This window comes from Thioreductor micantisoli (assembly GCF_055392745.1).
Window position 1 is genome coordinate 346,030 of record NZ_AP043760.1, and the last position, 57,671, is coordinate 403,700.

Here is a 57,671-nt window from a genome sequence, read left to right on the forward strand (position 1 = left end):
TTCATTACTTAAGCGTTTTGCATCATTTTGATTGAAAGTTTTAGCTACAGGTGTTACAAAAATAGTTTTGGAGTTTGGATATTTTGTTTTGAGATGTTTCAAGCAATCACTTAGAGGTTGTGGGGATAATACCATTCCTGCGCCTCCACCAAAAGGAGTATCATCTACTTTTTGATGTTTGTTTGTAGCAAATTCTCTAAAATCTACAAATTCTATACTAAAAAGTTTTTTATCTATTGCTCTTTTCATTATAGAATCTTCAAAGTAAGGTTTGATGAGATGTGGAAAGAGAGTTACAAAAACAAATTTCACTAACTGGCTTCTAAAATAGGGATAGTATCTTGAACTATTAGTTTTTTATTTTCAGTGTCAACTTCTACTATATGTCGTTTGTAATCAAATAAAAATCTTTTCGGTTGTCCATTTGTTTGCATAGATTTATCCACTTTTACAACAATATAATCAATATCATTAATTCTATTTATATCTTCTACAATTCCTAGTAATTTATCTTCTTCATAAACTTTACATTCAAAGATATCGAACCAAAAGTATTCATCTTTTTTTAGTTTAATATCATTGTGTGACTTTGTTTCATCAGAATAAATAACTCTGTTTGTAAGTTTTTTAGCCTCTTCTGGTGTATTGAACCCCAAAAATTTTATAGTATTATTTTTACGATTGATATTTTCTATTGTTAGAGTTATTTTATCAGCTTCAAATGTTTTTCCAACTTTAAACTGTTCAGGAAAATCTGTCAAAAAATGAACTTTTATCCATCCTTTGACACTATAACTTTTTCCAATTTTTGCAATAGGAATTTTATCTTTCATTTATATGAACCGAAATTTTATAGTTTTTATTTACTTTTGCTTTGCATCCGCTTATTAAAGTTTTTATAGCTTTTATCATATTTCCATTTTTACCAATAATTCTACCGGTATCTACTTTATTTGCATAAATGACAATTTCAGTAAAATTATCAGTTTCATTTGCCGTTTCTACAACAACATCTTCTGGATAAAAAGCTAGAAGTTTTATATACTTCTTTACGAATTTTACCATTATTTACTTGTAAGTTTTTTAATTTTTTCGCTCATTTGAGCACCTACACTTTTCCAGTAAGCAAGTCTTTCTTCATCAATTTTAAAAGTTGCTGGTTCTGTCATAGGGTTATAATAACCGATCATTTCTATCCATCCACTATCTCTTCTTTTTCTACTATCAGTTACAACGATTCTATAAAATGGTCTTTTTTTTCTACCCAATCTTGTTAATCTTATTGTTGTCATTCAAATCCTTTTCATCTTTTTTATAATTTTTAGTGTGCAATTTTACACTTTTAGTTGGAATAAGTCAATACTAATGAGGTAATTTCATATTTCCCATTTGTTTCATAAGGTCATTTACATTCGGCATTCCTTTTTTATTTGCAAATTTTTTGGCCATTTTTGCAGCATTTTGGAATTGTTTTAATATTTTATTTGTTTCTTGTATGCTGAGACCCGCACCACCTGCAATTCTTCTTTTTCTTGTATTAGTTTTCAGAAGTAAACTTGGTTCTTTTCTCTCTTTTTGTGTCATTGAGCCAATCATTGCTTTTATTTTTTTTACTTCACTTGAATTTTCTAAATCCATATCTTTAAGTGCTTTACTAAATTGTCCCATTCCAGGAATCATTCCAAGAATACTTTTCATACTTCCCATTTTTTTCATACTTTCAAGTTGACTTAAAAAATCTTCGAAGTTAAATTCACCTTTTTTGATTTTTTTATTGATTTTTTTAGCTTCTTTTTCATCAATTAGGGCATTTGTTTTTTCTACAAGTGATTCGATATCACCAGCTCCCATAAGTCTTGAAGTGATTCTCTCAGGTATAAAAACTTCAATATCAGGGATTTTTTCACCTGTTCCTATGAATCTCAATGGTTTGTGTATTTGATGAGCTATACTAAGGGCTACTCCACCTTTGCTATCTCCATCAAATTTAGTTAAAATAACTCCCGTAATTCCTAAATCTTCATCAAATTTTTTGGCAGTTCTGATAGCATCTTGACCAGTTAAAGAATCTGCTACATAAAAAATTTCATTTGGAGCAGTTGCCTCTTTTACTTTTTTAATTTCACCCATTAATGTTTCATCTATCGCAAGTCGTCCAGCGGTATCGATTAAAACAACATCATAAAATTTCTCTTTTGCGTGTTCTACACCTTTTTTAGCAATCCCAATAGGGTTATTTGAGTTTTCATCATAAAATAAGTCTAAATTATTTGCCTCTGAAAGTTGTTTAAGTTGCTCAACTGCCGCAAGTCTTTGTAAGTCAGCCGCTACCATTAAAACTTTTTTCTTTTTCATCTCTTTTAAGTAGTTAGCAAGTTTGGCTGTAGTTGTAGTTTTTCCACTTCCTTGAAGACCTGCCATTAGTACAACAGTTGGAGGTGTGTTTGCAAATACAAATCCATAATTTCCGGGAGCTGTTAGAAGTTTTGTGAAATTATCTTCTATAGCTTTCATAAAGGTACCTTTTCCTATACCTTTTTCTTTTGTTTCTTTTTCTACATTTGCAATCAATTCTTTTACAGTTTTGAAATGAACATCACTTTTTAATAGATTTTTTTTTAGTTCATCAAGTGCTTTTTTGAGAGCCTTCTCATCATCTTGAAATCTTAATTTATTAAATACTTTTGATAGTCCATTTGAAATATTATCAAACATTTATTTCCTTTATTGAAATTTTTTTAAAATTATAGCAAAATAATTTTTAATATTTTTAAACGCTTTTTTTCGTTAAAATTTACAGTTGTTTCGTTTATTTAGTCAGTACCTTTTATATATTATATTAGTGTTATATTTAATCGTTATATTCTTCCATAACAGTGAAGTCTTTTGGAACATTTGCTGTAAATTCATAATCAAATATTTTAAATTTATAATGATGAAGCATAATTCGATTTGCTTTTTTACCACCATATTTCTCATCTCCCAAAATAGGATGATTTATATAACTTAAATGAGCTCTTATTTGATGAGTTCTTCCTGTATGGATTATTGCTTTTACTTTACTTTTGCTATTAAAAGCCATTAGTGGCTCAATCTCAGTAATTGCTTCTTTACCATATTTATCGATTTTAGAATAAGCGCCACTTTTACTTTTTATAGTTTTAAGTGGCATATCTACAACTATTGGCTCACTTACAATTCGACTTACCCACGCTTGATATTCTTTATAAACATTTTTGTTTTTAAACTCTTGTATAGCTTTTTTTTGCCAAATTTCATCTTTTACCAGAACCAAAATCCCGCTTGTATCTTTATCAAGTCTATGTAGAAGCGGAGTAGAATACATTTTTGAAATCTCTTCGCTAGTGATATAAGGAGGCTTATTTATTACAATAATATTTTCATCTTCATAAATTTTTTTTGGTTTTTGAGTATGCATTATTTTAAAGCTTGTGCTTTCTTTCATCGGAGCTCTTGCTATTTTTACTTTTTTGTCAAATGCAAACACTTTTCCACTATCAATTAATTTTTTTGCTGCATTAGCAGAGATATGTTCTTGTGCTGCTAATAATTTATATGCTTTTTCCATTTTTTATAGATACCTTTTTATTGAAAGTATAACATAAGTTTTGCTTATACATATTATATATAGTGAATTAAAAAAGAGTAAACAAGTCCTAATTTACCAAATTACACATTTTAATGAATGAAAAATGAATTTTTGTAATTAAATTGTAAAAAAGTTATTTTTTGTGTATAATTTTGCTTGAAACAAAAATATATCTCAAGGAGAAGAAAGGAGAAAGAACAAAATACTTACATTAAAATGCATAATTTATATTATGTATGAAGTAGTGAAGAGCGGAAACCTTGCGTTATAGCGAGGTTAAATTTAGTAGTTGAAATTATACAATTTCAATAAATAAAACAAACATAGGAGAAAAAATGAAAAAGATTTTATTATCAACAATCGGAATTGGATTACTTTTTGCACAAACTAATGCAGATTTAACTCAAAAAGTAAATAAATTAGAAAAACAAGTTAGTGAACTTCAACAACTAACTCTTACAAATCAAAGTAAAGTAAATCCAGTATCAGCAAATAGTCATTTATTCTGGGGATTAGATATCAGAACAAGTTATGATGTAATTAGTAAAAAAACAACTGGAGGAATGGCATATACAGTTAATCCAACTATGCAAACAAATCCACAATTTATGATGACTGTTCCAATTGTTGGCGGACATCCTGCAACTGTTGATGCTAAAACATATACTGGACAAGTTTTCTCAAATAGAGTTATTTTAACAGGTATGTATGAAGCTAGTGATAATTTAAAAGGAACTGTTAAAATCGAAGCAAACAAAATGTTTGGTGCAAACTATATTAGTCCAATGAATTCACCATTTGCAGATTTTGATTGGGTTACAAATGAAACACCAACTAATGATACTGTAAGACTTAAAGAAGCATATTTCAACTATCATTTTGGTCCTGAAAATGCTTTAATGTTTAGTGCAGGTAGAAGACCTTCAACAGAAGGATTCCCAGCTAACTTAAGAGAAGATGATGCAGCAGAAAGTCCTTTAGGACATATTATCAATATGGAATTTGATGGATTTAGTTTCGAAATAGGAAATCCTATTTGGGCAAAACTTTCAGATAAATTTCTTGATTGGGGAACTTGGTTTAAATTTTGTTTAGGTAGAGGTGCTTCAAGTGAAAATGGAAAATGGACACTTAATGGACAAGATTATACAAAACAAGCTAATGTAGATCAACCTGACCTTGGTGGATTCTTCTTTGTTCCTTATGATGATGGACAATATTCATTAAAAACAGAAACAGCTTGGGCATTTCATATGGTAGGGTTCAAACCATCAGGTGCACCAGTTATGGATTTAAATTCTAGTTATGATGGTACTATGTCTCAAGGATTCAATATGGCTACAGTTGGAAACTTCTTCTTAGAAAATGTTGTATTATCAGCTAATGGTATAGGTGATGGTATAAGTGATTTCTTAGATAACACAACAGCATTTGCTTCTTTTGCATATACTGAAACAAGACCAAAAGGTTCAATGCTTGGTTCAACTGAAAAAAAATCTGGTCATAGTATTTGGGTAGGTGCAGATATGCCTTCATTCGGAGATGATAGATTTGGATTAAGCTTTGTAAAAGGTAGTAAATATTTCAGATCTTATAGTTATGGAGAAGATACATTAGCAGGAAGTATGACTGCAGTTAGAGGACATGCTTATGATGCATATTATACACATCATATTATACCTCATTTAACAGCGCAAGTTAGATATACATATATTAAATATGATAATCCAGGAAGTGATTCATTCTTCGGAGCTATGGGAAATCCTGATACAGTACAAAATGGAACGCCTGTAAATTATGTTAAAACAGCTAAAGATTTAAGACTTTATGTTAGATATAGATTCTAATTGTTATCTTAAGTTTCAAACGACAATTTTTTGTCGTTTGTTTAACATTTCTTTCCTTTTCTAATTTTCCCAAAATATAAAACTCAATATAATAAATATAATTTAAACTGTCTTATTGATGACAAAAATGAGAATTTGTGTAATTAATTGGTATTATTTTTCAAATTTTTTCAAATTTTTTCAAATTTAGCTTTTTTTTTGTGATATAATTAATTGCAATTAAAAAAAAGGAGAAGTATAATGTCTAAAATAATAGACTTGAAAAGAAGGAACTTCATAAAAGGTTCCGCAGCAGCCGCAGCAGCTGCAAGTATAGCAAGTACTTCTGCATTTGCTGGAAATTATGATGATGCAAAGAATCTAAAACAGCAAAAAGAAGAAGATATTCAAAATGCAACATATACTACATCTGTGTGTGGTATGTGCGTAAATATGTGTGGGATTGTTGCTAGAAATGTAAATGGAAAAGTAACAAAAATCGATCCAAATCCATTATTTACAAAAAACAGAAATTTTATGTGTGCGAGAGGTAATGCAGGGCTTGGGGCTGCTTATGATCCTGATAGAATCAAAAAACCTATGATTAGAGCAGGAGAAAAAGGTAGTGGTAAATTCAGAGAAGTTTCATGGGATGAAGCTCTTGATTATATTGCTAACAAAATGATTAAAATTATTGATGAAGAAAAAGATAATAGAAGTACAATAGCTTTTGGTGCTGGTGCATCAACTGGTAATATGGGAGATCCTGTATTTGCTAATTTAATGAATGGTGTAGGGAGTGCGAATTTTATTGACCATTTTTCTACTTGTTTTGCTCCATCTTTTATGGCAAATGTATTAACTTTTGGAAGTTGGGGTAATGGAGATTTCAGACATACTAAATATCAACTGAATTTAGGAGCGAATAGAGCTGAAGGTATAGTTACTCCTGATACACTTGATATGTTTAGAAGAACTCATGATAGAGGTATGAAAACTGTTTATATTGATCCAAGATATACAAATACAGCGTCTCATTCTGATGAATATATCAATATTAAACCAGGAACTGATTTAGCTTTAATGCTTGCAATGATTTATGAAACTATTCACAAAGAATATCATAAACTTCCTTATCAAGCAGATTATATTGCTAAAAATGTAGATGGAATGGAAGAATTAATTGAATTTTTTACAACTGGTTTAGGAAAAGATTATACTCCCAAATGGGCTGAAAAAATTACTGAAATTCCAGCAGATACTATCAAAAGACTTACAAAAGAGTTTGCAGAAGCTGCTAATAAATATAAAGGTGCAGTAAATTGTTATAGAAGTAGAAAATCAACTTGGTATTATCAAGATTTTGATTTTAGAAGAGCTCAAGCAATTTTAAATTCAATCAATGGAGCTGTAAATGTTAGAGGTGGTATCCTTCTTGGAAAAGGTTTGAAATTATCAGAAGGGTATGATTATGAAGATTTTCCTATTTATGATAATCCAAAACCAAGAATTGATATTGCTACTATCAAAAAAGGAGAATATCCATTAGGTAACCCTACAAAAGGGACTTGGCAAGTATTTAGAGACCATATCTTAGACATCAATACAAGATGGGACAAAGCAGGAAGACCAAAAATTGATGCAGATGGTAATTATAAAGGATTAGCAGAAAATGAATATCCAGTAAGAGGTATGTTTATTTACAAACAAAATCCAATGCAATCAGTTCCTGATTATGAAAAAACTGCTGAATTTTTAAAATCAATGGAATTAGTAGTTGTAAATGATATTATTGTAAACGATACAGCATTTTATGCAGATGTTATCTTGCCTGATACTTCATATTTAGAAAGAACATCTGTACTTGAATGTTTTAAGCTTAGTGAACCTTCATTTGCTTGGAGAAGTAAAGCAATGGAACCTATGTATGATAGTAAAACAGTTTATTATATGTGTAGTAATCTTGCTAAAAGAATTGAAAAACCATTAGTTGATATTACATTTACAAATACATGGGATGCAGATGATTTAGGTGCTAAATTGCCAGATAACTTCAAAGTTTCTAAATATTTAAATAAAGATTTTGAAGTTGACGCAGCTAAATTAAAAGCAGATATTAAAGATGAAAAATTAGCAAAAGCTATTTTAACTCATGCAAGTGAAGATGATTTGGATATTGCTACTTATAAAATAACAGAAGCATTTAAAGAAACTCCACTTGAATATAATAGAAGAGTAATGAAAGAAACTTATGGAGAAGAAGCTGCAAAAATAGCAGAAAATTATGGTGCTTATTGGCCAGGAATAGAAGATGCTATTAAAGATGGAATAATTGATCCTAAATATAAAGTTCTTAGAAAAGATACACAAGATAAACATGAAGCTGTGTATGGAATTTATGAAAAATATTCAAAAGTTCCAAAAGATTTTCCAATTGTTGCTAAAAAAGGAAAATGGATTAAAATAGCTCAAAGAAATCTTGATGGACAATTATTTAAAAATCCAATCACAGGTAAAAGTGAAAAACTTGGTACATTCCCAATATGGCATGATTCATTATTTAAAGCACCTAAAGAAGGTGAATTTAGAGTAGTTTTAGGAAGACATGCATATTTCACTCAAAGTGCAGATGTGAATAATGCATTATTACTTGATCTAATGAATTATAATTATATTTGGATAAATGATAAAGTTGCTGAAAATATGGGACTTAAATTTAAAGATGATGTTGTTTTAACTAATAGAGATGGGACTAAAACAAAAGCAAAAATATTCCCAACAAAAAGAATTAGAAAAGATACAGCATTTATCGCAACAGGATTTGGAAGTAAATCAACACTACTAACACTTGGAGACGATAATGGTATTTCTCAATCAGTAGTATGTGATAATAGTATTGATCCAATTATTGGTTCGGCAAGTATGAATGAAACAATAATAACAATTAAAAAGGTGTAAAAAATGGCAAATTATGCAATGGCACTTGAATATCAAAACTGTATTGATTGTAGAGCTTGTGAAGTAGCTTGTAAAGATGAAAATCAGGTGATGTTAGGTGCAGATAAACAAAGAATCTGGGTAGGTGTAGTAGAAGGTGGCAAAACATTAGCAGATATGTTTGTTAATTTTTATCCTTCACAATGTAATCATTGTATAGATGCTCCTTGTGTGACAGCTTGTCCAACTGGTGCATCTCACTTTGTTGAAGGTGGGATTGTAAAAGTTGATTATGATATGTGTATCCTATGTAAAGGATGTATGGAAGCATGTCCTTATGAAGCAAGATTTATAGATGAAACAAGACACGCTGTAGATAAATGTACATTCTGTGATGGAAGAACTCAAGAGTTTGGAACAACTGCATGTAGTGCAACTTGTCCTACAAAAGTAAGAACTTTTGGTGATTTAGATGATCCAAATTCACTACTTAGAAAAACATTAGAAAGTAGAGAATTTTTCGTTCTAAAAGAAAATGAAGATACACTTCCTAAATTATTTTATCTTGTACCACAAGATGAAGAATATAGAAACAGAACAATGGGTAAAGGTATCAAAACTCATACTTGGAGTGATATGGCTCCAAAATATGAAGCAGCTACTGCCAAAAGGAGAACAGAATGGAAAAAAGCGTAAAAAAATGCTGTGGGCTTAATTTCAAGTCTGTAAGCTTTAAAGAATTATTTTTTAATAAAACTATGCTTTTTGCATATATTTTATTAGCAGTTGGAGTAATAGGTTGGATTCAAATTTATGCTTTAAGATTTGGACATAACTTTGTAAATGTAAAAGATTTAGTAAATATAAATGCTGATGATGCTAAACAAGTGGCATTGGCTATGAAAGAACAAATTTTTGGAATGCATCATATTGAAGAAGTTCCAAGAACTGAACCATGGGGAATGTTTGTTATTCAATACATATATTTACTTTATGGTGGATCTGCACTTATTTTCTTAACATCATTAGGAGAACTTTTTAACTTAAAAATTTCACATAAAGCAAGTGCAGCTTTAATAACATTGGGTATTTCTATGGTATTTGGTGGTCTTGCATCAATTGCTACAGACTTAGGAAGTCCTTTAAACATCATTTATATGTTTTTAAATCCTCAACCTCAAAGTGGTATGTGGTTAATGCTTCCTTTATATTCAATTTATATTCCTTTTACTTTTGTTGAGATTTATTTCTTGATGACAAATAAAAGAGAATTAGCTAAAAAATTAGCTTTATGGTTAGTTATTATTGGATTAGGTATTGATTTTGGTGAATTTTATATCCAAGGAATGTTGTTTCAATTAAGTGAACCAAGACATTTATGGACAAATTTCCCAGCACTTTGGATATATTTTTTACTTACTGGGATGTTAAGTGGTATATCATTTGCACTTATTTATGCAGGGCTTAGTCTTAGAAAAAAAGAATGGTATAATGAATTAAAATCAACTTTAAGAAAAGCAGGGATTGTTGCAATTATTTTAGTAGCAGCTTACGAAACTGTTTCTGGATTATCAGGATTGAGTGAATATCCATTTAATATAATGTTTTGGGGTTATGTAACATTAGGACTTGCGCTTCCATTGGTTTTATTTTTAATAAAACAAGATGTATTAGCGGGAGTTTTAATGGCTATTGGAACATTTGCTGGAAGAGAATTATTTGTTTTTGGTGGAAATGCAGATCCTATGACAAACAGATTTGGAATGGGACCAGAAGCATTTTCTACATATAATGTAGCTGAAATTGAAAAAACTGTATTTGACTCTCCTCATACATTTGAAATTTTAATTATCATTGGATGTATAGGAGTTGGAATAGCAGTTTTCAAACTTCTTGATACTATTTTAGATGTATCTAATCAACCTCATTAATTAAAAGAGAGATTTCCTCTCTTTTATAACTTTTCTTTAATATATACCCCTATTTTCTGTTTTAAATGATATAATTATATTTCGTTAATTAAATTAAAAGGATAAATATTGCAAAAAAAAATAGTTGAAATGTTTGATTCTATTGCTCCAAAATATGATTTAGCAAATAGAATTTTAAGTTTAGGAATTGATAAAAAATGGAGAAAAGAAGCAATAGAAAAAACAATTTCCAAAATAGATAAAAATAATTTAAGAATATTAGATGTTGCATGTGGAACAGGAGATATGATAGAAATATGGAAAAATAGTGTAAAAAACAAAAAAATAGAAATTTCTGGATTAGATCCAAGTAGTGGTATGCTTGAAATTGCAAAAAAGAGATTTCCCCAAGTTACTTTTTATAATAAATATGCGATTGAAATTCCTTGTGAATCTGATTCAATGGATATAATTTCTATATCTTTTGGGATTAGAAATGTTATGGAAATCCAAAAAGCTTTTGATGAATTTAATAGAGTTTTGGAAAATGATGGAAAACTGTTGATTTTAGAATTTGTAAAAGTTCAAAAAAGAAGTTTTTTTAGAAAATATATAGATTTTTATACGAATAAATTTTTGCCAAAAATTGGCGGTATTATTACAAAAAACAAAGAAGCTTATGAATATTTACCGAAATCTATTGAAAATTTTAGAACAGTAGAAGAATTGGAAAGATTATTAAAGAAAAGTGGATTTATTGTAAACGAAGTTAAATATTTCAATTTCTCTCAAGTTGCAATGATTATAGCTCAAAAAAAGAAAAATTAATATTAATTATTACAGAATAGTTACAAAAAGAAACTTAATATATATAAAACTTTTTTCTTTCTTGCTAAATGATTATTTATTTATGTATAATTTGCTTAAGTTATACTTTAAAAGGAGTTAGAATGGGTTGGATTGTGTTTTTAAATATTGTCACACCTTGGGTTTTGGCATTTTTTATTTATTATGTCAAAAGTGACAAAGTTACCAATGTTTTAGCATTTTTAACATTACCTTTGCTTATTTTATTTTCATATTTGGCTTATGTCAATCATACAATTTCATTAATTTCTACCCCAGAAATTCTTGATTATTTGATGACTATTTATGATTTTGGACTTTTAGGTTATTTTTTATATCAAGGGATTATAAAAAAGAGTTTTTTAGTTGTTTCTTTGGCAATAATACAAATTTTATTTTTAATTATTGTTGTATTGATGAAAGGTTACTCAGATACACCAAATATTTTAGTTGATAATTTAGTAATAATGTTTTATTTTATTGTTGCTTTAGTAGGGGCTCCAATTGCAATATATGCGACTAAATATATGGATTATGATGAAAAAGAAAAACATAAATTTGTAGCTATTATTATTTGGTTTTTAGGTGTTATGAATTTTGCTGTTAGTGTAAATAATATAGAATGGTTTTTTGCTTTATTTGAAACAACTACACTTGCTTCATTTATATTAATTGGTTTTAGAAAAGACAAAGAAGCTACAGATAATGCTGTTTTAGCATTATGGATGAATCAAATAGGTGGAGTAGCTATTTTAATTTCATTAATGATATTTATTCATACAAATGGTTTTTATCACTTTAGTGATTTATTAAATCATCCTATGGTTGTTTCTTTAGCAGGACTTGGATTTTTATCTTTAAGTGCTTTAGTCAAAGGTGCTCAGATGCCTTTTCACAAATGGCTTCTTGGGGCTATGGTGGCGCCAACACCTGTTAGTGCAATTCTTCATTCAGCTACAATGGTAAAAATCGCTCCTTTTTTATTGCTTAGAATTTCACCAATTATAAAAGGAACTCTTTTAGCTAAACTATTAATAGTTACTACTGGATATGTTTTTGTAGTAGCAGCAATTATTGCTTTAACTCAAAGTAATTTTAAAAGAATACTTGCTTATTCTACAATATCTTTACTTGGGCTTATGATGCTTGCTGCTGCTGTAGGTACTCCTGGTGCAGTTGTTGCAAGTTTAATATTGATAGTTTTCCATGCGTTTGCAAAAGGATTGTTGTTTATTGAAGCAGGGATTCTTGAAAAGGTATTCCATGTTAAATATATTGAACAAATGAGAAGATTAATCGAGCGTGCTCCTCTTACATTAATGTTTATATTTTTTGGATTTTTAAATATGACTTTTGTGCCATTTGGAACATTCATAGGTAAATGGATGATGATAGAAGAAGTGAGTAACTTTTTAAGTCATGGAAGTTATGTTATTTTAATTTTGTATGTTGGAGCAGGAAGTGCATTTTTAAGTATATTGTATATGAAAGTTTTAGGGGTTAGTGTTAGAAAAACTCACGGTATTTCTAATATTAAATTTATGCCTCTTCCAAAAAGATTTAATTTTGTGTCAATTTGGTATTATGTATGGCTTTTAGCTATTACATTTTTTATTGCACCTTTTATAACATATTTTATAGTTCCTATAGCAAATAGTATAACAGGTGCAAGTGCAAATATCCATTCTCATGATTTAAGTCTATATGTTGGAAATTCAACATTATATTTTTGGGAAATTCTTGGAGCTATGATAATACTTAGTTTAATTCATGCTCTTCCTTATTTTGTGAAATTTAAAGTTGATACAGTCCATCCATATAATTGTGGTGAAGTTTTTCCTAAGCATATAGGAACATTTGATTTCGCATGTATTAAAAAATATGAAAATATTCTTATAGCATTTTCAATAGCTATGTTTATTTTAGTATTAGTTCTTGGAGGAGGTTTATTATGATTTGGGTTATATTAGCTATTTTAGCTCCGATTATTGGAGGGTTTGTTTTTGGAATAGAAAGAATAATTAATGCTAGAATGCAAGGTAGAGTGGGGCCTCCACTTATGCAACCTTTTTATGATTTTGCTAAACTGATGGATAAAAGACCTATGATGATACATTCACTTCATGCTTTAATGGGAATAATGTATTTTGTAGCAGAATGGTTTTCTGTATTTGTATTGTTTTTAGGAAATGATTTATTGATAGCAGTATTTTTTCATGTCTTAGCTGTTTTGGCTCTTGTAATTGGTGCTAGTAGTGTTAGAAGTCCTTATTCAGTATTAGGGGCATTAAGAGAACTTATGCATATGATTAGTTATGAGCCTTTTATGGTTTTAATGGTTGTTGCTTTTTATTTGGTTAGTGGAAGTTTTAATTTTATAGATATTTTAAATTCATCTGCTCCAATTTATAAATTACCTTTAATATTTTTATCGTTTTTATTTATAATTCCTATGATGCTTCAAAAATCACCTTTTGATATAGCAGAAGCTCATCAAGAAATTATTGGTGGTCCTGAAATAGAATATAGTGGGCCTTTTTATGAAGCTATTTATACAGGTAAATGGATTGAATATATTTATGTATTTTTCTTTGTATATTTATTTGGAGGAAATAATCATATTCTTGGTATTTTTTTAGTAATTTTTGCATTTTTGTTTGTGAATTTACTTGATAATTCAACTGCAAGATTGGATTTTAGAAAAATGGTTAAGTTTTCGTGGGTTGTATTAATTCCAATCGCAGCACTTAACATTGTTTTGTTAGCTTTATGGGGAGGTAAATAATGAGTATATTTAGTAAATTTAGGAAAAAATCTCCTTGGATTTTACATTATAATACTGGTGGATGTAATGGTTGTGATATTGAAATATTAGCAGCACTTGCTCCAAGATATGATATCGAAAGATTTGGAGCTTTAAATAAAGGTAATCCAAAACAATCAGATATTTTGATTGTAACTGGTCCTGTTACAAAAAATTGTAAAGATGTATTAAGAAGACTTTATTTAGAAATGCCAGAGCCAAAAGTTGTTATTGCAATGGGAGCATGTGCTCATGGTGGTGGTATATTTAGAAATTTTTATCATGTTGAAAATGGGGTAGATAATATTATTCCTGTTGATGTTTGGATTCCTGGATGTGCTCCAAGAGTTGAGGCATTGATAGATGGAGTTGCGGAAGCTATTGAAATTTGGCAACAAAAATCAAAAGAAAAAGAATATATGAGAAATCATGAAGAAATGATTGGAAAATTAGGAGTAAATGATGACTATTAATCCAAATATTACTATTAAAGAAACGAGTTTGGAAAATATTGTTAATGATATAAAAAATTTTTATAATGAAAATGAATGGCATTATATAACTGTAAATGCAACTGATTTAGGTGGTAAATTACAAATTGATTGGCTTTTTTCTAAATATAAAGCAAAAAATATTATACAAATTTTTAGAATACCTGAGGTTAGTTATGATGCAAAAATTCCAAGTATTGTAAGTATTCTTCCATCAGCTTGGATTAGTGAATGGGAACTTGGGGATTTATTTGGATTAGATGTAGAAAATGCTATGTGTGGAGTATTTATAGCACCTGATGCTCCTAAAGCACCACTTAGAAAGGATAGTTCATGGGAAAAATAGTTATACCATTTGGTTCACAACATGTTGCATTGCCAGAACCTGTTAGTTTTTTATTTGAAACTAAAAATGAAATTATTACAGATGTAGAAGCTCATATTGGATATGTTCATAGAGGTATAGAAAAAGCTGCAATTACAAAATTTGACTATACTCAATTGACATATTTGACTGCAAGAATTTGTGGACTTTGCTCTATTACTCATGCTGGAGCAGTAGTTCATGGGTTAGAAAAACTTATGAATGTTGAAGTTAATGATAGAATAAATTATTTAAGAATGTTAGTAGTAGAACTTGACAGGATTCATTCTCATATGTTAGCAAATGGTCATGTTGCTGAAGTAGTAGGGTATGAAAATCTATTTATGCAAACATTCAAAGCCAGAGAAGATGTAATGGATATTTTAGAGAGAATTACAGGTAATAGAGTTCAATATGATTATCAAGTAATTGGTGGAGTGAGTAGAGATATAGATTCAGAAATAGTTGAATTTGCAAAAAAGAAACTTAAAATATTGAAAGAAAATACTCTAAAAGTAATGAGTTTTAATGATACAGATTATACTTTTGGTCTCAAAACAAAAGGAGTAGGGACTATTTCTAAAAAAATGGCTGCTAAATATAATGTAGCAGGTCCAATTGCAAGAGCTAGTGGACTTGAAACTGATGCAAGAGCTGAATTTGATTATTTGCCTTTTGAAGAAGTTGGATATAAAATGCAATTAAGAAGTGAAGGTGATGTTTGGGCGAGAAATATGGTTAGATTTGATGAAGTGTTGAATTCTATAGAAATGTGTGAAAATATTTTGGATAATTTACCAGTTGGTGAATTTAAAGTAAAAACAAAAGGAAGACCAAACGGTGAAACTGTTGTGAGAGTAGAAGCACCAAGAGGAGAATGTTTTTATTATCTAAAAGGAAGTAACAAAAAGTTAATGGATAGAGTTAGAGTTAGAGTTCCAACATATGCAAATATTCCTATTTTAAAAGAATTATTTATAGATGCTAAATATTCTGATGCACAAGCTATAGTTCTTAGCTTCGATCCTTGTATGAGTTGTACGGCAAGATAAAGGAGAAGTAATGATAAAAATGTTTATAGAATCAATGAAAAATTTAGTTTCTAAACCTGTAACTATAAAGTATCCTTTTGAGCCTTCTCCAGAGCCAAAAGGTTATAGAGGAACTATTTTATATAATGAAGATGATTGTATTTTTTGTGATAAATGTGAAAACATCTGTCCTCCTGGGGCGATAAAATTTGAAGTAGTTGATGTAGAAAGTGGTAAAAAACAATATAATTACAATCCTTATTTATGTATTTATTGTGGGGCATGTGTTAGTGTTTGTCCAAAAGTCAATGAAGCACTCACTCAATCAGAAAAAAGAATGCCTCCACTTGGACGAACGGTTTATAAAGAAAAAGGACTTGGTTATTTCATAAATGAAATACAAAACCCAAAAGAATTAGAAAAAAAATGGGGTGAATTAGAAATTAGAGCAGAAGAATCAAGGGGAAAATTAGCTGAATATAAAAAACAAAAAAGATTAAAAGCAAAAGCTGATAAAGCTAAACAAATTATACAAGAAGATGAAAAATAATAGATAAAAGTATATAAAAAATCTCTTTTATTATTTTATTTATTGATTACTTTTTGTAACATTTTTTTAAACTGAACAAAATTTCTCTTTTTTAGTGAAATTTTATGATATAATTATTTTTAAAAAATAAAGGATTTAAAATGGGTAAATATGTAGAACTTAATAATGCGAATTTTGCTGGAACAATTAAAGATAACAATGTAGTAATGGTAGATTTCTGGGCACCTTGGTGTGGGCCTTGTAGAATGATTGCTCCAGTAATTGAAGAATTAGCAGGGGATTATGAAGGAAAAGCAGTAGTTGCAAAAGTAAATACTGATGAAGCACCAGAAGTTGCTGGACAATTTGGAATCAGAAGTATTCCAACAGTTTTATTTTTCAAAAATGGAGAATTAGTTGACCAAATGATTGGAGCAGCTCCAAAAGCTAGTTTTGCAGCTAAAATTGATGCATTACTTGGTTAATAATTTCTAATGTTATATAGAGGTAAATCATCTCTATTTTACATTTTTTCTTCTTTCATAGGGGCCTTGCTTGTAGCAGGGTTTTTTGCCTATGATAATTATCGCTTTTCCAAATTTAAATTTATAAATTTCAGTCAAACTATTCTTTATACAAAAAATGATATTTTTACTCCTAAACAAAATAATTATTATATGTTAGTTTTTAGTTCTAAAATGAGTAATATTAACACTTTAATATCAAAAATTCCTAAAAATTATCCTATAATAGCAGTAGATATATATCAATTAGTTTATAATAATAAAAAAAATATTATTTTTGTAAGGGCTGGGACAAATACTATAATTTCTATCATTAGAAAATTTAATATAAAAAAAGTACCAGTTTATTTTGAAATTAAAAGATACAATAAAAACTTATTTAAGCAAAACTCTATTTTAAAGGTAATACAATGAAAAATTTAGTAATTATTGGTGGAGGTCCAGCAGGACTTAGTTCTGGGCTTTATGCAAGTAGAATGGGAATTGATACAACTATTTATGAAAAAATTTCCCCTGGTGGTCAAATAACTTTGAGTAGTGAAATAGAGAATTATCCAGGAGTTTGTGATGTTAAAAGTGGGTTAGAACTTATGCAATGTTGGCCAGAACAAGCAAAAAAATTTGGTTGTAAAATTGAGAGTAGTGAAGTAAAACAAATTAAAAAAGTTGGAAATGTTTTTGAAATTGAACTTTTTGATAAAACTATTAAAAGTTTATCTGTTATTGTAGCTACAGGAGCGAGCCCAAGAAGAGCTGGATTTGAAAATGAAGAGAAGTTTATAGGAAAAGGAATATCTACTTGTGCAGTTTGTGATGGATTTTTTTATAGAAATCAAGAAGTTGCGGTAATTGGTGGAGGAGATACAGCACTTGAAGAAGCATTATATCTTGCCGGTATTGCAAGTAAAGTCTATTTAATTCACAGAAGAGATAAATTTAGAGCAAGTCCGGCTACAATTAAAAGAGTTTTAGAAAATACTAAAATAGAAATTTTATACAATTCAAAAGTAAAAAAAGTTTATGGAGAACAGTTTGTAGATGGAATTATTGTAGAACAAGAAAATAGAGAAATTGACTTGAAAATTCCTGGTGTTTTTGTGTTTGTAGGAAATACAAAAAACACAGATGTTTTAAAAAGTGAAAATGGTTTTATTTGTGAAATGGAAGAAGATGGAAGTGTAAGTGTAGATTTAAATATGAAAACTTCACTTGCTGGACTTTATGCAGTGGGTGACATCCGAAAAGATGCAGCTAAACAAGTGGTATGTGCAGCAGCTGATGGTGCAGTAGCAGCACTGCAAGCCGTTAAGTATGTTGATAAGATTAAGGAATTAACTAAATAAACGAAACAACTACAAATTTTAATGAAAAAAAGCGTTAAAAAAAGTGTGCTTCAAACCCGAAGGGCGCTTGCGCTCCCTTTTTAGCTTTTTGTAGTGTTAAGAAATTTGTTTTATTGCCCAGTGTTTTAAGTTAGTGCCGAAATCAAAAGTGTTTAAATTGTGTTATAATTTTATCAAAAAATAGAGGAGATATTTATGAAATTTGGAATTGTTGGGGCAACTGGTAGAGTAGGTCAATTGCTTATAAAAATTATAAAAGAAAAAAATCTAAAATTAGGAAGTGTTATTTTTCAAGGTGATGCAAATGGAATTGTTTTTCCTAAGAATACAGTTATTACAAATGATTGGAAAACTTTTTTGGAAAATTGTGATGTAGTTGTTGATTTTTCTGCGCCCGTGGCAACCCAAGCAATGGTTACAACTGCTATTGAAAACGGTATGAATAAAGCGCTTGTAATCGCAACAACTGGACTTGATGATCATCAAAAAAATTTAATTATAAAAGCAAGTGAGCTCATGCCAGTTTTATATGCTACAAATATGAGTTTGGGGATTGCAGTTTTAAATAAAGTTGTAGAACAAGTTAGTGGAATTTTGAGAGATTTTGACATAGAAATCACTGAAATGCATCACAAACATAAAAAAGATGCTCCAAGTGGAACTGCTCTTACTTTAGCAGAACATTGTGCAAAAGCTAGAAATTTAGATTTGGATAAAGTTAGAGTTTCAGGAAGAGATGGAATTATAGGAGAGAGAACAAAAGATGAAATAGCTGTAATGGCTTTAAGAGGTGGTGACATTGTAGGAAGACATACAGTTGGATTTTATAATGAGGGTGAGTTTTTAGAGTTTAATCACACTGCTACAAGTAGAGAAACATTTGCACAAGGTGCTGTAAAAGTAGCTACTTGGTTAGCAACTCAAAAAGCAGGTTTTTATAGCATAAATGATGCTTTAGGTTTATAAGGAAAAAATATGTGTTCAGTAGTTGGAATTTATAAAAATCAAAATGCGGCAAAAAAAGCTTTTTATTCACTTTTTTCTATGCAACATCGTGGTCAAGAAGCAGCTGGGATTAGTAGTAATGAAAATGGTGAAATTCATACAATAAAAAACAGAGGTTTAGTTACCGAAATTTTTACAGAAGAGTATTTCCAAACAGTTTTAAAAGGTGATATGGCAATAGGTCATACAAGATATTCAACTGCTGGGAATGATTCTATCTTGGATGCTCAACCAATTTATGCAAAATATGGACTTGGTGAAATTTCAATTGTGCATAATGGTAATTTAACAAATAAAAAGCCAGTGAGAGATGAACTTATAAAAAAAGGTGCTATTTTCCAAAGCAATATGGATACTGAAAATATTATCCATTTAATTGCAAAAGATTATACAAAAAATACTCTTCAAGAAAGAATTGTAGATGCTATTAAAAAAATAGAGGGTGCTTATTCACTAATAATTTTAAGTAGAACAAAAATGTTTGCTGTTCGTGATCCTTATGGATTTAGACCTTTAAGTATAGGTAAAATTGCAGGTGGTGGATATATAATTGCGAGTGAAACTTGCGCGTTTGAGCTTGTAGGTGCTACATATGTAAGAGATGTAAAACCCGGTGAAATGGTGATCTTTGAAAATGGAGAAATGAAATCAATCCAACTTTTTGAACCAAAACCTAAAAAATGTATTTTTGAATATATCTATTTTGCAAGACCTGATAGTGATGTGTTTGGGAAAAATGTATATGAAACAAGAGTTGAAATGGGAAGAGAACTTGCAAAAGAACTTCCAGTAGATGCTGATATGGTTGTTCCAGTTCCTGATAGTGGAGTTGCTTCAGCTCTTGGATATAGCAAAGAAAGTGGAATACCTTTTGAGTTTGGAATTATGAGAAATCATTATGTTGGACGAACATTTATTGAACCAACTCAAGAAGTTAGAGATATAAAAGTAAAAATGAAATTATCTCCAATTATAAATAAAATTAAAGGTAAAAAATTAGTTGTAATTGATGATAGTATTGTGAGAGGAACAACTTCAAAAAGAATTGTGAGAATGCTTAAAGAAGCAGGGGCCGCTGAAGTTCATATGAGAATAGCATCACCTACAAGTAAGGGAGCGTGTTTTTATGGTGTTGATACTCCTAACCCTGATGAATTAATTGCATCAAAAATGAGTGTTGATGAAATTTGTGAATATATTGGGGCTGATAGTTTAGCTTATCTTTCAATTGATTCAATGGTGAAATCTATCAAAGATAAAAAAGAGGATTATTGTTTTGCTTGTTTTGATTTAGAATATCCAGTTGCACCAAAAGAGTAATTTTTTTACAATTAATTCAAGAAATCTTTTATTTTTTCTATTTTTTTGGTATAACTAAGCCTATAAAAAAAGGCAGTTAATGAAGAAATTATATACATTTGGAAAATATTTAAAACAAAAATTTCATACAACAGTTTATAAAGTTCCTATTTCAATTCCAGGATTTACTTGTCCAAATATTGATGGTACTTCTGCAAGAGGTGGTTGTGTGTTTTGTGAAAATGAGAGTTTTTCACCAAATCTTAAACAAAAAGAGAGATTTACACTAAATTTAGAGTCAAATGAAAATCCACTTTTAGAAAAACAGTTAGAGAGTTTAAAATTTCAATTTGAAAATACTGTTCCTTATTTAAAAAAACGCTTTTATGCAAAAAAATTTATAGTTTATTTTCAAAGTTGGACAAATACTTATGCACCATTTGAGACTTTAAAAGCCTTATATGAAACGGCACTTACTTTTGAAAATGTAGTTGGGCTTAGTATAGGTACAAGAACTGATTCAATTACAGATGAAACATTAGAATATTTAGCCGAGTTATCTAAAAAAACTGAAGTGTGGCTTGAATATGGAATTCAAACAAGTAATGATAAAACTCTAAAAAAAATAAATAGAGGGCATAATTTTGCAAACGTAGTTGATACAATTACAAAAACAAAAAAATTAGGACTAAATGTATGTGCTCATTTGATTTATGGACTTCCTGATGAAACTCGCACGGATTGGGAACAAACATTTAATGATACAATGAAGTTAAATATTGATAGTATTAAATTTCATCCAATGTATGTAACAAAAAATACACTTCTTGCAAAAGAGTATTTTGAAGGAAAATTTATACCAATTAATGAAAAAGATTATATTGATATTTTAGTATGGAGTATCAAAAACTTACCTGAAAATATATCAATTCAAAGAATGACAGCGGGAGTAGATACACTTTTAGCCCCCGAGTGGTGTAAATATAAAAACGAACAAATGAGTCATATTATAAAAGCTTTAAAAGTAAATGGAGTGAAGGTATGAAATTAGTTTTTTTAGATGTAAAAACACTTGGTGATGTAAAGTTATCTAAATTTAATGAATTCGGTGAAGTTGAAATTTATCAAACTACAAAAAAAGAAGAGACTTTAAATAGAGTAAAAGAGGCTGATATTGTTTTTACAAACAAAGTTGTGATTGATAAAGAAATAATGAATAAAAGTAATATAAAATTTATTCAAATAATGGCAACTGGTATGAATAATGTTGACTTAGAATATGCCGAGCAAAAAGGCATTATCGTTAAAAATGTAGCAGGATATTCTACTGATTATGTGGCACAACTTACTTTTGCTTTTGTATTGGAAATTATGAATAAAATTAAATATTTAAATGATTATGTGAGTAATGAATATATGAATTCTGATATTTTTACTCATATAATTAATTGGAATGAATTAAATGGTAAAAAATGGGGAATTATAGGACTTGGCGCAATTGGTAAAAAAGTAGCCGAGATTGCTACGGCTTTTGGATGTGAAGTTAGCTATTATTCTACAAGTGGAAAAAATAGTAATGCTAATTATAAAAAATTAGAATTAAGTGAACTTCTTAAAAATAGTGATATTATCTCTATTCATGCACCTTTAAACGAAAATACTCAAAATTTATTAAATAAAAATAATCTAAATTTAATAAAAAAAGAGGCAATTTTACTAAATCTTGGAAGAGGTGAAATTATTGATAAACAAGGATTTTTTGCTGGATTTGATGTTTTTATCAAAGAGCCAATAGATAAAGATAATCCACTTTTAAAATCAAAAAACATTTTACTTACTCCTCATATTGCATGGGCAAGTGTAGAATCAAGAGAAAAATTAGTTAAGTTGGCTTATGAAAATATCAAAAATTTAATAAAAGGTTAAACTTGAATATTTTAATAACAGGTGCAAGTAGCGGGATAGGAAAAGAGTTAGCAAAAAAATATGAGAATCAAGGTCATATAATTTTTGCAATAAGTAGAAGAAAAGCAGAGTTTGAAAATAGTTATGAATGTGATGTAGCTAATTTTGAAAAACTAAGAGAAATTGTAAAAGATATTACAAAAAATCATCAAATTGATATGGTAATTGCAAATGCTGGGATAAGTTATCCTCATTCTGCTTCTTTTATGCCTTTTGAAGAGTTTAAAAATACAGTTGATGTTAATTTTTTATCAATTCATGCACTTTTAGAAAATGTTGTACCACAAATGAAAAAAAATAAAAAAGGAAAAATAGTTTTAATTTCATCTTTGGCTGGATATGTAAGTAGTCCAACAAGTTTGGCTTATAGTGCAAGTAAAAGGGCAATTAATTCATATGCCGAGGGTCTTAGAAATCAATTAGCACCATATAATATAAAAGTGATAAATATAAAACCAGGATTTATCCAAAGTGAAATGACAGCAAAAAATAAATTCAAGATGCCTTTTTTATTGCCACTTGAGAGAGGAGTTGAAAGAATAGAATATGCTATTAGTAAAAATAAAAAAGAGTATGCTTTTCCTTTTGTTTTTGCTTCTATTGTGAAATTAGTTACTGTTTTGCCAACTAATTTAAAAGATTTTATATTAAATAAGTTAAATTCTTCCAAAATTTGATATTATAAAATATACTCTTTCAAGTAGTGGAGAAGTTGAAGTTATAAAAGAAAATATTTTATAACTTCAAGATAAATATTATTTATTTATAAAATATTTAACTTTAGCTTCTTTTGAGATATTGTCAAGTTCTTTATTTAATTTTGCTTCTTTAAGATAAGCTATAATTGATTGTCTTACTTTTGTAAATGGAGTATAAACATCTGTTTTTTTATCTTCAAGTAATATTACATGATAACCAAATCTTGTTTTTACAGGTTCTTTTGTAAAGTCACCTTTATGAAGTTTCATAGCTGCATCAGAAAATTCTTTTACCATACTTTTTGGGTCAAAATATCCAAGTTCTCCACCATCAATTTTACTAGGCCCTATTGAATATTGTTTTGCAAGAGTAGCAAATTCTTTTTCAATTTGGCTTTTTGGAGTTTTTTCTAATATAGAAATAATTTTTTGAGCAGTTTTTTCGTCTTTTACTACAATATGTCTTGCTTTAAGTTTAGGTGCTGTTTTAAAATAGAGATTTTTATTTTTTTCATAAAAAGCTTTTTCTTCTTTATCTGTTACTTTTAATTTTCTGAATTGTTTTGTCATCCATAAATCAACAGCAATTTTTTTGATTAATTCTTGATATTGTGGAGTTTTTATGATGTTTTTAGCTTTTGGATAAAAAGTTAATGTATCTACATATTTTTTCACAAAGTCATTTACATGTTGTGCTGGTAAGTCTTGAAGTCTAATTCTAAAATCTTTTGTCATACCTTGTATATAGTCATTTACTTCTTTTACAGTTACTTTTTTACCATAAACTTCTGCAACTACAGTAGTGTTAGTAAGTCCTTTCATAGGTGCCATATTGTGTGCTTTTGTCATAGGCATATTTCCATGCATTCCAGAAAATGCAAATGCTGATAAGGCTATAGCACTTGAAACTAAAATTTTTTTCATTTAAATCCTTTAATTTTTTTATTATTATACCATATATATGGATTTTTATCCGTGAAATTTAAGTGGTAAATCTTTTATCTTATAATCTTGTTTTTTTGATATTATTTTTCCATTTTTATCTATAATGATTGTATAATCACTTTCCATTCCTGTATAATTTTGAGAATTAATTGTTAGTATTATTTCATTATTTGTTATTTTTACATTTTTTACATCTTCATCTACTCCATAGTCAATATCCAATGTCCATTTAGTTTTGAAATTTTTATCTGTATAGACAATTAGTGCATTTTGAGTATTTTGTAAAATATTCCCTAAAATTAAATATCCATTATCAAATTTTCTAATAAAATTAACTTCTTCTGCAAGAGGTGAAGCAAATGAGTATTTTTTATCATTTTTATAAATATCTATATCAGTTGAAGTAGTTTTTCCATAAGAATTAATTGCTACAATAGGAGTTTTATCTATTATGAAATCTCTTGGAGTATTAAATTTTTCACCATAAAATTTTTTATTTAATAATTTACCAAATTTAGTAAAAGTTAATAAAATTGGTTTTTGATTATTTACAGAATATCCAAGTAAATATATTTTATTGTTTGCTATTTTTAATTTTGTAGGATTTATCATAATTGGCACTTTTTTACTCATAATAACTTTTAAGTTTTTATCAAGTTTATATATAATTGTTCCATTTTGGTTTGTAATGAAAAATAGATAATTATCGCCTATTTTATGTAATCTATTTGTATCAATATTATATTTATTTAATATTTTTAAATCATTATTGAACGATTTTATTTTGGGAGTTGTTTGCATACAACCACTTATAAGTGCTATTGCAGGAATTAGTAGTAATTTTTTCATATATAACCTTTTTTATAATTATATCAAAAAATTTAGGAATTATAAGATTATTTCCCCTTCAAAAGGGGAAAAGTAACAGAAGAAGAGATTTTATTCGTGAGTAACAACAGGCATTGGAACTTCGTTCGCTAATGCTTTTTTTGCACTTCCATATTTTTTAAGCATTCTAAGTTTATAATTATAAATATCTTGCATTTCTCTAATATCTTGCATTACTTCAAATACACCATGCCAATGAGAATAATCAGGACTTCCCATTGCAGCACCATGTCTCATTCTTCTACCTTCGTGATGCCACATATAGTAGTAAAGTTTGAAGAATGGATCAGACCATGCATCGGCATCAATTAAATGTTTAGCTTTTAGTTCTTTCATCATTTTTTCTGCAACAGCTCTATATTGATTATATAGAGTTACTTGTGCATCTACTCTTTGGAAGTAGTTGTTTGTAAATGTTGCTTCATGACAAGTAGCACATACTTGTTTCATTTGAGCTCTTGCTGCTTCTGGTCCTTGAATATTACCAGCTTTTGGGTTACCTCTTATTATTTTTCTATTTTTATACCAAGCCCAACCAGCAGTTTCAATACCCTTTGTTCTTTCGAATGATTTAGGTGCCCATAAGTTCCATTTAAGTCTTGCAGATACATTATGAGTTGAGTGCAGTCCATTAATTGAACTCATATGACATGTAAAACATGTTCCAGCTCTTACAGTTTTTCCTGGGATTTGTTTTCCTGTTGAGAAGTCATAATCTTCTTCATTTGTAGTAAATATATGTCCATGAACACTTGATTCAAATACTTCTTTATCTGGATGATCAGGCCCCAAGTGACAGTTCGTACATGCACCTGGTTGTCTAGCTTCTGCTGCACTAAATTTATGTCTTGAGTGACAAGAAGTACAATTAGAAACTCCACCATCTGGATATAACGCAGCCATACCATCACTTGGCCATGTAGCAGCGTCTGGTTTTCCATTCTTATCAAGTTTAACAACACCACCATGACATTGAATACAAGTATTAGCTACTGATAAATCAGCTATTCTAGGAGTGTTTTGGTTAGATTGTAAAGTTTTTCTAATTCCAGCATTCATATGTTTACCATCTGTTCCATTAATTCCTACTGTATTACCTCTTTGAGCTTCAAAATTGTAAGCAAGTTTACTCATTAAGTAACCATGTGTTCCACCATTTGATGCTAGCCATTGAGAACCAGCTCTTGCATGACCTGAGTTCATAAATTCAGTTACTTCTTTTGCATGACATTTTGCACAAGTTACACTTGATACTGCAACTGCAACTGACCAATTATTACCGCTTACTGGATGAGATTTAAGTGCAGTTGGATAATTTTTTGGAACAACATGACATTGTACACATCCAACTCCTGCTTTTGCATGTTTAGAATGTTGCCAATCTGCAACTATTCCAGCATCTCTTCCTTTGTGACACATTAAACAAGTATTTGATGTAATACCTTTTGGGTGAAAGTTTTTAAGTCTTTGATAGTTTGGATTATCATTTAAGCTTGCAGCCATTGAAGACGCCGTTAAAACTGCTAATCCTAAACCAGCTGTTATGATTTTTTTCATCTGTAACTCCTTCTTTTTAGTTTTATAAATAGAATTATAAAATAAAAGAGTGTTTTAAAAGTGCCAAAATATATTTTTTAAACAAAATTTGTTATAATTCTTTCAAAAAAAGGCTTAAAAATGAAAAAATTAATTTTATTTGCTTTAGTTATATCAGGATTATTTGCAGCAAATTGTACAATGTGTCATAATGGAGGTTATCAAGTTAAATTAGATAAATTTACACCAGCACAAATTACTAAAATGATGATGGATTTTAAAAGTGGTAAAAAAGCAGGAATGACAATGCCAGGTATGGCAAAGGCTATGAGTGATAAAGAAATCAAATCTGTAGCTAAAGAATTTGGAAAAAAATAAGTGAAAATACTTATTGTTGAAGATGATAAATTTATAGGGGAATCTATAAAAGATTATTTTGAAATTTCAGGTAATAAGGTAGATTATTTTTCTAATCCTAAAAAAGCTTTAGAAAATATTTACCCTTCTCATTATGACATATTTTTGTTTGATGTTAATATGGAAGGGATGAATGGATTTGAATTATATAAAGAGCTTAAAAGATATGCAGATGTGCCTGTAATTTTCATAACGGCTTATTCTGATGTAGAACATTTAGAAGATGCTTTTAATCTTGGAGCTGCTGATTATATTAAAAAACCTTTTGAGCTTAAAGAGCTTGAACTTCGTATGAAAAAGCTTCTTTTTAAAAAAACTAATTATATAGAAGTAAATGATGATTATAAATTTGATTTAAAAAAATTAAAACTTTTTTATAAAGATAAAGAAGTAGAGCTTACAAATAATGAAAAATATATTTTGGAATTACTTTTCCAAAATATGGGGCAAATTGTAGATACTGAAACTATAAAAGATTATATTTGGGAAGATAAAGCAGTTTGTGATAATACATTAAGAACTCAAGTAAAAAAACTTCGCTCAAAACTTGAAATAAACTTCATCAAAAATGTTAGAGGTAGTGGATATAAGATTGAAAAATAATTATAGATTAGAAATTACTTTTGCATTTGCTTTATTTGCTTTTTTCATAATTTTAATTATTATTAGTGTAGGGATGTTTTATTTCACAAAGTTTTCACAAAATGAATTTAAATCAAATGTATTATTATCAAGTAAAAATATAGAATATAATTTTTATCAAAAAGAATTATTATCTCGTAATGCCCTTGAAGCAGTTACAGATGGAACTATTTTAAAAAATTTTACTCCAAATAGTGAAATATTATCTATTATTTTCAAAACTTTACTAATTTCAAATGATGATTTTAAAAGTATAGTTTATAAAAACAGTAATTTTAATTTTTTTTGTAAAAAAGATAAAAAAATTTATTGTAATTATGGAAAATTTATAGATAAAGATAAACTTTCTTTGCTTACTAAAGTAACTACAGAGAATAATAATTCACTTATCATTCAAACATCTTTAAAAGGATTTTTAAATTCTTTACCAAATGATAAATTTAGAATTTTACTTATAAATAAAAATGGGAAAATTTTATATAGCAATTTTATAAAGTCAAAAACATTTTTTGATATGTTTTCTTCAGATATAGCCCAAAAAATGATAAAAGAAGATAAAAAATTTATAACAAATGATATTTATGTAGATAAAATCGGAAAATATAAACTTATTTTTATGCAAAATAAAAAGTTTTTAAATAAACAAAAACTTATAGCAAGAAATTTATCAATCACAATGCTTTTAGTTTCTTTGTTGTTGGCTGTTCCTTTTGGTTTCTTTTTTTCGAAACCATTGTATGAATTTTATAAATTATTAGATGAAAAAGTGAATGAAGAGATAGAAAAAAATAGAGAAAAAGAACAAATGTTAATGCATCAAAGCAAATTAGCATCTCTAGGAGAAATGCTTGGAAATATTGCACATCAATGGAGACATCCAATTACAAGAATTTCACTTTTAGTGCAAAATTTAAGTAGAGCTTATGAATTTAAAAAAGTAGATGATGAATATATGGAAAATTTTCAAAAAAAAGTGAATGAGCAGATAAATTATATGTCAAATACAATAGATGATTTTACAGGATTTTTTAAAAAAGATAAAAAAAAGCAAAAATTTTATGTAAGAGATGTGATAGAGGATGCTTTGAAACTTATAGAAGGAAGATTAAAAAATATAAAAATAGTAAAAAATTATAATAATCGTATAGAAATTTATGGATATAAAACAGAGTTTTCACAAGTGATTTTAAATATTTTAAATAACGCAATTGATGTTTTAAATGAGAGACATGTTTTAAATAAAGAGATGATAATTGCTTTAGATAAAAATTTAATTTCTATAGAGGATAATGGTGGTGGGATAGATGAAAAAATAAAAGATAAAATTTTTGAGCCATATTTTACAACAAAATTTCAGTCACAAGGAACAGGAATAGGGCTTTATATGAGTAAAATTATTATAACAAAACATTTTGAAGCAAAGCTTTTAGTTGAAAATTCTAAAATAGGAGCTATTTTTAAGATAATATTCCCAAAAAGCACTTAAAAGACACTCTTTTTATATAATATTTCATATATTTCAATTAAAGGATTTTATAATGAGTAAAAAAGTATGGGCATGGATTGGAGGTGCCGTTGTAGGATTGGGTATAGCTTATGCTACTGCAGTGATGGTAGATGTGACAGGACAGGATAAATTTTGTACAAGTTGTCATACAATGAAACCAATGGGGAAAAGTTTTGAAATTAGTGTTCATGGAGGAAATAATCCACATGGTTTTAAAGCAGAACATTGTACTGATTGCCATTTACCTCATGAAAGTTTAGCTGGGTATCTAGTTGCAAAAGGGATTTCAGGAACAAAAGATGTACTTGCAGAAGTTGGAATTATTAAAAAAGTTGATTTCAAAGAAAATATTCACGAAATGGAACATTATACTTATGATAGTGGATGTTTAAAATGTCATGCAAAAGTAGAAGATCCAAAAACTGCTTATGGAATGAGTGATGCAAGTAGATTTGCTCACAGCGAATATTGGAAAGAGAAAAAAGCTGGAAAAAATGTTAGTTGTGTAAGATGTCATAATGATATTAATACGCCAAACTTTGCTCATCCAGGACTTGTTGATGCTCTTAAAAAACAAAAAGAAGAAAAGTAACACTTTTTTCTTTTTCCCCTGAATATTGATACTTATCAATGTTTTTTAACTAATCTTGTGATATAATTTCTAAATTAAAATTAAAAGGAATTATATGTTTCAAAGACTTCTTAGTATGTTTTTTTCATTACAAACAACGGTTATTTTAGCTCTTATTTTTATGATAGCGCAAATTTATGCAACACTTGGTTTTGCAAGTGATAGCGATGCATGGCTTTATGTGTATGGTAGAGGCTGGTTTGAAGCTATTATGTGGCTTTTAGTTATTAATTTATCTGGAGTTATGTATAAATATAAAACTTATAAAAAACTTCCTATATTTTTCTTGCATATGTCATTAATTGTTATTTTATTAGGTGCAGGAATTACGAGATATTTTGGGAAAAGTGGGGTTTTGCACCTTAGAAATGGTGAAACAAGTAGTGTTGTTATGCTTCAAAATAAGGCAAATCCAGCTGATGTTGGTGTTCTTGATATGAAATTTAAAATAAAACTTGATAAGTTTGTTATGCATAAATATCCAGGAACCGAGCAGGCAAGTAGTTATGATAGTTTTGTAACTGTTATAGATGGAAATAAAAAGTTTAAATATCATATTTATATGAATCATATTTTAAAGTATAAAGGATTTAGAATTTATCAAATGGCTTATGACCCAGATGAGAAAGGAAGTATTTTTCTAGTGGGAAAAGACCCAGGAATGGATGTTACATATTTAGGTTATTTAATGCTAGCTTTAGGATTTTTATTTACTATTTTTTATAAAAAAAGTACATTTAGTAAAACAGCAAGAAAATTAAAAGAAAGTGGGCTTTTTGCTATTTTACTTTTGGTTGGTTTATCACAAGTAAATTTAAATGCTATGACAATTGATAAATATGCTGGGCAATCAAAAGCAGTATCAAGTGAATTTGCTAAAATTTTAGTTCAATATAATGGAAGAATTAAACCGCTTGATAGTCTAAATGTAGATTTTATTCATAAAATATCTAAAACAGCAAAATTAGATGGAATGAATTATAATCAAATAGTAGTTGGAATGATATCTCATCCTGAAATATTTGAAAAATTTCCTATGATTTATGTTGGAATGCCAAGTGTTAGAAAAGAGCTTGGAGCAAAAGGAAAATATGCAACTTATAATCAATTTTTCAATGATATGGGGCAAATTAAATATATGAAACAAATTAATTTGGCTATGCAAACTCCAGATAGCGAGAGAACTCAAATACAAAGAGAGTGGCTAAAACTTAATGAAAGAATTTATGTGGCTTTCATGATTTATTCAGGGAAAGCTTTTGCATTGTTTCCTACAGCAAATTCAAAACAAAATAACAATAAATGGTATAACATATCTGAACTTCAAAAATTGGATCCAATAACAGCTAGATACTATTTTAATGTGTTTAAAAACTTAGCAAAAGGACTCGCTGTATTTGATTTGAATAAAGTAACACAAGCTCAAGAAAAAATATATAAGATTCAAAAAATGTACACTCCAGATATTCTTCCTTCAAAAGGTAGAGTAAAAATGGAAATAAAATATAATCATCTTCAAATATTTCCATCACTTATTGGTATTTATTCAATTTTAGGTTTAATTGCTATTTTAATTGGATTCTTTGAAGTATTCAAAAAACAAAAACTTAAAAAAACTGAAATTACACTTATAACTCTTGGTTGGTTAGCACTTTTTGTTCATACATCAAATATGCTTCTTAGATGGTATATTTCAGGGCATGCACCTTGGAGTGATGCTTATGAATCAATTATATTTATTGCATGGGGTTCAGCATTTGCCTCTTTAATGTTTTTCAAAAGAAGTATGTTGGCACTTGGTGCAGGACTATTTATGGCAGGTATGTTTATGATGGTTGCACATTTAAACAATATTGACCCACAAATCACAAATATGGTACCGGTTTTAAAATCATATTGGTTATTAATTCATGTTGCTGTTATTACATCAAGTTATGGATTTTTAGCAGTTGGTGGAATGCTTGGGTTTTTAAATTTAATTTTATTTGCATTTAAAAATAAATTTAATTTAGATTTCCAAATAAAAGAGATAAATAATATTATCTATTTATCACTTTACATTGGTCTTGCTATGTTAGCAGTTGGAACATTTTTAGGTGGTGTTTGGGCAAATGAGTCATGGGGTAGATATTGGTCTTGGGATCCAAAAGAAACTTGGTCAATGATTAGTATTATTGCTTATGCAATTGTTATTCATACGAAATTTATTCCTAAAATGAGAGGACAATTTATATTTTCACTTTTAGCATTTTTAAGTTTCTTTTTTATATTAATGACTTATTTTGGAGTAAACTTTTATATAGCTCAAGGTCTTCATGCTTACGGAAGAGGTCAAGGTGATGCAGCTTGGTTTGTAGTTTTAAAAGATGGAATAGGAGCTTGGTCTGCAGTTGTAGTAGCAACACTTATTATGTCAATGACACATAAAAAGGAATAATTTATGTATAGAATAATTAGTTTTAATTATAAGAATAGTGATGTAGAGACGAGAGGAAAGTTGTCAATTTTAGTTAATTATTATAATGAATTTAAAAAATATGGAGAAGTTATAATAGTTGTAACTTGCAATAGGATAGAATTAGCCATTTTTAGTAATGTAAAAAATCCATTTCTTGCAAAAATTGAACACTTAACAGGAATAGATGCAAATAGAGCTTTTATTTATGAGGGAATAGATGCAATAAGACATATTTTCAAAGTCTTATCTTCTATTGATTCCATGGTTGTAGGTGAAACACAAATTACGGGTCAATATAAAGAAGCTTTTATGAAGGCATATGAAGAGGGTGCTGTGAAAAAAAACTTATCTCGTGTTATGCATCATGGCTTTAAATCTGCTAAAAGAATTAGAAATGAAACAAATCTTTCTAGTAATCCAGTTTCCGTAGCAAGCATAGCAGTTAAAAAAGCCAAAGAAGTATTGGGTGATTTAGGTGGATATAGCGCAGTTGTAGTGGGTGCAGGTGATACAAGTAGGATTATTTGTAAACATTTAGAAAAAGCTGGAGTTAATATTATTTTGGTTAATAGAACTTACGAAAATGCAGCATCTCTAAAAGAAGAGATAGAAAATGTAAATGTAGATGTTCATTCTATTGATAAACTACCTAAATTTATTAATAATTATAGACTTCTTTTTACTGCTACTTCAAGTAAAGAGCCTATTATTATAAATAATATGATTGAAAATAAAGAATTTCAAAGACATTGGTTTGATTTAGCTATTCCAAGTGATATTTGTAATATTAAAAATGAAAATATCGATATTTTTAGAGTTGATGATTTAAAAGATATTAGTGATGAGAACATCAAACAAAGAGAAAAAGAACTTCAAAAAGCTAATAAAATAATAGAAGAAGAGATTAAAAGCTATTTAAAATTTCTTAGAGAAAGTGAAGTGACTCCTATTATTAAAATGTTCAGAACAAAAGCTGAATTAATTAGCAAGGATGTTATAAATAATGCAATTAAAAAACATTTTATAAAAAAAGATGATGAAAAAGAGGTTGAGAAAATATTACATACTGCTTTTAAAAGATTTTTACATAATCCGACAATAACTCTAAAAGAGAATGCAGATGAACCTCAAATTGATGTTTTACTAACAAGCATTAAAAAACTTTTTAAAGTAGATGAAAATTTACTTGATTCTAATAAGTGTGATTATAATTTTATAGTAAAAAAGGATAATAAATGATTTTTATAGATGCGTGTTTAGGAAAAGAGACTCCAAGAACTCCTGTATGGATGATGAGACAAGCAGGAAGATGTATCCCTGAATATAGAGCTCTTAGAAAAGAGGTTGGAAGTTTTATAAGTATGACTAAAAACCCTGATGTTGTTTGTAAAGCGACTATCCTGCCAGTTGATAAATTTGGAGTTGACGCGGCAATTTTATTTAGTGATATTTTGAACTTACCAATGGAAATGGGACTTCCTTTGAGATTTGAAGCAGGAGTTGGACCTATTTTTGATGAAACTATTTCTACTGCTAGTGATGTTGAAAAACTAGGTAATGGAAGTGAAAAGCTTACATATGTTTATGAAAGTGTGAAAAAAATTAGAGAAGAATTAGCTGATGATAAAGCTTTAATTGGTTTTGCTGGAAGTCCTTGGACGATTGCTACTTATATGGTTGAAGGAAGAGGAAGTAAGCAATATCCAAAAATAAAAAAAATGGTATATTCTGATAATGAAACTCTTCACGCACTTCTAAAAGTGAATACAGCTCAGACTATTAAATATTTAAAAAATCAAATAAAAGCTGGTGCAAATGCTGTTATGGTTTTTGATAGTTGGGGTGGAGCGCTCGAAAAAGAGAAGTTTTTTGAATTTAGCTGGAATTATATGCTGGAAATATCTGATTCAATTAAAAAAGAGTATCCAAATATTCCTATAATTCTATTTAGTAAAGGGACTGGACTTTATCTTGAAGATATGGTTGAAGGAAATTTTGATGTAATTGGGGTTGATTGGAATACACCTATTGAGTATGCAAACAATATCATAAATAATAAAAAAGTAATTCAAGGAAATATGGAACCGTGTCGTCTTTATAGCAAAGAAGCTACAAAAGAGGGTGTCCAAAATATTGCAAAAGTAATGAAAAATAGAAAACATATTTTTAATTTAGGACACGGAATTTTACCTGATACTCCTTGGGAGAATGTAAAATATTTTGTAGATTTGGTAAAAGAAATTACAAATAAAAGGAGCTGACTAAATAAACAAAACAACTGTAAATTTGAACGAAAAAAAGCGTCAAAAAAAGTGTGCTTCAAACCCGAAGGGCGCTTGCGTTGACACTTTTTAGCTTTTTGTAGTGTTGAAAAATTTGTATTATTGTTGAGTGTTTTAAGTTAGTCCTTAAATTTAATAAAAGGAAAATTATGGATTTTAGAAGATTAAGATTAAAAAGAAATATGAGAGATTTAGTTCGAGAAACACATATTACAACTGATGATTTAATTATGCCTATGTTTATAAAAGAGGGTATGAAAGGGAAAAATGAAGTTTCTTCAATGCCAGGAATTTTTCAATTTGGAGAAGAGAGTTGTCTTGATGAGGTAGCAGAGTTAATCGAATTAGGAATCAAAGCTGTTTTACTTTTCGGTATTCCAAAACTCAAAGATAGTTGTGGAAGTGACGCACTTAATGAAAATGGATTAATTGCAAGAAGTGTAAGAAAAATTAAAGAAAGATTTGGAGATAAAATTTTAGTTATTACAGATTTATGTTTTTGTGAATATACAGACCATGGACATTGTGGAATTATAGATCCAAAACTAAAAACTGTTGATAATGATGCAACTCTTGAAATAAGTGCAAAACAAGCTCTTATTCACGCCAAAGCAGGTGCAGATGTTATAGCTCCAAGTGGAATGATGGATAATATTATTACAACTTTAAGAAATGCACTTGATAATAATGGATTTAAACATATCCCGATTATGGCTTATTCTACAAAATTTGCAAGTAGTTTTTATGGTCCATTTAGAGACGCGGCAGAATCAGCGCCAAGCGAAAATGAATACATTCCTAAAAATAGAAAAACATATCAAATGGATTATGCAAATAGATATGAAGCTATAAGAGAAAGTATTGATGATATGAATGAGGGTGCAGATATGTTAATGGTAAAACCAGCTTTAAGTTTTATGGATATTATTCGAGAAGTAAAAGATGCTACAAAATTACCTCTTTGTGTTTATAATGTAAGTGGTGAATACTCAATGGTTCGAGCTGCTGCACAAAATGGTTGGGTAGATTATAATGATATGATGGTTGAAATTTTAGTTTCATTCAAAAGAGCAGGGGCTGATATGATAATTTCATATCACTCAAAAGATTTTGCAAAATTGGTAAAAGGAATAAAATGAAAAAAATAGTTATAGCTACAAGGGGAAGTAAATTAGCATTATGGCAAAGTGAACATATAAAAGAAGAACTTTTGAAAATTAATCCAAATTTAGATATTCACTTAAAAATTGTAATCACAAAAGGTGATAAAATCTTAGATAAACCTTTGGCTGATATTGGTGGAAAGGGGCTTTTTATAAAAGAAGTTGAAGATGAACTATTAAATGGAAATGCCCAAATTGCAGTCCATTCACTTAAAGATTTTGCTGTTGAATTTGATGAAAAACATTTTTGTCTTGCAGCAATTACAAAAAGAGAAGATGTTCGAGATACTTTGCTTAGTCAAAAATATGAAACATTGTCAGATTTACCAGATGGAACAGTAGTAGGTACAAGTTCTGTAAGACGAGCTATGCAACTTAAAGCTTTTAATCCAAATTTAGTAATAAAAGATTTAAGAGGAAATGTTGATACAAGAATTAGAAAATTAAAAGAAAATCAATATGATGTTATTATTTTAGCAAGAGCAGGTCTTAAAAGACTTGATTTATTAAATAGTGTAAAATATGCAACTGCAATTGATACAGACATTATGATTCCAGCTATGGCACAAGGTGCATTAGGGATTGAAACTAATAAAGATCCTGAAATTATTGAGTTAGTTTCTAAACTTGATGATAAAGCTACAAGAATTTGTACTACAATTGAAAGAGATTTTGTAAGAGATTTGGGACTTGGTTGTCATGCACCAGTTGGAATTAAAGCAAAAATACAAGAAGATGGAACTATTCGAGTAAAAGCAATTCTTGAAAAAGCTAATGGTGAATTAGTTAAAAAAGAGATAGTAAGTGATGAATTTGATGGATTAGGGATTAAGTTTGCACAAGAATTTAAGGATTAAGAAATGATAGATTTTGAAAAATTTGCTAAATATTCTAGACCAGCTCCAAGATACACATCATATCCAACAGCTGTTGAGTTCAAAGATTTAACTCCTGAAGAAATCATCCCTTTTTATCAAAATAGTGATAAGCCTTTAAGTCTTTATTTTCATATACCGTTTTGTAAAAGTGCTTGTTATTTTTGTGGTTGTAGCGTAACTTATACAAGTAAAGAAGATAAAAAAGTAAAATATTTAAAATATTTAAGAAAAGAACTTGAAATACTGAAAAAATATCTTGATACAAATAGAAAAGTAATTCAACTTCATTTTGGTGGGGGAACTCCTACATTTTTGAGTGCAGAACAGTTAAAAGAAGTGCTTGATATGATAAAAGAGTATTTTCCTAATTTTGCTGAGGATGCAGAAAATTCTATAGAAATTGATCCAAGATTTTTGAGTGAAGAACAATTAAAAGTTTTAGTTGATGGTGGAATAAATAGAATTAGTTTTGGAGTACAAGATTTCAATGAAGCTACTCAAAAAGCGGTAAATAGAATTCAAAGTTACGAGCTTACAAAAAATGTAGTTGATATGGCAAGAAAGTATGGAATTAACTCTATAAATATAGATTTGATTTATGGACTTCCATTTCAAACTTTAGAAACTTTCAAAAAAACACTTGATACAGTTCTAACTCTAAATCCTGATAGATTAGCTGTGTTTAATTATGCTCATGTTCCATGGATGAAAAAATCAATGAGAAAAATCGATGAAACAACTCTGCCTCATCCAAGTGAAAAACTGAAAATTTTAAAATATACAATAGATTTCTTTGAAAACAATGGTTATAAAATGGTGGGAATGGATCATTTTGCTAAGCCTTCGGATGAGCTTTTCAAAGCACTTCAAAGAGGTGAACTTCATAGAAATTTCCAAGGATACACTACAAAAGGTGGAGCTGATTTGATCGGAATAGGACTTACAAGTATTGGTGAAACTGAAGATGCTTATATTCAAAACTATAAAGACCTTAAAAACTATGAAAAAGCAATAGACGCGGGGCATCTTGCTACTTTTAGAGGAATTATTTTAAATGAAGAAGATAAAATAAGAAAAAGAATTATAATGGAAATGATGGCAAACTTTTCTTTTGATATTAAAAGATTTGAAAAAGATACTAATATCAACTTTTTTGAAAAATTTAAAAATGAAGTAGAAGAATTACAAGAATTTGTAGATGCAGATCTTGTTACTATTACTCCCGAGAAAATTGAAGTAAATAAAACAGGAGCTATGCTTATTCGAAATATAGTTTTACCCTTTGATGAATATTTCAAAAAAATGCAAAATCAAAAAGCGTTTAGTAAAACAGTTTAAGAAATTCAAAAGAATTTCTTAATTTTTTAATGGCAATAAAGTTTTTTAATAATTTGAGTATTTCTAAAATATCCTGGATATTGTAAAGTAATACTAAAAGGCTCGGAATAGTTATGTTTTAAAGATGGTTTGAAAGTAAAATATTTTGTTTTATTTATTACTTGTGGTTTGGGTTGTTTTTTATCTTTTCCACCAAAAATATTAAATCCACCACTTTTAAAGAAAGTTCCTTTCGAATATTTATTTCTGTCATTATTTATGAGTTTTACTTCAAGCTTGCAATAATTTAATGGAAATTTTCCATTATTTACGATAAATCCATTTATGAACATTGTTTCATTAAAAAGAATATGTCTTTCGTTAACTTTTGATAAATATGCGTGTTTTGTATATTTTTCTAGTATTACTATAGTTAAAACTCCACCAAATGTAGAAACTAAAAAAGAAGCAAAAATACCACTTAATACGATACTTGATTTTTTTGCTTGAGATGATAGAAGACTAAGAGCAATAAAAAGTATTATAAAAAATCCTACTGCTAACCAGTCTAATATTGAAAAATACATTAAATGCATTATTTTTTCCTACTATTTTTTTCTTCTATACCACTTACACCCTCTCTTCTTTTTAGCTCATTAAGAATGGCTTCAGGATGTATGTTTTTATAAGCTAAGGCAACCATTGAATGAAATAATAAATCAGCTGCTTCATATATTATTTCATTTTTATCATCATCTTTTACAGCAAAACATAATTCACCAGCTTCTTCTACTACTTTTTTAAGAATAGTGTTTTCACCTTTATGATATAGACTTGCTACATAGCTACTTTTATAATCTGCGGATTTTCGCTCAAGTAAAGTATGATAAAGAGTATCCATAAAGTTATATTTAGGCTCCTCTTCCACTTCACTTACTATTTCACCTTTTTCTAAGTTTGTAAAAAAGCAAGATTTTCTACCTGTATGACAAGCAACACCAATTTGTTTTACTTTGATTAAAAAAGTATCATTATCACAGTCAATTAATAATTCTTTAACTTCTTGTGTATGACCGCTTGTTTCTCCTTTTTTCCAAATTCTTTGTTTGCTTCTTGAGAAATAGTGAACAAATCCAGTTTTTTGAGTCAATTCAAGTGCTTCTTTGTTCATATATCCAAGCATCAAAACTTCATTTGTTTCGATGTCTTGAATAACAGCGGGAATCAAGCCACCGCTTTTTTCCCATTCGATTTTTATTTTATTCATTTTGAAACACTTGCTTTTTGTTTATCTTTTGCATTTATCCATAAGTTTGGAACTACTCCACCAGGTGTTAAGAAAATTTGAGCATTTTTATTAACTTTAAGAGCTTCATTGAATTTACCTTGAACTTCAATTTGTTTAAGTTGAAGTAATTTAGGTGTTAAACTTTCTGAAATTAATTTATTTGCTTTTGCTTGAGCATTTGCTTGAATAGTTATTGCTTGAGCTGTCCCTTGTGCTTGAATCTTTTTAGCTTCTGCCATACCTTGTGCAAGTGCTGCTCTTTTTTGAGCTTCTTGTTTAGCTTTTAGCACTTCATATTGAACTCTTTGTGCTTGTTGTTTTGCTACTTGAACAGATAAAATTTGGTCTTTTATTTTATTTGGTAAAATAATTTGTCTAAGTTGCACTGATTCTAAAATAACAGGATTAGATTGTAATTTGTCAAGTTTTTCTTGCATTTTTGAATTAATTAGAGTTGCTATTTGATTTCTTTTTATTGGCAAATCTTCAGCAGGAAATCTTCCTACGATGTTTCTTACAACATCTCTAACAAGTGGATTTATGATTTTATCTTCCCAGTTAAATCCATATGTAGCTATTGTTTGGGCTGCTGTTTTTGGGTTAAGTCTATAACCAAATGTAAGCTCAATCGTTACAGGAAGTCCTCTACTATCTAATACATTAATTGAAGGATAAAGTTTTATCCCCCCTCTTGTATCGTTCATACTTCCAGCTTCTGCTATTCTTTTGTAGTTTATAATATGAATTTTGGTATCAACTACATAAACTTTTTGAAATATTGGAATATAAAAGTGCATTCCAGCATTAAGAGGTTCGGGGTCAAATTTACCAGTGGTTGAAAGAATACCAACTTCACCTTGATTTATAACTACAAAAGGTTTTGCAAATATAGCTAAAACTATTAAAATAGCTATTATCCATACTATTGGTTTATTTAGAAAGTTTGGTAATTCAGGAGGAGTGAAACCACCACCTGTATTGTTTGAATTGTTATCATTATCGTTGTTTTTTTTAAAATAGTCGTTGTAATTTGTTGCCATGTTTTTCCTTAAATATAAGATAAATATTTAGTATATTTTTCATTTCTTCCATATACTACATCAAAATATGCAGATTGGATTTTTTCTGTGATAGGACCTCTTGCACCATTTCCTATAATTCTTGCATCAACTTCATTTACTGGAGTTATTTCCGCCGCTGTTCCTGTAAAGAAAGCTTCATCTGAGATGTAAACTTCATCTCTTGATATTCTTCTTCTCTCAACTTCTAATCCTAAATCTTTTGCAAGTTCTATAACAGTTGCTTGTGTGATTGATTCAAGTGAATTATCATTTGGAGGAGTGATTAATTTACCATTTCTTACGATGAAGAAACATTCCCCACTTCCTTCTGCTACAAATCCTTCACTATCAAGAAGTAGAGCTTCTTCATATCCCGCTTCCATAGCTTCAAATTTTGCCATTTGAGAATTTAAATAGTTTGCAGCTGCTTTTGCTTTTCCGAAATTAGCAGTTACAGGATTTCTTGTAAGAGAAGAAATTTTTACTCTAATTCCTTTTTCTAGCCCTTCATCTCCAAGATAAGCTCCCCATTCCCAAGCTGCAATTGCAGTATCTACAGGTGCGCCTATATGATAAAGTCCCATTTTTCCATATCCAAGATAGATTAAAGGTCTTAAATAAACATTTCCTTTGAAATCATTTTTTCTAAGAAGTTCAAGTTGAGCAACTTCCAATTCTTTTTGTGAATATTTCACATCAAGTTTTACTATTTTTGCAGAGTTTAGTAATCTTTTTGTATGGTCTGCTAATCTAAAAATTGCTAAACCTTTGTCTGTTTGATATGCTCTTGTTCCTTCAAAAACTCCATTTCCATAATGTAAAGTATGAGTTAAAACGTGAACTTTTGCATCAGCCCAATTTACAAATTTTCCATTCATCCAGATATATTTTGCTTCGTTCATATACTTTTCCTTAAATTTTTTACTTATTTTATCAAAAAAATAGTGAATTTGATTATAATTATAGGAATTATTTGTAAAAAGGAACTGTTTATGATAGCAAAAAAGTTTTTAGGTAGTGTTGAATTTGATGGAAAGTTAGTAAATGTGATTTCTCCTTATGATGGAAAAATTGTAAGTCAATATGTAAAATGTGATGAAAAAGATGCTAAAAAAGCATTACAAATTGCAAAAGAAGCATTTAAAGAGACTAAAAAATCTAAGCTTTCAAACAGAATAGAATGGCTTAGAGATGTAGCAAATAAATTAAAGCAAAAAAGTGAATATTTTGCCCATTTAATTACAAAAGAGGTAGCAAAACCAATTTCTCAATCAAGAACAGAAGTACAACGATGTATAGAAAATATTGAACTAGTTGCTAGTGAATTAATTCATCTAAATGGAGAGACAATTAGTACTGATGCTACACAAAGTGTATTTAAAACAGAAGCCTTTTATAAAAGAGTACCAGCGGGGGTTGTAGTAGCTATCACTCCTTTTAATTTTCCTTTAAATTTAGTTGCTCACAAAATTGCTCCTGCCCTTGGGGCTGGAAATAGTGTTGTTTTGAAACCAACTCCCGAAGCTCCAATGGTGGCTTATGAATTTGCTAAACTTTTTATAGAGAGTGAATATGCAACTAAAGATGCTTTAAGTGTAGTTTATGGAGATGCCAAAGTTGGATCAGCCTTAGTTTCAAGTTTAATTCCGAGAATTGTATCATTTACAGGAAGCGCGGCAGTTGGAAAAATAATAACTCAAAATGCTGGGATTAAAAAAGTAGCACTTGAACTTGGTGGAAATGCAGCAACTTTTGTTGAACGAAGTGCAGATTTAGAAAAAGCAGCTAAAAGATGTGCGATTGGTGCATTTGCAAATTCTGGTCAAGTTTGTATAAGTTTGCAAAGAATTTATGTTGATAGTAAAGTTTATGATGAATTTGCTGATAAGTTGGCAAATGAAAGTAAAAAATTAAAAGTAGGAAATCCATTTGAAGATGATATTTTTATGGGGCCACTTATAAATGAAGAAAGTGTAAAAAGAGCAAAATCTTGGGTAGAAAATGCGATTTGCGAAGGTGCGAAAGTAGTTAGTGGAAATGAGATAAAAGAGGGTAATATTTTTGTACCAACTATTTTAAAAGATGTAACGGATGATATGAATGTAATTTGTGAAGAGGTTTTTGCCCAGATTGTTAGTTTGGTAAAAGTTAATTCGTATGAAGAAGCAGTTAAAAAGATGAATAATTCTCCTTATGGTCTTCAATTTTCTATCTTTACAAATAGAATTGATTTGATGAAGAGTGCTATTGAAGATTTTGAGTGTGGAGGAGTTGTGATAAATGACATTCCTACTTTGAGATTTGATATTCAGCCTTATGGGGGCTATAAACTTAGTGGAATTGGAAAAGAGGGGCCTAAATATGTACTTGAAGAGATGACAGAAATTAAATCTGTAGTGATTTGTTAATGAAAGCTGTTGTTTTACTCAATATGGGAGGGCCCAGGAATTTAGATGAGGTTGAGGTGTTTTTGAAAAATATGTTTTTAGATAAATATATTTTGCCAGCACCTCTATTTATTCGTAAGTTTTTATCGTGGTATATTACAAAAAATAGAAAAGAAGAAGCTAAAAATAATTATAAATTATTAGGTGGAAAATCTCCAATTGTTGAATATACTGCTAATTTAGTAGAAAAAATGAGTAAAAATCAAGATACTTATCAAATAATGAGATACACTCCACCTTTTGCCAAAGAAATAGTGCCAAAATTTACTAAATATGATGAAATAATAGCAATTCCTTTATATCCACATTATTCACAAACTACAACTAAATCATCTGTAGAAGATTTGATGAATGAGGCTAAAAAATATAATTTAGAAGATAAAATAAAAGTAATTGAGCCATATTTTGAGAATGAAAAATATAATAAATTAATTATCAAAAAGATAAAAGAGAGCTTAAAAGATGATAATCCAGAAGAATTTGAATTGGTTTTTTCAGCTCACGGACTTCCTAAAAAAATAATTGAAAAAGGTGATATTTATCAAAAGCACATCGAAAAAAATGTAGAAATTTTAAAAAAGATGTTAAAAGATGAAAATTTAAATTTTAAAGATATTCATTTAGCATATCAATCAAGATTAGGTCCGGTTGAATGGTTACGGCCATATTTGGATGACAAATTAAAAGAAGTTGGTAAAAAGGTTATAATTTATCCAATTGCCTTTACTATTGATAATTCTGAGACGGAATTTGAACTTGATATTCAATATAGAAATATTGCCAAAAGTTTAGAAATTAATGATTATCGAGTAGCAAAATGCCTAAATGATGACGATGAATTTGTGGAATTTTTGCAAAATTTGATATAATTCTTTCAAAAAAAAGGATTTAGATGAAAAAGTTATTAATAGTTTTTATGTTGATTGTTAATGTATTTGCTTTTGATTGGGCTGGAAAAGTTAATTGGACTACATCATATAAACAAGCTAAACTTATTGCAAAACAAACAAATAAACTTATTTTTATTGATTTATCACTTAGTGATTGTCCTCCTTGTAAATTTATAGCAAAAACTGCTTATAGTAGTGATAAAGTTGCAAAATATATGAATAAACATTTTGTAAATGTTATATTTATTATTGATAAACAAAGAGTACCATTAGAGGTAGCAGAAAATTTTGGAGGAAGTGCTCCTACACTTTTATTGATGGATAAAAATGGAAAATTAATTGGTACACAAGTTGGACTTAATAAAAGTTGGTTTAATAAATCAAAAAATTATGATTCTGCAGGTTTTGACCCAAAAACATTTAGTCCAAAAAAATTTATAAATTTTTTACAAAAAAACCTTAAATGAAAAAAATAATTATTTTTATATTAGTTGTTAATTCATTTGCTTTTTATTGGGTCGGGAAAGTTGATTGGGCTATGACTTATGATCAAGCTAAAATGATTTCAAAACAGACAAATAAACCTATTTTTGTTGATTTTGCACTTAGTCATTGTCCTCCTTGTAAATGGATATCAAATAATATTTACACAAATGATAAAGTAGCAAAATATATGAATAAACATTTTGTAAATCTTTTATTTATTGTAGATGAACAAAGGGTTCCAAATGAAATTGGTCAATATTTTGCAGGAAGCACTCCTACACTATTAATTATTAAAAACGGAAAATTAATCTATGAACAAGTGGGAATTCAAAGAAGTTGGATGGATAATCAAGAAAACTTTATAAATTTTTTACAAAAAGGATTGAAATGAAAAAAATTTTAGTTTTATTTTTTATAATTTTTGCTTTTGCTAAACCTTTACCTATTGATAAAGCTTTTGAGCCTAGTTTTATACCCCAAAAAAATGGTATTGAATTTGTACTTAAAATGGCAAAAGGTGTGCATATTTACAAAAATAAATTTAAAGTTTTTGTAAATAATAAATTAGTTAATTTAAAATTGCCAAAAACAAGCAAAGATATGTTTGGAGATGATGTTTATTTTAATACATTTCAAATATTGATTCCAGCCAAAAGTGGTGAAGTAAAAGTTGAATATCGTGGGTGTGGGAGTACAGTTTGCTATGCACCACAAACAAAAATTTATAAATGTAAAACTGTTATAAAGAAACAAAATGAAAGTCAAGAAAATAGAGTTACTAATTTATTGAAAAATGCATCATTATTTAAAATTTTAGTAAGTTTTTTTATTTTTGGAATATTACTTAGTTTAACTCCTTGTATTTTTCCAATGATTCCTATTCTTTCAGGTATTCTTGTAAAAACAGCCAATAGAAGTAGTTTTTTAGTTTCAGTGGTTTATGTGCTTAGTATGAGTGTAACTTATACAATAGCAGGAGTTTTAGCAGGAGTTTTTGGCGGAAATATTCAAGCACTTTTTCAAAATCCTTATATAATTGTTTCTTTTAGTTTAGTTTTTGTTTTGTTAGCACTTAGTATGTTTGGATTTTTTGAAATTGGACTTCCTTCATCAATTCAGACAAAACTTACTAAAAAAAGTAATGAGGCTGGTAAAAAAGGTGGTCTTTTAGGTGTTGCTATTATGGGATTTTTATCTGCATTAATTGTAGGTCCTTGTGTGGCACCTCCTTTGGCTGGGGCTTTAATTTATATTTCACAAACTGGAAATGCTCTTTTAGGAGGAGTGGCACTTTTTATAATGAGTATCGGAATGGGAGTGCCTCTTTTAATTATGGGGCTTGGAGCAAATAAATTAATTCCAAAAGTTGGTAATTGGATGATAACGGTAAATAAAATTTTTGGTGTTATTATGCTTGGAATTGCTATTTGGTTTTTAGATAGAGTTTTACCGGCAAATGTAATCACTATTTTATGGGCTATTTTATTGATTGGAGTTGGATTATATTTGAGTCCATTTACCAAAATTGAAAATTATAAAGATACAATTTTAAAAACGATAGCTTTTATTTTGTTGGTAGTTGGAAGTAGTTTGATTGTTAAAGTTATGAATCCTCCACAATACCAACTTCAAAAACAAGAACTTTGGCAAAAAGTGGATAATTTAAATGAATTACAAAAAATAGTTAAAAATAATCCAAAAGTTTTAGTTGATTTTACTGCAAAATGGTGTGTAGCTTGTAAAGAGTGTGAAGATACAACTTTTCAAAATGAAAAAGTTTTGCAAGAGTTTAAAAATTATAAATTAATTCAAATAGATATCACAAACCCAAAAGAAGAGATTACTAAAAAATTTGAAGTAGCAGGTCCTCCTACAATTTTGATTTTTGAAAATGGAAAGTTAAAACAAAAAATTGTCGGATATAGAAAAAAAGATGAGTTTTTGAAAATTTTGAAAAGATAGTATAATTCCGAAAAAAAAGGATAAAAATGAGTGTATGTGATTTATGTGGAAGTGATGTAAATGTAACAGAATATAAAGTTGCACCAAAAGAAGAAGTAGTTAATTTATGCCAAACTTGTAAATCTCAAATAGAATCAGGAAATTTGGATGAAGGGCATTTTAATTGTTTAAATGATTCTATGTGGAGTGAAAATAGCGCTGTAAAAGTTTTAAGTTATAGACTTCTAAAACAACTTGGAAGAGCTGATTTACTTGATATGATGTATCTTGAACCAGAAGAACAAACTTGGGCAGAATATGAAGAAGAAGTATTAAAAGATAGTAATGGGAATATTTTAGTAAGTGGAGATACTGTTACAGTTATTAAAGACCTTGAAGTAAAAGGAACTGGAAAAACTGTAAAAAGAGGAACAACTGTTAAAAATATTAGAATGTGTGATGTGCCTGAGCATGTAGCTTGCAGGGTAGATGGAATAGGGTCAATCTATTTAAAAACTGAATTTTTGAAAAAAGTGTAAAATATTTCAAACGCATAATTTCTTGACAAAGTCTTTAATTTGTAATACAATTGTATATACAAATTAGACTAAAAGGTTTTGATATTATGAAAAAAGCAATAAATATTAGATTAGAAAAAGATGTCGTACAAACTCTTGATGAATATGCTAAGGAACTAGATAAAACAAGAACAAGTCTTGTGGAAAAAGCTATTGAATTATACTTTGATAAATTAGATGAAATAGTTGCAGACAAAAGAATTGATAATTTAAAAGCTGGAAAAACAACACTTGTGCCACTAGAAGAAGTTTTTAAAAAAGCTGGGATTAATGTATAAGATAGCATTTGAAAAAAATGCTGAAAAAGAATTTTTAAAATTAGATATAGATGCACAAAAAATTATATCAACAAAAATTTTAGATTTAAAAAATGGTAATTTTACAAATGACAAACAGTTAAAAGGTAAGCATAAAGGTAAATTTAGAAAAAGAGCAGGAAATTATAGAATAATATATTTAAAAGAAAATGATTATTTAGTTATATCCATCATCAGAGTTGCCCATAGAAAAGAGGTTTACTAATTTAAGCATTTTTTATAACTTCACTACAAATTGTCATACCAAAACTTCCTGTAACTGCTACGAAACTACCTTTTTCACATTTAAGTGGAATTTCTGTTGAATATACAGTTTTAAAATGTTCTCTAAATCCATCTTTTTTGAGTCGAACTCTTATAATTTTGGCAAATGGGTCAATTGTAGTTTTCCAAATGTCTGCTGTTTGGATTTTTGTAGGATTTATTCTTCTAGCGGCGCCCATTGAAGATATTAATTTGGGATAAGTTTTTTTAATAATTGCAATTTTTGCCTCCATATCATCTATGGCATCTATTACAAAATCAAATTCACTAAAATCAAAATTTTCTACCCATTCAGGAGTTATTTTGCTATCTATTGTTTCTATTTTAGGATAAAGTTTTTTAAAAATAGTAGTTTTTTTCTTTCCTAAATATTCACTTCCAATTTGTCTATTTTGATTTGTTATTTCAAAAGTATCAAAATCCACAGCAGTTATGTTTTGAACTCCACTTCGATAAAGACAATCAAGTGCATATCCACCAACTCCACCAATTCCACAAATTAATACTTTTAATTTCGTTAAATTTTCAAAATTATCAAAAAGTTGTTTGCATCTGTCAAACTGCATAAGCTACCTTTTTTGGTATAATTGTAACAAAAAAAGGGTAACTTTGAAAAAAATACTAATTACGAATGATGATGGATTTGATTCTGTTGGAATTCGAAAATTAATTGAAGCAGTACAAGATTTGGGAGAGATTTATGTAGTGGCACCTGCACTTCACAAATCTGCTTGTGGGCATAGTTTAACGATTTTGAGGCCTCTTTTTAAACAAAGTGTAGATGATGATTTTTATAAAATTGATGATGCCTCTCCTACAGATTGTGTATATCTAGCGCTTAATGATATTTTTGCAAGCGTTAAACCTGATTTAGTTTTAAGTGGTATAAATGAGGGTGCAAATTTAGGTGATGACATTACTTATTCAGGAACTGCAGGGGCAGTGATGGAAGCAGTTTTGCAAGGAATTAGTGGTATAGCTTTTTCACAAGTTTTGAAATCTTATCATAAAAGTGATGATGCTGTAGATTGGGAAGAAACAAAAAAATATGTTCGAGCTATTACGCAAAAAGTATTGAAAAATGACCCATTTAAAGATGAGAGAAAATTTTTGAATGTGAATATTCCAAATGATGAAATAAAAGGTATTAAAGTTACAAAACTCGGATATAAAATTTATTCAAATGAAGCTTTTCGTCATCAAGACCCAAGAGGTAGAGAATATTTCTGGATTGGACTACCTGCTCTTGAATTTGAATATGAAGAAAATAGTGATTTAGGCGCTATTTCTGATGGATTTGTTTCAATCACTCCTATCAAAATGGATATGACAGATTATGGAGAAATTCCTTATGTGAAAGAGTGGTTGAGGGGTAAAAATGAGAGTTAAAATATGTGGAATTACAAATTTTGAAGATGCAAAGTTTGCAAGTGATAGTGGGGCTGATGCATTAGGCTTTGTTTTTTATGAGAAGTCTCCTCGTTACATAGAACCAGAAAAAGCAAAAGAAATCATCTCAATGCTTCCACCTTTTATTACTAAAGTGGCACTTTTTGTAAATGAAACAGCAGAAAAAATTGATGAGATTTGTGAATTTATAGGCGCTGATTATGCTCAAATTCATTTTGAAGCTAAGAAAGATTTTTATGAAAAACTCAAAACTAAACATATAAAAGTAATTCGTGCTAAAACTCGTGAGGATGTTTGGAAATATCCAAATGAATATAGAATTATTGATGCTTTTGTAGAGGAATTTGGTGGAAGTGGTAAAAGAGTTAATTTAGAGTGGTTTGAATGTATTGATAAAAGTAAGATTATTCTTGCTGGTGGACTTAATCCTGAAAATTTAAAAGAAGTAAGTAATTTAGGATTTTACTCAGTTGATGTTAGTAGCGGAGTTGAAAAAGAGAAGGGTAAAAAAGATTTATTGAAAGTACAAGAGTTTATAAAAATAGCTAAAAGATAATTTAGATTATTGTATAATTATAAAATAATTTGAGAAAAAGGATATAAATGAAAATATTAGTAACAGGAACGGCGGGATTTATAGGAAGTCACTTAGCACAGAGATTAGTGGCAAGAGGGGATGAAGTAGTTGGACTTGATAATATAAATGATTATTATGATATTAGAGTAAAATATGGAAGATTAGAGAGAGCAGGGATTATAGATGTGAAAGAAGATGGAGAACATATTGAATATAATAAATTAATTACTTCTAAAAAGAATGAAAATTATAAATTTATAAAATTAAATCTTGAAGATAAAGAAAATTTAGATAAATTATTTGAAACTGAAAAATTTGATGCAGTTTGTAATTTAGCAGCGCAAGCGGGAGTTAGGTATTCTCTTACTAATCCAACGGCGTATATAGATAGTAACATTGTTGGATTTATAAATCTTTTAGAAGCGTGTAGAAACTTTGGAGTGAATAATTTAAGTTATGCAAGTAGTAGTAGTGTGTATGGAATGAATGAAAAACAACCTTTTTCTACTCACGATAGTGTGAATCACCCAGTTTCATTATATGCAGCAACTAAAAAAAGTAATGAACTTATGGCTCATACTTATTCACATCTTTTTGGGATCTCAACTACTGGACTTAGATTTTTCACAGTTTATGGACCATGGGGAAGACCAGATATGGCTCTATTTCTGTTTACAAAAGCAATTTTTGAAGATAAACCAATAGACGTATTTAATTATGGGAAAATGCAAAGAGATTTCACTTATATTGATGATATAGTTGAGGGGGTTGTGAGAGTAATAGACAATCCAGCTAAACCAAATAAAAACTTTGATAAGAAAAATCCTGATCCATCAAGTAGCACAGCACCTTATAAAGTATATAACATAGGAAATAATGCACCTATAAAACTTATGGACTTTATAACTGCACTTGAGAAGAAAATAGGAAAAACTGCTAAAAAGAATATGCTTCCAATTCAACCAGGGGATGTTCCAAGCACTTACGCTGATGTGAGTGATTTGATAGAAGATTTAGGGTATAAACCAAACACTTCTATAGAAGAAGGTATCTCTAATTTTGTGGATTGGTATAGAGAGTTTTTTGGTGTATAAATTTAAAAAATAAAGGAAAAATATTATGAATAAAATTGCTGTCATCGGGCTTGGATATGTAGGGCTTCCTTTAGCTCACGCATTTAGTTTTAAATATCCAGTAGTTGGGTTTGATATTTATGAAGAGAGAATAAAAGAGCTTTCAAGTGGATATGATAGAACATTAGAGCTTTCAGAGAGCCAAGTAAAAGAAGCAATAAACAATAAAATGAAATTTACTTCAAATTTAGATGATATAAAAAATTGCAATATTTATATAGTTACTGTTCCAACTCCAATTGATAAATATAAAAAACCAGATTTAACTCCTTTAATAAAAGCCAGTCAAAGCATTTCTAAAGTATTAAAAAATGGAGATATAGTTATTTATGAATCAACTGTATATCCAGGAGCTACAGAAGAAGTTTGTGTACCAGAACTTGAAAAAAGTGGACTTAAATTTAATAAAGATTTCTTTTGTGGATATTCTCCAGAAAGAATCAATCCAGGAGATAAAAGACATACAGTTACTAAAATACTTAAAGTAACAAGTGGAAGTACTCCTGAAATAGCAGATAAAGTTGATGATTTATATAAATCAATAATAACAGCAGGAACTTTCAAAGCAAGCTCTCTAAAAGTAGCAGAAGCCGCTAAAGTAATAGAAAATTCTCAAAGAGATATAAATATTGCATTTATAAATGAATTATCACTTATTTTCAATAAATTAAATATTGATACAAATGAAGTTTTAGCAGCAGCAGGAACAAAATGGAACTTTTTACCATTTAAACCAGGATTAGTTGGAGGACATTGTATAGGAGTAGATCCATATTACCTAACTCACAAAGCACAAGAGATAGGATATAATCCTGAAATAATATTAGCTGGTAGAAGATTAAATGATAATATGGGAATTTATGTTGCAAATCAAGTAATAAAACTAATGATAAAAAAAGAGCATAAAATTGCAGGAAGTAAAGTATTAGTATTAGGAATAACATTCAAAGAAAATTGTCCAGATATTAGAAATTCAAGAGTTATAGATGTTATAAAAGAACTTCAAGATTTTGGATGTAATGTAGATGTATATGATCCTTGGGCTGATGCAAAAGAAGTTAAAAGAGAATATAACCTTGATTTAATTGATAATAAACAATTGAAAATGGATAATTATAATGGAATAGTTTTGGCTGTAGCACATAATGAATTTAAGAAATTAAATTCTCAATTATCAACTATCAATTCTAAATTAAATAAGGTTGTTTATGATATTAAAAGTGTTTTGGATAAAAATAGTGTGGATGGAAGATTGTGATTAAATTTTTACTCTTTTTTCTTTTACCACTTATACTTTTAGCCAATAAACCAAATTTATGGCTTTTGAAAGTTTACAAAGATCAAAATATTAGTGGTTGGGTGATGAGTGAAAAACTAGATGGGATTAGAGGGTATTGGAATGGTAAAAAACTTATCTCAAGAGGTGGTAAAATAATTCACGCACCAAAATGGTTTACAAAAAATTTCCCACCTTTTGAAATAGATGGAGAATTATGGACTAAAAGAGGCGATTTTAATAATATTTCATCAATTGTGAGAGATAAAACTCCTTCAAAAGAGTGGAAAGAAATAACTTATAATATTTTTGAAGTTCCAAATGCTAAAGGAAAACTTTTTGAAAGATTAAAAAAAGTTAAACCTTATGAAAGTAAAATAATTAGAATTATTCCTCAAATACCTGTAAAATCAAAACAAAATATGAAAAGATTTCTGAAAAGTATTGAAAAAAAAGGTGGCGAAGGGGTAGTAGTTCGCGACCCAAATGCCTTTTACATTGCAAAACGAACAAGTAAAGCGCTTAAAGTTAAGAGTTTTTACGATACAGAATGTAAAGTTGTAGGTTACACAAAAGGCAAAGGAAAATTTAAAAATCAAATGGGTGCTTTAAAATGTGAATTAAAAAATGGTAAAATTTTTAAACTAGGAAGTGGATTTAGTAATAAAGATAGAAAAAATCCTCCCGCAATTGGGAGTATTGTAACTTTTAAATATAAAGAATTTACTAAAAATGGAATGCCAAGATTTCCTGTTTTTATGAGGGTTAGAAATGTTAAATAAATTAAAAATATTATTAGTGTTTGGAACACGACCAGAAGCAATTAAAATGGCTCCACTTGTAAAAGCTCTAGAAAGAGAAACTACAATAGAATCAAAAGTATGTGTAACTGCACAACATAGAGAAATGCTTGATCAAGTACTTAATATATTTGATATTAAACCTGATTATGATCTTAATCTTATGAAACCTGGTCAAGATTTATATGATATTACTTCAAATGTACTTTTGAGTATAAAAAGTGTTTTGGAAGATTTCCAGCCTGATATTGTCTTAGTTCATGGTGATACAACTACGACTTTTTCAGCAAGTCTTGCAGCTTTTTACCAAAAAATTAAAGTTGGACATGTAGAAGCAGGACTTAGAACTAATGATTTATATTCTCCTTTTCCAGAAGAAGCTAATAGACAATTAACAGGCGTATTAGCAAATTATCATTTTGCTCCTACTGAAACTAGTAGAAATAATCTTTTAAAAGAAAATAAAAATCCTAAAAACATAATAGTAACTGGAAATACAGTTATTGATGCTTTATTGTTAGCGTTAGATAAAATAAAAAATGAGAAATTATTAAAAGAAAAAATAGAAAAAGATATAGAATTAAAATTTAATAATTCTCAATTTTCAATTCTTAATTCTCAATTTATTCTTGTTACAGGACATAGAAGAGAAAACTTTGGAGATGGATTTATAAATATTTGTGAAGCTTTGAAAATAATTGCAATAAATAATCCAAATATTGATATAGTTTATCCAGTTCATCTTAATCCAAATGTTCAAAAACCAGTAAAAGAAATACTTTCAGATATACCAAATATATATTTAATAAACCCACTTCAATATGAAGAATTTATATATTTGATGAATAAATCATATTTTATAATTACTGATAGTGGAGGAGTACAAGAAGAAGCTCCTTCATTAGGTAAACCAGTATTAGTAATGAGAAATACAACAGAAAGACCAGAAGCAGTAGAGGCAGGGACGGTTAAACTTGTAGGAACAAATAAAGAAAAAATTATCAAAGAGGCTCAAAAACTTATTGATGATAAAAAAGAATATGAAAGAATGAGTAAAGCACATAATCCATATGGTGATGGGAAAGCTTGTGAAAGAATAAAGGAATTTTTAATTGAAACAAAAAATATATAAGTTATATGGACTTGGAAATACTTTAAAATATCCAAAAATTTTACAAGCATCAATTAAGTCTATATTTGATGAAACTATTTTTGATAATAAAACTCATTTAAAAATGAGTGCTGATTGGTTATTATATATGCAAAATGAAGATTTTGGATATAGCAGAAAATTTTCATTTATTAGTGGTAGAGACAAAAGTTATATTGAAACAACAGGTTATATTATTCCGTCAATATGGGAAGTTGGAGAATATTTAAACGATGATAAATATATTGCTTCGGCAAAAAATGCAGGAGAGTGGCTTTTAAAGATTCAAAATGAAGATGGGAGTTTTAGTGAAATAGATAATCAAAAATCTTTTGCTTTTGATACTGGTCAATGTTTAATTGGACTTAATTTTTTATATGAAAAAACAAAAGAACTGAAATATCTAGAAGCGGCAAAAAAAGCAAGTTATTGGCTTGCTAATAATCAAGAAGAAAATGGAAGTTGGAGAAAAGTTGCTTATAATCAAGAATCTCATACTTATTATTCAAGAGTTGCGGCTGCAATGTTTTATTATGGATATTTAGCAAATGATGATAAAATTCAAAAATATGCTTTAAAAAATATAGATTGGGTATTGCAAAATCAAGATGAAAAAGGATTTTTCAATCATTCTTCTTTTTTAGAAGGTGTTCCTGCTTTTTTACATACTTTGATTTATGTTTTAGAAGGTCTTTTAGATATTTATGAATTAAATAAAGATGAAAGAATTTTAGATGCTGTTTTAAAAAATGTAAATATATTTAAAAACATAAATTTAAATAGAGATTTAATTTTATGTTCTCAATATGATAATAATTTTAATTGTATAAATAGTGAAAGATGCCTAACTGGACTTGCTCAATGGGCTGGAGTAGCTTTAAGGCTTTATAAAATTACAAAAGATGAAGACTTTAAAATATGTGCAATAAATACTATTTTTTATCTTAAAGCAAAACAATTAAAAAGTTCAATAATGAAAGGCGGATTTAGTGCTTCTGTTCCTTTTTGGGGAAAATATGGAAGTTTTGATTTTGTAAATTGGACAAATAAATTTTTTATAGATACTTTGCTTATGTATGAGAATTTAACTAGAGAAAAAGAACAAGAAAGCTTTGTAGGAACTGCTTTTAATATTGCTTCAAATGTTGTAACTTCAGATTTATCTTATATGGATAAAGAGTATATTAAAAGATTAAAGGTTATTTTACCTAAAGATAAAAATATAAAAGTTTTAGATATTGGGTGTGGAAAAGGTGTCATTATAAACGAGCTTAAAAAAGAGTTTAATAATATTGAATTCTTTGGTATTGACCCTGTATTTAATGAAAATAATATTTTAAAAGGAAGTATATATAATATTCCTTTTGAAGATAATTTCTTTGATGTTGTTATGAGTTTTGAAGTATTACAACATACTTATATAAATAGTGCATTAAAAGAGATAAAAAGAGTAATTAAAGAAAATAGTGAAATAATTATAGGAGAGAGAAATACTCATTCTATTTTAGGAATTTTAAAACCTATTTTAGAATTAAAAGGTAAATGGATGTATCCTTTTGATTCACCTTTTAGAGAAAAATGGTATTCTAAGCAAGAATGGGTAAAGATTTTACAAAGAAATGGATTTAAAATGAAAAGTATTGAAATAATTGAAGGAAATGGTAAAAAATTTGTAAATAGATATTATTTGATTGAAGGAGTAATATTATGAAAAGAGTAATAACATATGGTACATTTGATATGTTTCATATTGGTCATCTAAATTTATTAAGAAGAGCTAATGAATTAGGTGATGAATTATATGTTGGTGTATCAACGGATGAATTTAATAGTTTAAAAAATAAAAAACCATTTATCCCTTATAAAGATAGAGTGGAAATTATAAAAAGTAATAAATATGTGAATTTTGCATTTCCTGAAAATAATTGGGAACAAAAGATTGAAGATATCAAAAAATATAATATAGATATTTTTGTGATGGGTGATGATTGGACTGGAAAATTTGATTATCTTAAAGAATATTGTCAAGTTGTATATTTAAAAAGAACAGAAAAAATTTCAACAACGCTACTGAAAGATAGGATAAAAGAATATTTAAATATTAACGTTGAAAATTTAAAAAAACTAAAATATGAAGTAGATGAAATAATAAAGCATTTCGAATGATTATAAAGTATACAGATTTTTTATCATATTATTTTTATCAGAAAATAGCTTATAAAATAACTTTAGCTTTAATAAATACTAAAGTAACACCAAATCAAATAACGGTATTTAGTTTGATCTTAGGAGTATTATCTCCAATATTTTTTTTATATGATCATAAATTATTATCTTTTTTATTGTTACATTTATCTTTTTTGTTTGATTGTGTAGATGGTCAGTTAGCTCGTGCAACTAAAATATTTTCCAAAAAGGGAGCTTTTTTAGATAATATTTCAGATAGAATTGTAGAAAATTTACTATTAGTGGTGTTTGTATATAAATATAATGTTTTCTATATCAGTTTATTAATTTTTTTAAATATGTTATTTGTTTATATTCAAGATATAATAATTTATTCTAAAGTTCAATTTGCAAAATTAAATAAAATTGAAAAAATAATATTTTTTCCTATATATTTATTAAATAGAAGTTTTGTAGTTTTATTTTTAAGCATAAGTTTGTTTTATGAACAAATTTTATTTTTGTTATTATTAATATATATTATTGGTGTTATTTTTTATTTTTATAGGATTTACAAATGGTAGTAGAATATATTGATATTAAAAGAGTCTTTAAACAAAGAAATTGGTGGGATTTAATTATAAATTTAAAGTTAACATTAATAATTACGAAATTTATTGCTAATAAAACAAAAATTACTCCAAATCAAATAACATTCATGAGTTTGTTATTTGCTGTTTTTTCTGGAGTTGCTTTTTGGTATGAATATTTTGTTTTAGGTGCATTTTTGTATCAATTTAGTTATATATTGGACATTGTTGATGGCTCATTAGCAAGAGTTACTAATCAAACATCAAAATTTGGAGCATTTTTTGATGTTTTTACAGATTGGATAAAAGCACCCATTTTATTTGTAGTTTTATTTATAAAATTAAATCAATATGATTTGTTAATTATCTTATTGTTATTATTGTTTTTTAGCTGTTTAATTAATAAATATAATGATATGTTGTTTTATCAAGGTAGCGAAAGTATTACAAAAGATATAAAAAATTCATCTAATACAAGTTTACTAGGGAAATATTTTTCTTTTATGCAGCAAAAAAACATTCAACCTTTGCCTTCAACAATTGAAGTAGAAGGATTATTATTATTTTTGTATCCTATTTTTCAAAATGTTATATTTGTATATTTAGCTTTTTTTATTTTAATATTTCAGTTTTCAATTAAATTTTATGCTGTTTTAAAAAAAGTTAAATGAAAAAACTTTTATTTTCTTCATCTATTATAACTATTTTAGTAATGGGTATGAATTTTTTATTTAAAATTTATTTATCTTATAAAATATCTAAAAATGAATTAGGAATTTTTTATACATTTATGGATACAATAGCTATTGCTATAATGTTTTTTAGTGGTTTTAAAGATTCTTTAGTTGTTGCCTATGATAATGGAGATTATGAAAAAGTAATTTTTTGGTATAAAAGAATATTTTTAATTTTAAGTATAATTTTATTATTGATAGAAATAATATATTATAAAACATTGTCTTTTTCTTATCCTCTCTATTTTTTAATTTTATTATTTATTTTTAACAGTTATATGGTTTATTTATCTTATATAAATGCATCTCAAAAAAAGTATAAAATAATGATTTTTGAAAATTTAATTATGTCTTTAGGACTTATAAGTGGATTTTTTATAGCTTCTTTATTTACAAATGGAGTGAATTTATTGATTATAGGATTTTTATCTGCTTATATTGCCAGAATTTTATATCTTAAAATATTTTCTAATATGCTTATAAATGAAAAAAAATGTAATTTTTTAGAAATAAAAGATTTTTTTAAAAATAGTGTTTTGAGCTCTTTAATGTATTCATTTAGTGGATTATTTATAAGTATGAGTGGTATTATTTTTTTATATTTTTATCATAATCAAGATATTTTAGGAGAATATCAAGTAGTTGTTAGAAGTATATTTTTTTCTTTAGTTGCTATTTTTGTTTATCCTCTTAATAGTCTTACTTTTCCTCAAATATC

Annotated in this window: 62 protein-coding genes (2 of these 62 only partly in view); 48 read left to right on the forward strand and 14 right to left on the reverse strand. The window is 28.2% G+C overall.

Annotated features, from left to right (window positions below; genetic code table 11):
- The 6 genes from trmD to ACZ5OA_RS01945 form a co-directional block, all read right to left on the reverse strand.
- Positions 1-312: the 5' end (the start) of a tRNA (guanosine(37)-N1)-methyltransferase TrmD gene (gene trmD, locus ACZ5OA_RS01920; protein ID WP_464907839.1), read on the reverse strand. Its footprint begins 402 nt before the window's first position; only the first 312 of its 714 coding nucleotides appear in the window; its start codon is at positions 310-312; the stop codon falls past the left edge of the window.
- Positions 312-833, reverse strand: a complete 522-nt coding sequence (rimM, locus tag ACZ5OA_RS01925; RefSeq protein WP_464907840.1) for a ribosome maturation factor RimM — start codon at positions 831-833, stop codon at positions 312-314. Before rimM ends, trmD begins: the two co-directional genes overlap by 1 nt.
- Complete coding sequence (locus ACZ5OA_RS01930) at positions 823-1,065, reverse strand: KH domain-containing protein (RefSeq protein WP_464907841.1); 243 nt, start codon at positions 1,063-1,065, stop codon at positions 823-825. The genes rimM and ACZ5OA_RS01930 overlap by 11 nt, the downstream gene beginning before the upstream one ends.
- On the reverse strand, positions 1,065-1,292 hold the full coding sequence (gene rpsP, locus ACZ5OA_RS01935; protein WP_464907842.1) for a 30S ribosomal protein S16: 228 nt from the start codon (positions 1,290-1,292) through the stop codon (positions 1,065-1,067). Before rpsP ends, ACZ5OA_RS01930 begins: the two co-directional genes overlap by 1 nt.
- 70 nt (positions 1,293-1,362) lie before the next feature.
- Positions 1,363-2,715, reverse strand: a complete 1,353-nt coding sequence (gene ffh, locus ACZ5OA_RS01940; protein ID WP_464907843.1) for a signal recognition particle protein — start codon at positions 2,713-2,715, stop codon at positions 1,363-1,365.
- 136 nt (positions 2,716-2,851) lie between these two features.
- The gene (locus ACZ5OA_RS01945) at positions 2,852-3,589 is read right to left on the reverse strand and encodes a pseudouridine synthase family protein (RefSeq protein ID WP_464907844.1); all 738 of its coding nucleotides are present in this window, start codon (positions 3,587-3,589) and stop codon (positions 2,852-2,854) included.
- A 356-nt stretch (positions 3,590-3,945) separates the two neighbouring features.
- On the opposite strand from ACZ5OA_RS01945, the gene ACZ5OA_RS01950 reads away from it, so the two are divergent.
- The 19 genes from ACZ5OA_RS01950 (at position 3,946) to ACZ5OA_RS02040 (ending at position 23,160) form a co-directional block, all read left to right on the forward strand.
- Positions 3,946-5,457, forward strand: a complete 1,512-nt coding sequence (locus ACZ5OA_RS01950; RefSeq protein WP_464907845.1) for a DUF3373 family protein — start codon at positions 3,946-3,948, stop codon at positions 5,455-5,457.
- A 240-nt stretch (positions 5,458-5,697) separates the two neighbouring features.
- Positions 5,698-8,394, forward strand: coding sequence for a molybdopterin-dependent oxidoreductase (locus ACZ5OA_RS01955; RefSeq protein WP_464907846.1), 2,697 nt, complete (start codon positions 5,698-5,700; stop codon positions 8,392-8,394).
- Positions 8,395-8,397: 3 nt separating this feature from the next.
- A complete protein-coding gene (locus ACZ5OA_RS01960) occupies positions 8,398-9,069 on the forward strand; it encodes a 4Fe-4S dicluster domain-containing protein (RefSeq protein WP_464907847.1) in 672 nt (223 codons plus the stop codon).
- Positions 9,054-10,304 (forward strand): polysulfide reductase NrfD family protein, encoded by a 1,251-nt coding sequence (locus tag ACZ5OA_RS01965; RefSeq protein WP_464907848.1) that lies wholly within the window; start codon positions 9,054-9,056, stop codon positions 10,302-10,304. Before ACZ5OA_RS01960 ends, ACZ5OA_RS01965 begins: the two co-directional genes overlap by 16 nt.
- A gap of 105 nt (positions 10,305-10,409) precedes the next feature.
- The gene (ubiE, locus tag ACZ5OA_RS01970) at positions 10,410-11,111 is read left to right on the forward strand and encodes a bifunctional demethylmenaquinone methyltransferase/2-methoxy-6-polyprenyl-1,4-benzoquinol methylase UbiE (protein WP_464908310.1); all 702 of its coding nucleotides are present in this window, start codon (positions 10,410-10,412) and stop codon (positions 11,109-11,111) included.
- Positions 11,112-11,233: 122 nt separating this feature from the next.
- Positions 11,234-13,084, forward strand: a complete 1,851-nt coding sequence (locus tag ACZ5OA_RS01975) for a proton-conducting transporter transmembrane domain-containing protein (RefSeq protein ID WP_464907849.1) — start codon at positions 11,234-11,236, stop codon at positions 13,082-13,084.
- On the forward strand, positions 13,081-13,914 hold the full coding sequence (locus tag ACZ5OA_RS01980; protein ID WP_464907850.1) for a complex I subunit 1 family protein: 834 nt from the start codon (positions 13,081-13,083) through the stop codon (positions 13,912-13,914). The genes ACZ5OA_RS01975 and ACZ5OA_RS01980 overlap by 4 nt, the downstream gene beginning before the upstream one ends.
- Positions 13,914-14,405 (forward strand): NADH-quinone oxidoreductase subunit B family protein, encoded by a 492-nt coding sequence (locus tag ACZ5OA_RS01985; RefSeq protein WP_464907851.1) that lies wholly within the window; start codon positions 13,914-13,916, stop codon positions 14,403-14,405. The genes ACZ5OA_RS01980 and ACZ5OA_RS01985 overlap by 1 nt, the downstream gene beginning before the upstream one ends.
- Complete coding sequence (locus ACZ5OA_RS01990) at positions 14,395-14,769, forward strand: NADH-quinone oxidoreductase subunit C (RefSeq protein WP_464907852.1); 375 nt, start codon at positions 14,395-14,397, stop codon at positions 14,767-14,769. Before ACZ5OA_RS01985 ends, ACZ5OA_RS01990 begins: the two co-directional genes overlap by 11 nt.
- Entirely contained in the window at positions 14,757-15,839 is a 1,083-nt protein-coding gene (locus ACZ5OA_RS01995) for a hydrogenase large subunit (protein ID WP_464907853.1), read from the forward strand. The genes ACZ5OA_RS01990 and ACZ5OA_RS01995 overlap by 13 nt, the downstream gene beginning before the upstream one ends.
- 10 nt (positions 15,840-15,849) lie before the next feature.
- A complete protein-coding gene (locus ACZ5OA_RS02000; RefSeq protein ID WP_464907854.1) occupies positions 15,850-16,368 on the forward strand; it encodes a 4Fe-4S dicluster domain-containing protein in 519 nt (172 codons plus the stop codon).
- A 140-nt stretch (positions 16,369-16,508) separates the two neighbouring features.
- Positions 16,509-16,832 (forward strand): thioredoxin, encoded by a 324-nt coding sequence (trxA, locus tag ACZ5OA_RS02005; protein ID WP_464907855.1) that lies wholly within the window; start codon positions 16,509-16,511, stop codon positions 16,830-16,832.
- Between the two features lie 9 nt (positions 16,833-16,841).
- A complete protein-coding gene (locus ACZ5OA_RS02010) occupies positions 16,842-17,285 on the forward strand; it encodes a hypothetical protein (RefSeq protein WP_464907856.1) in 444 nt (147 codons plus the stop codon).
- Positions 17,282-18,214 carry a thioredoxin-disulfide reductase gene (trxB, locus tag ACZ5OA_RS02015; RefSeq protein WP_464907857.1) on the forward strand — a complete coding sequence of 311 codons (933 nt, stop codon included), beginning with the start codon at positions 17,282-17,284 and terminating at the stop codon, positions 18,212-18,214. The genes ACZ5OA_RS02010 and trxB overlap by 4 nt, the downstream gene beginning before the upstream one ends.
- Positions 18,215-18,409: 195 nt before the next feature.
- Positions 18,410-19,180 (forward strand): 4-hydroxy-tetrahydrodipicolinate reductase, encoded by a 771-nt coding sequence (gene dapB / locus ACZ5OA_RS02020; RefSeq protein ID WP_464907858.1) that lies wholly within the window; start codon positions 18,410-18,412, stop codon positions 19,178-19,180.
- A 9-nt stretch (positions 19,181-19,189) separates the two neighbouring features.
- Complete coding sequence (gene purF / locus ACZ5OA_RS02025) at positions 19,190-20,539, forward strand: amidophosphoribosyltransferase (RefSeq protein ID WP_464907859.1); 1,350 nt, start codon at positions 19,190-19,192, stop codon at positions 20,537-20,539.
- Between the two features lie 79 nt (positions 20,540-20,618).
- Entirely contained in the window at positions 20,619-21,563 is a 945-nt protein-coding gene (mnmL, locus tag ACZ5OA_RS02030; RefSeq protein WP_464907860.1) for a tRNA modification radical SAM protein MnmL/YtqA, read from the forward strand.
- Positions 21,560-22,444, forward strand: a complete 885-nt coding sequence (locus ACZ5OA_RS02035; protein WP_464907861.1) for a D-2-hydroxyacid dehydrogenase — start codon at positions 21,560-21,562, stop codon at positions 22,442-22,444. Before mnmL ends, ACZ5OA_RS02035 begins: the two co-directional genes overlap by 4 nt.
- Before the next feature lie 2 nt (positions 22,445-22,446).
- Positions 22,447-23,160, forward strand: coding sequence for an SDR family NAD(P)-dependent oxidoreductase (locus ACZ5OA_RS02040; RefSeq protein ID WP_464907862.1), 714 nt, complete (start codon positions 22,447-22,449; stop codon positions 23,158-23,160).
- 78 nt (positions 23,161-23,238) lie between these two features.
- Here the strand turns inward: ACZ5OA_RS02040 and ACZ5OA_RS02045 are convergent, their stop codons facing one another.
- The 3 genes from ACZ5OA_RS02045 to ACZ5OA_RS02055 all read right to left on the reverse strand — a co-directional run bounded on the left by ACZ5OA_RS02045 (position 23,239) and on the right by ACZ5OA_RS02055 (position 26,571).
- Positions 23,239-24,105, reverse strand: coding sequence for a peptidylprolyl isomerase (locus ACZ5OA_RS02045; RefSeq protein WP_464907863.1), 867 nt, complete (start codon positions 24,103-24,105; stop codon positions 23,239-23,241).
- A 45-nt stretch (positions 24,106-24,150) separates the two neighbouring features.
- A complete protein-coding gene (locus ACZ5OA_RS02050) occupies positions 24,151-24,975 on the reverse strand; it encodes a hypothetical protein (RefSeq protein WP_464907864.1) in 825 nt (274 codons plus the stop codon).
- Between the two features lie 90 nt (positions 24,976-25,065).
- Positions 25,066-26,571 carry a multiheme c-type cytochrome gene (locus tag ACZ5OA_RS02055; RefSeq protein WP_464907865.1) on the reverse strand — a complete coding sequence of 502 codons (1,506 nt, stop codon included), beginning with the start codon at positions 26,569-26,571 and terminating at the stop codon, positions 25,066-25,068.
- Positions 26,572-26,691: 120 nt separating this feature from the next.
- Between ACZ5OA_RS02055 and ACZ5OA_RS02060 the strand changes: the two genes are divergently transcribed.
- The 10 genes from ACZ5OA_RS02060 (at position 26,692) to hemN (ending at position 37,866) form a co-directional block, all read left to right on the forward strand.
- Entirely contained in the window at positions 26,692-26,928 is a 237-nt protein-coding gene (locus ACZ5OA_RS02060; protein ID WP_464907866.1) for a c-type cytochrome, read from the forward strand.
- Positions 26,929-27,570, forward strand: a complete 642-nt coding sequence (locus ACZ5OA_RS02065) for a response regulator transcription factor (RefSeq protein ID WP_464907867.1) — start codon at positions 26,929-26,931, stop codon at positions 27,568-27,570.
- Positions 27,560-29,095 (forward strand): sensor histidine kinase, encoded by a 1,536-nt coding sequence (locus tag ACZ5OA_RS02070; RefSeq protein WP_464907868.1) that lies wholly within the window; start codon positions 27,560-27,562, stop codon positions 29,093-29,095. Before ACZ5OA_RS02065 ends, ACZ5OA_RS02070 begins: the two co-directional genes overlap by 11 nt.
- 52 nt (positions 29,096-29,147) lie before the next feature.
- A complete protein-coding gene (locus ACZ5OA_RS02075; protein WP_464907869.1) occupies positions 29,148-29,708 on the forward strand; it encodes a cytochrome c3 family protein in 561 nt (186 codons plus the stop codon).
- A gap of 94 nt (positions 29,709-29,802) precedes the next feature.
- The gene (locus tag ACZ5OA_RS02080) at positions 29,803-32,184 is read left to right on the forward strand and encodes a cytochrome c biogenesis protein (protein WP_464907870.1); all 2,382 of its coding nucleotides are present in this window, start codon (positions 29,803-29,805) and stop codon (positions 32,182-32,184) included.
- A gap of 3 nt (positions 32,185-32,187) precedes the next feature.
- Complete coding sequence (gene hemA, locus ACZ5OA_RS02085; RefSeq protein WP_464907871.1) at positions 32,188-33,444, forward strand: glutamyl-tRNA reductase; 1,257 nt, start codon at positions 32,188-32,190, stop codon at positions 33,442-33,444.
- Positions 33,441-34,466: a uroporphyrinogen decarboxylase gene (gene hemE / locus ACZ5OA_RS02090; protein ID WP_464907872.1), complete on the forward strand. Its 1,026-nt coding sequence runs from the start codon at positions 33,441-33,443 to the stop codon at positions 34,464-34,466. The genes hemA and hemE overlap by 4 nt, the downstream gene beginning before the upstream one ends.
- 170 nt (positions 34,467-34,636) lie before the next feature.
- A complete protein-coding gene (gene hemB / locus ACZ5OA_RS02095; RefSeq protein WP_464907873.1) occupies positions 34,637-35,626 on the forward strand; it encodes a porphobilinogen synthase in 990 nt (329 codons plus the stop codon).
- Positions 35,623-36,507: a hydroxymethylbilane synthase gene (hemC, locus tag ACZ5OA_RS02100; RefSeq protein ID WP_464907874.1), complete on the forward strand. Its 885-nt coding sequence runs from the start codon at positions 35,623-35,625 to the stop codon at positions 36,505-36,507. The genes hemB and hemC overlap by 4 nt, the downstream gene beginning before the upstream one ends.
- A 3-nt stretch (positions 36,508-36,510) precedes the next feature.
- The gene (gene hemN, locus ACZ5OA_RS02105; protein WP_464907875.1) at positions 36,511-37,866 is read left to right on the forward strand and encodes an oxygen-independent coproporphyrinogen III oxidase; all 1,356 of its coding nucleotides are present in this window, start codon (positions 36,511-36,513) and stop codon (positions 37,864-37,866) included.
- 26 nt (positions 37,867-37,892) lie between these two features.
- On the opposite strand, the gene ACZ5OA_RS02110 is transcribed toward hemN, so the two are convergent.
- From ACZ5OA_RS02110 to ACZ5OA_RS02125, 4 genes are read right to left on the reverse strand one after another with little or no spacing between them, the layout of a single operon-like run.
- Positions 37,893-38,441: a DUF2393 family protein gene (locus ACZ5OA_RS02110; protein WP_464907876.1), complete on the reverse strand. Its 549-nt coding sequence runs from the start codon at positions 38,439-38,441 to the stop codon at positions 37,893-37,895.
- Positions 38,441-39,112: a bifunctional phosphoribosyl-AMP cyclohydrolase/phosphoribosyl-ATP diphosphatase HisIE gene (gene hisIE / locus ACZ5OA_RS02115; protein WP_464907877.1), complete on the reverse strand. Its 672-nt coding sequence runs from the start codon at positions 39,110-39,112 to the stop codon at positions 38,441-38,443. Before hisIE ends, ACZ5OA_RS02110 begins: the two co-directional genes overlap by 1 nt.
- Positions 39,109-40,173, reverse strand: a complete 1,065-nt coding sequence (locus ACZ5OA_RS02120; RefSeq protein ID WP_464907878.1) for a prohibitin family protein — start codon at positions 40,171-40,173, stop codon at positions 39,109-39,111. The genes hisIE and ACZ5OA_RS02120 overlap by 4 nt, the downstream gene beginning before the upstream one ends.
- Positions 40,174-40,181: 8 nt before the next feature.
- The gene (locus tag ACZ5OA_RS02125) at positions 40,182-41,096 is read right to left on the reverse strand and encodes a branched-chain amino acid transaminase (protein ID WP_464907879.1); all 915 of its coding nucleotides are present in this window, start codon (positions 41,094-41,096) and stop codon (positions 40,182-40,184) included.
- 90 nt (positions 41,097-41,186) lie between these two features.
- On the opposite strand from ACZ5OA_RS02125, the gene ACZ5OA_RS02130 reads away from it, so the two are divergent.
- The 8 genes from ACZ5OA_RS02130 to ACZ5OA_RS02165 all read left to right on the forward strand — a co-directional run bounded on the left by ACZ5OA_RS02130 (position 41,187) and on the right by ACZ5OA_RS02165 (position 47,058).
- Positions 41,187-42,602 carry an aldehyde dehydrogenase family protein gene (locus ACZ5OA_RS02130; RefSeq protein ID WP_464907880.1) on the forward strand — a complete coding sequence of 472 codons (1,416 nt, stop codon included), beginning with the start codon at positions 41,187-41,189 and terminating at the stop codon, positions 42,600-42,602.
- Positions 42,602-43,510, forward strand: a complete 909-nt coding sequence (gene hemH / locus ACZ5OA_RS02135; protein ID WP_464907881.1) for a ferrochelatase — start codon at positions 42,602-42,604, stop codon at positions 43,508-43,510. Before ACZ5OA_RS02130 ends, hemH begins: the two co-directional genes overlap by 1 nt.
- 23 nt (positions 43,511-43,533) lie before the next feature.
- A complete protein-coding gene (locus ACZ5OA_RS02140) occupies positions 43,534-43,998 on the forward strand; it encodes a thioredoxin family protein (protein WP_464907882.1) in 465 nt (154 codons plus the stop codon).
- Positions 43,995-44,408: a thioredoxin family protein gene (locus ACZ5OA_RS02145; protein WP_464907883.1), complete on the forward strand. Its 414-nt coding sequence runs from the start codon at positions 43,995-43,997 to the stop codon at positions 44,406-44,408. The genes ACZ5OA_RS02140 and ACZ5OA_RS02145 overlap by 4 nt, the downstream gene beginning before the upstream one ends.
- A complete protein-coding gene (gene dsbD / locus ACZ5OA_RS02150; protein ID WP_464907884.1) occupies positions 44,405-45,979 on the forward strand; it encodes a protein-disulfide reductase DsbD in 1,575 nt (524 codons plus the stop codon). The genes ACZ5OA_RS02145 and dsbD overlap by 4 nt, the downstream gene beginning before the upstream one ends.
- Before the next feature lie 26 nt (positions 45,980-46,005).
- Positions 46,006-46,497: a PhnA domain-containing protein gene (locus ACZ5OA_RS02155; RefSeq protein ID WP_464907885.1), complete on the forward strand. Its 492-nt coding sequence runs from the start codon at positions 46,006-46,008 to the stop codon at positions 46,495-46,497.
- A gap of 86 nt (positions 46,498-46,583) precedes the next feature.
- A complete protein-coding gene (locus ACZ5OA_RS02160; protein ID WP_464907886.1) occupies positions 46,584-46,814 on the forward strand; it encodes a ribbon-helix-helix protein, CopG family in 231 nt (76 codons plus the stop codon).
- A complete protein-coding gene (locus ACZ5OA_RS02165) occupies positions 46,807-47,058 on the forward strand; it encodes a type II toxin-antitoxin system RelE family toxin (protein WP_464907887.1) in 252 nt (83 codons plus the stop codon). The genes ACZ5OA_RS02160 and ACZ5OA_RS02165 overlap by 8 nt, the downstream gene beginning before the upstream one ends.
- Before the next feature lies 1 nt (position 47,059).
- Here the strand turns inward: ACZ5OA_RS02165 and ACZ5OA_RS02170 are convergent, their stop codons facing one another.
- Positions 47,060-47,683 (reverse strand): tRNA threonylcarbamoyladenosine dehydratase, encoded by a 624-nt coding sequence (locus tag ACZ5OA_RS02170; RefSeq protein ID WP_464907888.1) that lies wholly within the window; start codon positions 47,681-47,683, stop codon positions 47,060-47,062.
- 43 nt (positions 47,684-47,726) lie between these two features.
- Here ACZ5OA_RS02170 and surE point away from each other — a divergent pair, with 43 nt between their 5' ends.
- The 11 genes in view from surE to ACZ5OA_RS02225 are tightly spaced (at most 47 nt apart) and all read left to right on the forward strand, a layout consistent with a single transcriptional unit that may run on beyond the window.
- Complete coding sequence (surE, locus tag ACZ5OA_RS02175; protein ID WP_464907889.1) at positions 47,727-48,506, forward strand: 5'/3'-nucleotidase SurE; 780 nt, start codon at positions 47,727-47,729, stop codon at positions 48,504-48,506.
- Positions 48,496-49,083: a phosphoribosylanthranilate isomerase gene (locus tag ACZ5OA_RS02180; protein WP_464907890.1), complete on the forward strand. Its 588-nt coding sequence runs from the start codon at positions 48,496-48,498 to the stop codon at positions 49,081-49,083. The genes surE and ACZ5OA_RS02180 overlap by 11 nt, the downstream gene beginning before the upstream one ends.
- Before the next feature lie 47 nt (positions 49,084-49,130).
- Entirely contained in the window at positions 49,131-50,198 is a 1,068-nt protein-coding gene (locus ACZ5OA_RS02185; protein WP_464907891.1) for an NAD-dependent epimerase, read from the forward strand.
- A gap of 25 nt (positions 50,199-50,223) precedes the next feature.
- Complete coding sequence (tviB, locus tag ACZ5OA_RS02190) at positions 50,224-51,495, forward strand: Vi polysaccharide biosynthesis UDP-N-acetylglucosamine C-6 dehydrogenase TviB (RefSeq protein ID WP_464907892.1); 1,272 nt, start codon at positions 50,224-50,226, stop codon at positions 51,493-51,495.
- The gene (locus ACZ5OA_RS02195) at positions 51,495-52,295 is read left to right on the forward strand and encodes a DNA ligase (protein ID WP_464908311.1); all 801 of its coding nucleotides are present in this window, start codon (positions 51,495-51,497) and stop codon (positions 52,293-52,295) included. Before tviB ends, ACZ5OA_RS02195 begins: the two co-directional genes overlap by 1 nt.
- Positions 52,285-53,445 carry a non-hydrolyzing UDP-N-acetylglucosamine 2-epimerase gene (gene wecB / locus ACZ5OA_RS02200; RefSeq protein ID WP_464907893.1) on the forward strand — a complete coding sequence of 387 codons (1,161 nt, stop codon included), beginning with the start codon at positions 52,285-52,287 and terminating at the stop codon, positions 53,443-53,445. The genes ACZ5OA_RS02195 and wecB overlap by 11 nt, the downstream gene beginning before the upstream one ends.
- Complete coding sequence (locus ACZ5OA_RS02205) at positions 53,426-55,174, forward strand: methyltransferase domain-containing protein (protein ID WP_464907894.1); 1,749 nt, start codon at positions 53,426-53,428, stop codon at positions 55,172-55,174. Before wecB ends, ACZ5OA_RS02205 begins: the two co-directional genes overlap by 20 nt.
- Positions 55,171-55,629 (forward strand): FAD synthase family protein, encoded by a 459-nt coding sequence (locus ACZ5OA_RS02210; RefSeq protein ID WP_464907895.1) that lies wholly within the window; start codon positions 55,171-55,173, stop codon positions 55,627-55,629. Before ACZ5OA_RS02205 ends, ACZ5OA_RS02210 begins: the two co-directional genes overlap by 4 nt.
- The gene (locus tag ACZ5OA_RS02215) at positions 55,626-56,213 is read left to right on the forward strand and encodes a CDP-alcohol phosphatidyltransferase family protein (protein WP_464907896.1); all 588 of its coding nucleotides are present in this window, start codon (positions 55,626-55,628) and stop codon (positions 56,211-56,213) included. The genes ACZ5OA_RS02210 and ACZ5OA_RS02215 overlap by 4 nt, the downstream gene beginning before the upstream one ends.
- A complete protein-coding gene (locus ACZ5OA_RS02220) occupies positions 56,207-56,890 on the forward strand; it encodes a CDP-alcohol phosphatidyltransferase family protein (protein WP_464907897.1) in 684 nt (227 codons plus the stop codon). Before ACZ5OA_RS02215 ends, ACZ5OA_RS02220 begins: the two co-directional genes overlap by 7 nt.
- Positions 56,887-57,671, forward strand: the 5' portion of a protein-coding gene (locus ACZ5OA_RS02225; protein ID WP_464907898.1) for an MATE family efflux transporter. 415 nt of this gene lie beyond the right edge of the window; 785 of the gene's 1,200 nt are visible here — the first part of the coding sequence; it begins with the start codon at positions 56,887-56,889; its stop codon lies beyond the right edge, outside the window. Before ACZ5OA_RS02220 ends, ACZ5OA_RS02225 begins: the two co-directional genes overlap by 4 nt.

Coding starts and splice junctions, on each gene's coding strand:
- rimM (WP_464907840.1), bottom strand. CDS start 833: ATGAAAGATAAAATTCCTATTGCAAAAATTGGAAAAAGTTATAGTGTC.
- ACZ5OA_RS01930 (WP_464907841.1), bottom strand. CDS start 1,065: ATGGTAAAATTCGTAAAGAAGTATATAAAACTTCTAGCTTTTTATCCA.
- rpsP (WP_464907842.1), bottom strand. CDS start 1,292: ATGACAACAATAAGATTAACAAGATTGGGTAGAAAAAAAAGACCATTT.
- ffh (WP_464907843.1), bottom strand. CDS start 2,715: ATGTTTGATAATATTTCAAATGGACTATCAAAAGTATTTAATAAATTA.
- ACZ5OA_RS01945 (WP_464907844.1), bottom strand. CDS start 3,589: ATGGAAAAAGCATATAAATTATTAGCAGCACAAGAACATATCTCTGCT.
- ACZ5OA_RS01950 (WP_464907845.1), top strand. CDS start 3,946: ATGAAAAAGATTTTATTATCAACAATCGGAATTGGATTACTTTTTGCA.
- ACZ5OA_RS01955 (WP_464907846.1), top strand. CDS start 5,698: ATGTCTAAAATAATAGACTTGAAAAGAAGGAACTTCATAAAAGGTTCC.
- ACZ5OA_RS01960 (WP_464907847.1), top strand. CDS start 8,398: ATGGCAAATTATGCAATGGCACTTGAATATCAAAACTGTATTGATTGT.
- ACZ5OA_RS01965 (WP_464907848.1), top strand. CDS start 9,054: ATGGAAAAAAGCGTAAAAAAATGCTGTGGGCTTAATTTCAAGTCTGTA.
- ACZ5OA_RS01975 (WP_464907849.1), top strand. CDS start 11,234: ATGGGTTGGATTGTGTTTTTAAATATTGTCACACCTTGGGTTTTGGCA.
- ACZ5OA_RS01980 (WP_464907850.1), top strand. CDS start 13,081: ATGATTTGGGTTATATTAGCTATTTTAGCTCCGATTATTGGAGGGTTT.
- ACZ5OA_RS01985 (WP_464907851.1), top strand. CDS start 13,914: ATGAGTATATTTAGTAAATTTAGGAAAAAATCTCCTTGGATTTTACAT.
- ACZ5OA_RS01990 (WP_464907852.1), top strand. CDS start 14,395: ATGACTATTAATCCAAATATTACTATTAAAGAAACGAGTTTGGAAAAT.
- ACZ5OA_RS01995 (WP_464907853.1), top strand. CDS start 14,757: ATGGGAAAAATAGTTATACCATTTGGTTCACAACATGTTGCATTGCCA.
- ACZ5OA_RS02000 (WP_464907854.1), top strand. CDS start 15,850: ATGATAAAAATGTTTATAGAATCAATGAAAAATTTAGTTTCTAAACCT.
- trxA (WP_464907855.1), top strand. CDS start 16,509: ATGGGTAAATATGTAGAACTTAATAATGCGAATTTTGCTGGAACAATT.
- ACZ5OA_RS02010 (WP_464907856.1), top strand. CDS start 16,842: ATGTTATATAGAGGTAAATCATCTCTATTTTACATTTTTTCTTCTTTC.
- trxB (WP_464907857.1), top strand. CDS start 17,282: ATGAAAAATTTAGTAATTATTGGTGGAGGTCCAGCAGGACTTAGTTCT.
- dapB (WP_464907858.1), top strand. CDS start 18,410: ATGAAATTTGGAATTGTTGGGGCAACTGGTAGAGTAGGTCAATTGCTT.
- purF (WP_464907859.1), top strand. CDS start 19,190: ATGTGTTCAGTAGTTGGAATTTATAAAAATCAAAATGCGGCAAAAAAA.
- mnmL (WP_464907860.1), top strand. CDS start 20,619: ATGAAGAAATTATATACATTTGGAAAATATTTAAAACAAAAATTTCAT.
- ACZ5OA_RS02035 (WP_464907861.1), top strand. CDS start 21,560: ATGAAATTAGTTTTTTTAGATGTAAAAACACTTGGTGATGTAAAGTTA.
- ACZ5OA_RS02045 (WP_464907863.1), bottom strand. CDS start 24,105: ATGAAAAAAATTTTAGTTTCAAGTGCTATAGCCTTATCAGCATTTGCA.
- ACZ5OA_RS02050 (WP_464907864.1), bottom strand. CDS start 24,975: ATGAAAAAATTACTACTAATTCCTGCAATAGCACTTATAAGTGGTTGT.
- ACZ5OA_RS02055 (WP_464907865.1), bottom strand. CDS start 26,571: ATGAAAAAAATCATAACAGCTGGTTTAGGATTAGCAGTTTTAACGGCG.
- ACZ5OA_RS02060 (WP_464907866.1), top strand. CDS start 26,692: ATGAAAAAATTAATTTTATTTGCTTTAGTTATATCAGGATTATTTGCA.
- ACZ5OA_RS02075 (WP_464907869.1), top strand. CDS start 29,148: ATGAGTAAAAAAGTATGGGCATGGATTGGAGGTGCCGTTGTAGGATTG.
- ACZ5OA_RS02080 (WP_464907870.1), top strand. CDS start 29,803: ATGTTTCAAAGACTTCTTAGTATGTTTTTTTCATTACAAACAACGGTT.
- hemA (WP_464907871.1), top strand. CDS start 32,188: ATGTATAGAATAATTAGTTTTAATTATAAGAATAGTGATGTAGAGACG.
- hemE (WP_464907872.1), top strand. CDS start 33,441: ATGATTTTTATAGATGCGTGTTTAGGAAAAGAGACTCCAAGAACTCCT.
- hemB (WP_464907873.1), top strand. CDS start 34,637: ATGGATTTTAGAAGATTAAGATTAAAAAGAAATATGAGAGATTTAGTT.
- hemC (WP_464907874.1), top strand. CDS start 35,623: ATGAAAAAAATAGTTATAGCTACAAGGGGAAGTAAATTAGCATTATGG.
- hemN (WP_464907875.1), top strand. CDS start 36,511: ATGATAGATTTTGAAAAATTTGCTAAATATTCTAGACCAGCTCCAAGA.
- ACZ5OA_RS02110 (WP_464907876.1), bottom strand. CDS start 38,441: ATGCATTTAATGTATTTTTCAATATTAGACTGGTTAGCAGTAGGATTT.
- hisIE (WP_464907877.1), bottom strand. CDS start 39,112: ATGAATAAAATAAAAATCGAATGGGAAAAAAGCGGTGGCTTGATTCCC.
- ACZ5OA_RS02120 (WP_464907878.1), bottom strand. CDS start 40,173: ATGGCAACAAATTACAACGACTATTTTAAAAAAAACAACGATAATGAT.
- ACZ5OA_RS02125 (WP_464907879.1), bottom strand. CDS start 41,096: ATGAACGAAGCAAAATATATCTGGATGAATGGAAAATTTGTAAATTGG.
- ACZ5OA_RS02130 (WP_464907880.1), top strand. CDS start 41,187: ATGATAGCAAAAAAGTTTTTAGGTAGTGTTGAATTTGATGGAAAGTTA.
- hemH (WP_464907881.1), top strand. CDS start 42,602: ATGAAAGCTGTTGTTTTACTCAATATGGGAGGGCCCAGGAATTTAGAT.
- ACZ5OA_RS02140 (WP_464907882.1), top strand. CDS start 43,534: ATGAAAAAGTTATTAATAGTTTTTATGTTGATTGTTAATGTATTTGCT.
- ACZ5OA_RS02145 (WP_464907883.1), top strand. CDS start 43,995: ATGAAAAAAATAATTATTTTTATATTAGTTGTTAATTCATTTGCTTTT.
- dsbD (WP_464907884.1), top strand. CDS start 44,405: ATGAAAAAAATTTTAGTTTTATTTTTTATAATTTTTGCTTTTGCTAAA.
- ACZ5OA_RS02155 (WP_464907885.1), top strand. CDS start 46,006: ATGAGTGTATGTGATTTATGTGGAAGTGATGTAAATGTAACAGAATAT.
- ACZ5OA_RS02160 (WP_464907886.1), top strand. CDS start 46,584: ATGAAAAAAGCAATAAATATTAGATTAGAAAAAGATGTCGTACAAACT.
- ACZ5OA_RS02165 (WP_464907887.1), top strand. CDS start 46,807: ATGTATAAGATAGCATTTGAAAAAAATGCTGAAAAAGAATTTTTAAAA.
- ACZ5OA_RS02170 (WP_464907888.1), bottom strand. CDS start 47,683: ATGCAGTTTGACAGATGCAAACAACTTTTTGATAATTTTGAAAATTTA.
- ACZ5OA_RS02180 (WP_464907890.1), top strand. CDS start 48,496: ATGAGAGTTAAAATATGTGGAATTACAAATTTTGAAGATGCAAAGTTT.
- ACZ5OA_RS02185 (WP_464907891.1), top strand. CDS start 49,131: ATGAAAATATTAGTAACAGGAACGGCGGGATTTATAGGAAGTCACTTA.
- tviB (WP_464907892.1), top strand. CDS start 50,224: ATGAATAAAATTGCTGTCATCGGGCTTGGATATGTAGGGCTTCCTTTA.
- wecB (WP_464907893.1), top strand. CDS start 52,285: ATGTTAAATAAATTAAAAATATTATTAGTGTTTGGAACACGACCAGAA.
- ACZ5OA_RS02210 (WP_464907895.1), top strand. CDS start 55,171: ATGAAAAGAGTAATAACATATGGTACATTTGATATGTTTCATATTGGT.
- ACZ5OA_RS02215 (WP_464907896.1), top strand. CDS start 55,626: ATGATTATAAAGTATACAGATTTTTTATCATATTATTTTTATCAGAAA.
- ACZ5OA_RS02220 (WP_464907897.1), top strand. CDS start 56,207: ATGGTAGTAGAATATATTGATATTAAAAGAGTCTTTAAACAAAGAAAT.